The 57,671-nt window shown below is 59.2% G+C and carries 53 protein-coding genes and 1 tRNA gene (2 of these 54 only partly in view); 36 read left to right on the plus strand and 18 right to left on the minus strand.

Annotated features, from left to right (window positions below; translation table 11 throughout):
* From PI739_RS21375 to PI739_RS21395, 5 genes are all read right to left on the minus strand, one after another.
* Window positions 1–1,101, minus strand: partial view of an HlyD family type I secretion periplasmic adaptor subunit gene (locus PI739_RS21375; protein ID WP_003371807.1) — the 5' portion only. Its footprint begins 237 nt before the window's first position; the window shows 1,101 of its 1,338 coding nt (coding positions 1–1,101); its start codon is at window positions 1,099–1,101; the stop codon falls past the left edge of the window.
* Window positions 1,098–2,894 carry a type I secretion system permease/ATPase gene (locus PI739_RS21380; protein ID WP_054081081.1) on the minus strand — a complete coding sequence of 599 codons (1,797 nt, stop codon included), beginning with the start codon at window positions 2,892–2,894 and terminating at the stop codon, window positions 1,098–1,100. The genes PI739_RS21375 and PI739_RS21380 overlap by 4 nt, the downstream gene beginning before the upstream one ends.
* Window positions 2,895–2,975: 81 nt before the next feature.
* Window positions 2,976–3,359 carry a protease inhibitor Inh/omp19 family protein gene (locus PI739_RS21385; protein ID WP_003435993.1) on the minus strand — a complete coding sequence of 128 codons (384 nt, stop codon included), beginning with the start codon at window positions 3,357–3,359 and terminating at the stop codon, window positions 2,976–2,978.
* A gap of 56 nt (window positions 3,360–3,415) precedes the next feature.
* Entirely contained in the window at window positions 3,416–4,846 is a 1,431-nt protein-coding gene (locus tag PI739_RS21390; RefSeq protein ID WP_003435995.1) for a serralysin family metalloprotease, read from the minus strand.
* A 479-nt stretch (window positions 4,847–5,325) separates the two neighbouring features.
* Complete coding sequence (locus tag PI739_RS21395; RefSeq protein WP_003317937.1) at window positions 5,326–5,997, minus strand: Bax inhibitor-1/YccA family protein; 672 nt, start codon at window positions 5,995–5,997, stop codon at window positions 5,326–5,328.
* Window positions 5,998–6,118: 121 nt separating this feature from the next.
* On the opposite strand from PI739_RS21395, the gene PI739_RS21400 reads away from it, so the two are divergent.
* Both PI739_RS21400 and PI739_RS21405 read left to right on the plus strand, forming a co-directional pair.
* Window positions 6,119–6,206, plus strand: a tRNA-Ser gene (locus PI739_RS21400).
* A gap of 143 nt (window positions 6,207–6,349) precedes the next feature.
* The gene (locus PI739_RS21405; RefSeq protein ID WP_044308814.1) at window positions 6,350–7,258 is read left to right on the plus strand and encodes a LysR family transcriptional regulator; all 909 of its coding nucleotides are present in this window, start codon (window positions 6,350–6,352) and stop codon (window positions 7,256–7,258) included.
* Here the strand turns inward: PI739_RS21405 and PI739_RS21410 are convergent.
* Both PI739_RS21410 and tcuC read right to left on the minus strand, forming a co-directional pair.
* On the minus strand, window positions 7,244–8,023 hold the full coding sequence (locus PI739_RS21410) for a substrate-binding domain-containing protein (protein ID WP_003371792.1): 780 nt from the start codon (window positions 8,021–8,023) through the stop codon (window positions 7,244–7,246). The two genes, PI739_RS21405 and PI739_RS21410, sit on opposite strands and share 15 nt — an antisense overlap.
* A gap of 15 nt (window positions 8,024–8,038) precedes the next feature.
* Window positions 8,039–9,340, minus strand: a complete 1,302-nt coding sequence (gene tcuC, locus PI739_RS21415) for an MFS transporter (protein ID WP_003435999.1) — start codon at window positions 9,338–9,340, stop codon at window positions 8,039–8,041.
* Window positions 9,341–9,575: 235 nt separating this feature from the next.
* On the opposite strand from tcuC, the gene tusD reads away from it, so the two are divergent.
* The 6 genes from tusD to PI739_RS21445 all read left to right on the plus strand — a co-directional run bounded on the left by tusD (window position 9,576) and on the right by PI739_RS21445 (window position 13,056).
* The gene (gene tusD / locus PI739_RS21420) at window positions 9,576–9,968 is read left to right on the plus strand and encodes a sulfurtransferase complex subunit TusD (protein ID WP_003371788.1); all 393 of its coding nucleotides are present in this window, start codon (window positions 9,576–9,578) and stop codon (window positions 9,966–9,968) included.
* Window position 9,969: 1 nt separating this feature from the next.
* Window positions 9,970–10,332, plus strand: coding sequence for a sulfurtransferase complex subunit TusC (gene tusC, locus PI739_RS21425; RefSeq protein WP_003371786.1), 363 nt, complete (start codon window positions 9,970–9,972; stop codon window positions 10,330–10,332).
* Window positions 10,332–10,631 (plus strand): sulfurtransferase complex subunit TusB, encoded by a 300-nt coding sequence (gene tusB / locus PI739_RS21430; protein WP_003371784.1) that lies wholly within the window; start codon window positions 10,332–10,334, stop codon window positions 10,629–10,631. The genes tusC and tusB overlap by 1 nt, the downstream gene beginning before the upstream one ends.
* Window positions 10,628–10,963, plus strand: a complete 336-nt coding sequence (locus tag PI739_RS21435; protein ID WP_003317943.1) for a TusE/DsrC/DsvC family sulfur relay protein — start codon at window positions 10,628–10,630, stop codon at window positions 10,961–10,963. Before tusB ends, PI739_RS21435 begins: the two co-directional genes overlap by 4 nt.
* Complete coding sequence (locus PI739_RS21440; protein ID WP_003371782.1) at window positions 10,960–11,961, plus strand: glycosyl transferase family protein; 1,002 nt, start codon at window positions 10,960–10,962, stop codon at window positions 11,959–11,961. The genes PI739_RS21435 and PI739_RS21440 overlap by 4 nt, the downstream gene beginning before the upstream one ends.
* Window positions 11,962–12,057: 96 nt before the next feature.
* Window positions 12,058–13,056, plus strand: coding sequence for a glutathione S-transferase family protein (locus PI739_RS21445; protein WP_054081083.1), 999 nt, complete (start codon window positions 12,058–12,060; stop codon window positions 13,054–13,056).
* A gap of 50 nt (window positions 13,057–13,106) precedes the next feature.
* Here PI739_RS21445 and cysG read toward each other — a convergent pair whose 3' ends face one another.
* The 6 genes from cysG to ftsK all read right to left on the minus strand — a co-directional run bounded on the left by cysG (window position 13,107) and on the right by ftsK (window position 20,619).
* Window positions 13,107–14,501: a siroheme synthase CysG gene (gene cysG / locus PI739_RS21450; protein ID WP_003436001.1), complete on the minus strand. Its 1,395-nt coding sequence runs from the start codon at window positions 14,499–14,501 to the stop codon at window positions 13,107–13,109.
* Window positions 14,502–15,782, minus strand: coding sequence for a serine--tRNA ligase (serS, locus tag PI739_RS21455; protein WP_003436002.1), 1,281 nt, complete (start codon window positions 15,780–15,782; stop codon window positions 14,502–14,504).
* A 16-nt stretch (window positions 15,783–15,798) separates the two neighbouring features.
* Complete coding sequence (crcB, locus tag PI739_RS21460) at window positions 15,799–16,173, minus strand: fluoride efflux transporter CrcB (RefSeq protein ID WP_003317947.1); 375 nt, start codon at window positions 16,171–16,173, stop codon at window positions 15,799–15,801.
* Window positions 16,173–17,495: a replication-associated recombination protein A gene (locus PI739_RS21465; protein WP_003405078.1), complete on the minus strand. Its 1,323-nt coding sequence runs from the start codon at window positions 17,493–17,495 to the stop codon at window positions 16,173–16,175. The genes crcB and PI739_RS21465 overlap by 1 nt, the downstream gene beginning before the upstream one ends.
* Window positions 17,496–17,513: 18 nt before the next feature.
* Complete coding sequence (gene lolA / locus PI739_RS21470; RefSeq protein ID WP_003371767.1) at window positions 17,514–18,137, minus strand: outer membrane lipoprotein periplasmic chaperone LolA; 624 nt, start codon at window positions 18,135–18,137, stop codon at window positions 17,514–17,516.
* Between the two features lie 76 nt (window positions 18,138–18,213).
* Window positions 18,214–20,619, minus strand: coding sequence for a DNA translocase FtsK (ftsK, locus tag PI739_RS21475; protein WP_003436003.1), 2,406 nt, complete (start codon window positions 20,617–20,619; stop codon window positions 18,214–18,216).
* 469 nt (window positions 20,620–21,088) lie between these two features.
* Here ftsK and aat point away from each other — a divergent pair, with 469 nt between their 5' ends.
* The 3 genes from aat to infA all read left to right on the plus strand — a co-directional run bounded on the left by aat (window position 21,089) and on the right by infA (window position 22,854).
* Window positions 21,089–21,778 carry a leucyl/phenylalanyl-tRNA--protein transferase gene (gene aat, locus PI739_RS21480; protein ID WP_044308822.1) on the plus strand — a complete coding sequence of 230 codons (690 nt, stop codon included), beginning with the start codon at window positions 21,089–21,091 and terminating at the stop codon, window positions 21,776–21,778.
* A 48-nt stretch (window positions 21,779–21,826) separates the two neighbouring features.
* The gene (locus PI739_RS21485; protein ID WP_003371761.1) at window positions 21,827–22,534 is read left to right on the plus strand and encodes an arginyltransferase; all 708 of its coding nucleotides are present in this window, start codon (window positions 21,827–21,829) and stop codon (window positions 22,532–22,534) included.
* 101 nt (window positions 22,535–22,635) lie between these two features.
* A complete protein-coding gene (gene infA / locus PI739_RS21490; RefSeq protein WP_002553999.1) occupies window positions 22,636–22,854 on the plus strand; it encodes a translation initiation factor IF-1 in 219 nt (72 codons plus the stop codon).
* A 117-nt stretch (window positions 22,855–22,971) separates the two neighbouring features.
* Here the strand turns inward: infA and clpA are convergent, their stop codons facing one another.
* Both clpA and clpS read right to left on the minus strand, forming a co-directional pair.
* Window positions 22,972–25,245 (minus strand): ATP-dependent Clp protease ATP-binding subunit ClpA, encoded by a 2,274-nt coding sequence (clpA, locus tag PI739_RS21495; protein ID WP_003371759.1) that lies wholly within the window; start codon window positions 25,243–25,245, stop codon window positions 22,972–22,974.
* A gap of 30 nt (window positions 25,246–25,275) precedes the next feature.
* Window positions 25,276–25,638, minus strand: a complete 363-nt coding sequence (gene clpS, locus PI739_RS21500) for an ATP-dependent Clp protease adapter ClpS (RefSeq protein ID WP_003405085.1) — start codon at window positions 25,636–25,638, stop codon at window positions 25,276–25,278.
* 218 nt (window positions 25,639–25,856) lie between these two features.
* Between clpS and PI739_RS21505 the strand changes: the two genes are divergently transcribed.
* Together PI739_RS21505 and PI739_RS21510 are read left to right on the plus strand one after the other, a co-directional pair.
* On the plus strand, window positions 25,857–26,141 hold the full coding sequence (locus PI739_RS21505; RefSeq protein WP_032609879.1) for a cold shock domain-containing protein: 285 nt from the start codon (window positions 25,857–25,859) through the stop codon (window positions 26,139–26,141).
* 617 nt (window positions 26,142–26,758) lie between these two features.
* Window positions 26,759–28,981, plus strand: coding sequence for an NADP-dependent isocitrate dehydrogenase (locus PI739_RS21510; RefSeq protein WP_054081084.1), 2,223 nt, complete (start codon window positions 26,759–26,761; stop codon window positions 28,979–28,981).
* Window positions 28,982–29,132: 151 nt separating this feature from the next.
* Here the strand turns inward: PI739_RS21510 and PI739_RS21515 are convergent, their stop codons facing one another.
* Entirely contained in the window at window positions 29,133–30,014 is an 882-nt protein-coding gene (locus PI739_RS21515) for an alpha/beta fold hydrolase (RefSeq protein WP_054081085.1), read from the minus strand.
* Window positions 30,015–30,317: 303 nt separating this feature from the next.
* Here PI739_RS21515 and PI739_RS21520 point away from each other — a divergent pair, with 303 nt between their 5' ends.
* The 22 genes from PI739_RS21520 (at window position 30,318) to nuoN (ending at window position 54,864) form a co-directional block, all read left to right on the plus strand.
* A complete protein-coding gene (locus PI739_RS21520; RefSeq protein WP_054081086.1) occupies window positions 30,318–31,223 on the plus strand; it encodes a LysR family transcriptional regulator in 906 nt (301 codons plus the stop codon).
* 42 nt (window positions 31,224–31,265) lie between these two features.
* Complete coding sequence (locus tag PI739_RS21525) at window positions 31,266–31,712, plus strand: NUDIX hydrolase (protein WP_003350322.1); 447 nt, start codon at window positions 31,266–31,268, stop codon at window positions 31,710–31,712.
* A gap of 60 nt (window positions 31,713–31,772) precedes the next feature.
* A complete protein-coding gene (gene mnmA / locus PI739_RS21530; protein WP_011168961.1) occupies window positions 31,773–32,903 on the plus strand; it encodes a tRNA 2-thiouridine(34) synthase MnmA in 1,131 nt (376 codons plus the stop codon).
* Window positions 32,903–33,523, plus strand: coding sequence for a high frequency lysogenization protein HflD (hflD, locus tag PI739_RS21535; protein WP_003405097.1), 621 nt, complete (start codon window positions 32,903–32,905; stop codon window positions 33,521–33,523). The genes mnmA and hflD overlap by 1 nt, the downstream gene beginning before the upstream one ends.
* 131 nt (window positions 33,524–33,654) lie before the next feature.
* Window positions 33,655–35,025: an adenylosuccinate lyase gene (gene purB, locus PI739_RS21540; RefSeq protein ID WP_003371741.1), complete on the plus strand. Its 1,371-nt coding sequence runs from the start codon at window positions 33,655–33,657 to the stop codon at window positions 35,023–35,025.
* A gap of 60 nt (window positions 35,026–35,085) precedes the next feature.
* Window positions 35,086–36,252 (plus strand): ribosomal protein uL16 3-hydroxylase, encoded by a 1,167-nt coding sequence (locus PI739_RS21545; protein ID WP_003371739.1) that lies wholly within the window; start codon window positions 35,086–35,088, stop codon window positions 36,250–36,252.
* On the plus strand, window positions 36,245–36,667 hold the full coding sequence (locus PI739_RS21550) for a GNAT family N-acetyltransferase (RefSeq protein WP_003371737.1): 423 nt from the start codon (window positions 36,245–36,247) through the stop codon (window positions 36,665–36,667). The genes PI739_RS21545 and PI739_RS21550 overlap by 8 nt, the downstream gene beginning before the upstream one ends.
* 185 nt (window positions 36,668–36,852) lie before the next feature.
* A complete protein-coding gene (locus PI739_RS21555) occupies window positions 36,853–37,596 on the plus strand; it encodes a secretin N-terminal domain-containing protein (protein ID WP_058396339.1) in 744 nt (247 codons plus the stop codon).
* A gap of 527 nt (window positions 37,597–38,123) precedes the next feature.
* The gene (gene aceA, locus PI739_RS21560) at window positions 38,124–39,449 is read left to right on the plus strand and encodes an isocitrate lyase (protein WP_003436019.1); all 1,326 of its coding nucleotides are present in this window, start codon (window positions 38,124–38,126) and stop codon (window positions 39,447–39,449) included.
* Between the two features lie 463 nt (window positions 39,450–39,912).
* Entirely contained in the window at window positions 39,913–40,326 is a 414-nt protein-coding gene (locus tag PI739_RS21565; RefSeq protein ID WP_002554011.1) for an NADH-quinone oxidoreductase subunit A, read from the plus strand.
* Window positions 40,327–40,336: 10 nt separating this feature from the next.
* Window positions 40,337–41,011, plus strand: a complete 675-nt coding sequence (locus PI739_RS21570; protein WP_002554012.1) for a NuoB/complex I 20 kDa subunit family protein — start codon at window positions 40,337–40,339, stop codon at window positions 41,009–41,011.
* Window positions 41,012–41,085: 74 nt separating this feature from the next.
* Window positions 41,086–42,867 (plus strand): NADH-quinone oxidoreductase subunit C/D, encoded by a 1,782-nt coding sequence (nuoC, locus tag PI739_RS21575; protein ID WP_002554013.1) that lies wholly within the window; start codon window positions 41,086–41,088, stop codon window positions 42,865–42,867.
* A 2-nt stretch (window positions 42,868–42,869) separates the two neighbouring features.
* Window positions 42,870–43,367, plus strand: coding sequence for an NADH-quinone oxidoreductase subunit NuoE (gene nuoE / locus PI739_RS21580; protein WP_002554014.1), 498 nt, complete (start codon window positions 42,870–42,872; stop codon window positions 43,365–43,367).
* Window positions 43,364–44,722 carry an NADH-quinone oxidoreductase subunit NuoF gene (gene nuoF / locus PI739_RS21585; RefSeq protein WP_003436020.1) on the plus strand — a complete coding sequence of 453 codons (1,359 nt, stop codon included), beginning with the start codon at window positions 43,364–43,366 and terminating at the stop codon, window positions 44,720–44,722. The genes nuoE and nuoF overlap by 4 nt, the downstream gene beginning before the upstream one ends.
* A gap of 136 nt (window positions 44,723–44,858) precedes the next feature.
* The gene (gene nuoG, locus PI739_RS21590; RefSeq protein WP_271352173.1) at window positions 44,859–47,576 is read left to right on the plus strand and encodes an NADH-quinone oxidoreductase subunit NuoG; all 2,718 of its coding nucleotides are present in this window, start codon (window positions 44,859–44,861) and stop codon (window positions 47,574–47,576) included.
* A complete protein-coding gene (nuoH, locus tag PI739_RS21595; RefSeq protein ID WP_003371726.1) occupies window positions 47,573–48,580 on the plus strand; it encodes an NADH-quinone oxidoreductase subunit NuoH in 1,008 nt (335 codons plus the stop codon). The genes nuoG and nuoH overlap by 4 nt, the downstream gene beginning before the upstream one ends.
* Window positions 48,581–48,591: 11 nt before the next feature.
* Window positions 48,592–49,140 carry an NADH-quinone oxidoreductase subunit NuoI gene (gene nuoI, locus PI739_RS21600; protein ID WP_002554018.1) on the plus strand — a complete coding sequence of 183 codons (549 nt, stop codon included), beginning with the start codon at window positions 48,592–48,594 and terminating at the stop codon, window positions 49,138–49,140.
* A 10-nt stretch (window positions 49,141–49,150) separates the two neighbouring features.
* Window positions 49,151–49,660 carry an NADH-quinone oxidoreductase subunit J gene (gene nuoJ, locus PI739_RS21605; RefSeq protein ID WP_054081089.1) on the plus strand — a complete coding sequence of 170 codons (510 nt, stop codon included), beginning with the start codon at window positions 49,151–49,153 and terminating at the stop codon, window positions 49,658–49,660.
* A complete protein-coding gene (gene nuoK, locus PI739_RS21610; RefSeq protein WP_003317980.1) occupies window positions 49,657–49,965 on the plus strand; it encodes an NADH-quinone oxidoreductase subunit NuoK in 309 nt (102 codons plus the stop codon). Before nuoJ ends, nuoK begins: the two co-directional genes overlap by 4 nt.
* Window positions 49,962–51,815: an NADH-quinone oxidoreductase subunit L gene (gene nuoL, locus PI739_RS21615; protein ID WP_024663375.1), complete on the plus strand. Its 1,854-nt coding sequence runs from the start codon at window positions 49,962–49,964 to the stop codon at window positions 51,813–51,815. Before nuoK ends, nuoL begins: the two co-directional genes overlap by 4 nt.
* Window positions 51,816–51,854: 39 nt before the next feature.
* Complete coding sequence (gene nuoM / locus PI739_RS21620; RefSeq protein WP_002554022.1) at window positions 51,855–53,387, plus strand: NADH-quinone oxidoreductase subunit M; 1,533 nt, start codon at window positions 51,855–51,857, stop codon at window positions 53,385–53,387.
* A gap of 7 nt (window positions 53,388–53,394) precedes the next feature.
* Complete coding sequence (nuoN, locus tag PI739_RS21625) at window positions 53,395–54,864, plus strand: NADH-quinone oxidoreductase subunit NuoN (protein ID WP_054081090.1); 1,470 nt, start codon at window positions 53,395–53,397, stop codon at window positions 54,862–54,864.
* A 67-nt stretch (window positions 54,865–54,931) separates the two neighbouring features.
* On the opposite strand, the gene PI739_RS21630 is transcribed toward nuoN, so the two are convergent.
* Window positions 54,932–55,888 carry an AraC family transcriptional regulator gene (locus PI739_RS21630; RefSeq protein WP_054081091.1) on the minus strand — a complete coding sequence of 319 codons (957 nt, stop codon included), beginning with the start codon at window positions 55,886–55,888 and terminating at the stop codon, window positions 54,932–54,934.
* Window positions 55,889–56,008: 120 nt separating this feature from the next.
* On the opposite strand from PI739_RS21630, the gene PI739_RS21635 reads away from it, so the two are divergent.
* Window positions 56,009–56,932, plus strand: a complete 924-nt coding sequence (locus PI739_RS21635; protein ID WP_054081092.1) for an alpha/beta fold hydrolase — start codon at window positions 56,009–56,011, stop codon at window positions 56,930–56,932.
* 94 nt (window positions 56,933–57,026) lie between these two features.
* Here PI739_RS21635 and PI739_RS21640 read toward each other — a convergent pair whose 3' ends face one another.
* Window positions 57,027–57,671: the 3' portion of an AI-2E family transporter gene (locus PI739_RS21640; RefSeq protein WP_054081093.1), read on the minus strand. 426 nt of this gene lie beyond the right edge of the window; the window shows 645 of its 1,071 coding nt (coding positions 427–1,071); the start codon falls outside the window, past its right edge; the stop codon is at window positions 57,027–57,029.

The raw sequence follows: 57,671 nt of genomic DNA on the forward strand, positions 1-57,671 counted from the left end.
CCGTGGAGTGCGGCTTTGATTGAATGCAGTAAAGAGGATGTCGACCGGCAGATGGCTGGCGACCTTGTCGATCAGTTGCACCGGCAGCCGCCCTTCGACTTCCAGACGTGTACCCTGCGGGACGATTTCCAGCAGGGTTTCACCGGCACGCACCACAGCACCTTCGGTGTGCACGCCCAGATTGACGGCGATGCCATCAGCCGGCGCAAGGATTGCGCTGTGTTGCAGACTGAAACCGGCCGAGGCCAGTTGCTGCTCAAGGGTAAGCGCCTTGACCTGGGCATCGGCCCATTGGCTGCGCACCTCTTTCTGGTACTCCTCGCGCTGCTGCTGAAGGCGCAGGCGCGACTCGACGATACCTTGCTCTATACGTCCGGTTTCGCCTGCGTTTTGCGCCAGGCTCTGTTGCACCTGAGAAAGCTGACGCTGGAACTCCAGCAAGCGATTGCCGGGAATGAACCCGTTCTGCGCCAGCGGCTCCAGGTTACTCAGTTGCTTGCGTAGCGAATCAGCCTGAGCCAGCAAGTCCGAGCGGGCACGGCGCATGCCGGCGAGCTGCAGTCCGGCACCCTCGATACTCGCCTGCAAGCCGGATTGCTCGCGCGCCAGGGCCTGGCGTCGGCTGCTGAACAACTGCCGCTGCCCTTCAAGCACCAGCGCCAGCCGTGGGTCGGGATCTTGCCCCTGCCCGGCGGCAATCAGTTCTGCAGGAAAGCGCACCTCGTCAAGGTTGTCGCGCTCGCTTTGCCAGCGCGCCAGGCTGGCCCAGGCCATTCGATACTGGGCTCGCAGCGATTGCACGTCGGCTTCGACCTGAGTCTGATCAAGGCGAAACAGCGGCTCGCCCTCTTTCACCAATTGGCCTTCACTGACCAGAATTTTGCTGACCACACCGCCATCCAGCGACTGCACGGCCTTGCGCTTGCCAGAAACAACTACCGTCCCCTGCACGGCAATACCCTGATCCAGAGGAGCGAGACTGGCCCACAAAAAGAAGCTGCCCGCCCCTGCCAGCATGAGAATCCAGCCCGCGCGAACGAAGAACTGCACGCCGCGCTCCTTGCCCGGCACGGCGTAATGAGTGTCGATAGGGCTGTTCATACGTCGGACTGCCTGTTCTGCGTGCCGTACTGACGGCTCATGGAAAGCCCGGCAGGTGCCGGGCGAGATTGCGATTGGGGGTGTGCTTGCGGTGCTTGCGCGGGTGAGGTCTGCCCGGACAAGGCCTGCAACACCTGAGCCGTGGCGCCGAATGCCTGCATGCGACCTTCGCTCAGCACCAGCAGACGATCGGTCTGGTTCAGAGACTGTGTGCGGTGGGTGACGAGCACAACGGTGCAGCCGCGGGTCTTGAGTTCAGCAATCGCCTGGGTCAGCGCCGCTTCACCCGCGGCATCCAGATTGGAATTGGGCTCATCGAGCACCACCAGTCGTGGATCGCCATACAACGCGCGGGCCAGCGCGACGCGCTGTTTCTGACCTCCGGACAAGCCAGCGCCATCATCGCCCAGCCGCGTGTCATAGCCCTGCGGCAGGCGCAGAATCAATTCGTGTACGCCCGCCAGTTGCGCGGCAGCAACCACAGCGCTCGCATCACCCTCGCGAAAACGCGCGATGTTTTCTGCCACGCTGCCGCCGAACAGCTCGATGTCCTGCGGCAGATAACCGATATAGGGGCCCAGCGCCTCTCGGTCCCAGCGATGCATGTCAGCACCATCAAGACGTACCGTTCCGCCCAGCACTGGCCAGACACCGACCAACACGCGTGCCAGGGTCGATTTGCCGGAGCCGGATGCGCCCAGCACGCCGAGCACTTCACCGGCCTGCAACTGGAAGCTCACTTGCTGAATGGTCGGCGACGTTTTGCCGGGAGGCGCAGCACTGACCTGTTCCGCGCTGATCTGACCGCGCGGTGCCGGCAGTGGCATGCGCGGCGCGGGCTCGGCGTAGGTCTTGAGCAACTGGTCGAGGCGCCCGTAAGCCAGGCGTGCAGAACTCCATTGTTTCCAGACGGCGATCAATTGATCGATGGGGCTGAGGACCCGCCCCATGAGGATCGAACCGGCGATCATCATGCCGGCGGTCATGTCTCCGTTTATCACCAGCAATGCGCCCAAGCCCAGCACCAGCGACTGCAGACACAGACGCAGGGCCTTGCTGATCGAACTGATCACCGCGCCAGTGTCACTGGCCCGGTTTTGCAGGGCCAGAAAGCGCCCATGCACATGGAACCAACGGCGCCGCAACACTTCGAGCATGCCCATCGCCTGGATCGCCTCGGCCTGTTGCAGGTGTCGGGTCGCCAATTGTGCGGACTGCTGCGAGTAACCGCTGGCTTCGGCCAGCGGTTTGCGGGTCAGCCATTCGTTGAGGCAGGCCAGTCCGACCAGCAACACCGTGCCCACGCTGGCGAGCACGCCAAGCCAGGGGTCGAAAAGGAAGATCACCGCCAGGTAGATGGGGAACCACGGGGCGTCGAAAAACGCGAACAACGCCGGCCCGGTGAGAAACTGGCGGATGAAGGTCAGGTCACCCAGCGCCTGTCCGGCCTGACGCTGCCCGGCGTGCAGATTGCTCTCGAACGCGGCCTGATAGACGCGCAGATTGAAACGCTTTTCCAGCTCGCTGCCGATGCGGATCACCACAAAGCTGCGGATCATCTCCAGCAAGCCGATAAACGCAAAGAACCCGACTACCATCAGCGTCAGCATGGCCAGGGTGGTCTGGTTCTGCGACGTCAGTACGCGGTCATAGACTTGCAGCATGTAAATCGATGGGGCGAGCATCAGCACGTTGATCAGGGCGGTAAAGCAACCGACACCAATCAACGCGCTCTTGTAATCAGCCAGCGCTTTATAAAGCGGCGGCCGGGCGCTTTGGGGCAACGCACTCATGGTTGTTCCTTGATGGTCTTGCCTGTGACGGAGTGACATCCCTGGGTTTTGACAAACAACTCGCGCATATCCATGAAACGCTTAATCGGCGAGCCGTCCAAGGACCAGCACCTCACCGTCGGGCAGACTCGCCTGATAGATCTGCTCCCCCATGTTATTGAGGTGAATCAGGCGATTGCCTTCCTTGTCGGTGAACGCCAGGCCATCCGGAGTCGGGAACCAGCCAGTGGGTGCTTCGTGCAACCACTTCACTGCGCAGGCGAGATCGCCCGTCAGTTTTGGTACATCGATATTGAGGTGCAATTCACAGACTTCGTTCGTCTTTCCCTGAAGAGAAAGTCGCCATTTGCCGCTGAGTTCAGCAGGATCGGGCAGTTTCAAACTCATGGCCATGCTTGCTCCAGAAATACCCGCCAGCAACGCAAAGGCGGCCGGCACGATTCGAAAAACGTGTTTGATCTTCATGACGGGGTACTTTCCAGATCATGGACGACCGCAGGGTCGTCCATGATTGTTACAGATTAAACCACGATATCAGTAGCCAACGCTTGACCAACGGTCCCCACGAGGAAGTCCCCCAAGCCCTGTCCGGTGAAGTCGATCGCCAGACTGCCCAGATTGCTGCTCTGGTTATAGTTGAGGATCGCCTCGCCAGCGTGGCCGCTGAATGCGTTGACGAACTGCAGCGCGCTCAGCGTGGAAATGGCCGATACGTCGATCTTGTCCTGACCGCTGACGAAATCACGAATCGTATCCTGGCCCGCACGGTTGGAGTCGGAGCTGGCGCCAAACACGAAGATGTCGGCACCCGCACCACCGGTCAGGCTGTCGGCGCCGCCACCACCGTAGATGATGTCGTTGCCGGCACCACCCTTGAGGTCGTTGGCGGCAGCATTGCCGATCAACAGGTCATTGCCCGAACCGCCCACCGCGTTTTCAACCACCACACCCTTGGCGATCGAAACGTTGCCCACCATGCCACCGACATCCGAGAACGACGCGGCATTGAGGTTGATCTTCTGGTTCTGGGTGAAGCCGGAGAAGTCGAGGGTATCCTTGCCCCCGCCATCCCACACCGAGAACACCACCTTGGAAGAGGCGGACGTGGCGCTGTAGAAATCGCGCCCGGCAGTGGAGTTGAATCCATAGACCGTATCACCGGCACGGGTGCTCATGTTCGCGCCATAGAGCTGCTGAACGGCAGTGATGTCATCCAGCAACGGTGCCGAAGAGTACGACGGAGCGCCGCCCTTGACGAAGTTCTGGTCAGTGTTGGACTCACTCCAGTAACTCATGACGCTGTAGCCACGGGTGTCTTCTGCGTAAGTGGCGTCCTTGTAGCTCGGATTGCCCTCGCCCGCGTTGTAGTCACCCGGGTGAGACAGGCCCAGGGTATGGCCGATTTCATGAGTGAGGGTCTGACGGCCGTAGTTGCCATTGTCCGGGGTGGTGTTGACCTTGTAGCTGTTATCGACAAGGTACCAGGACTGGCCGTCAGTGCGGCTGTTGCCGCTGGGCAGGTAGGCAAAGGCTGCCCCGCCCGCGCTGCCGTTGCTGTAGTTACCGAAGGTCATATGCCCGTCGCCGCCGGAAGCCGCCTGGGTAAAGCTGACCTTGGCGACGTCTGCCCAGGATTGCATCGACAATACCGCCTGTGCTTTCTGCTGCGCGTTGAACGCACTGAAAGTCCCCAGCGAATTGTCGAACCCGGCAGGCTTGGCCGTCAGGAACGTGTAAGTGAGGTTGATGGTGCCGTTGCCATCGCGATCCGTCCAGGCGGCGTTGTCGCGAAGAATATAATCAGCGGCCTGATCGACCGAATACGAGGGCTTGCCATTGATCGTGAGGTTGCCGCCACGGTCATACTGGTGCGCGAACGCATTGATCTGGTCGAAAGAGGTGCTGGTAGCAGCGGAAAGTTGGATTGCAGCATTTTCTTTGACTTTCGTCATGACACTTCCTTGTTTGCTGTGTGACAGGTTAGGTACGACAGGACTCTCCCCTGTAGCGAGAGAGTCCAGTCACTCGCTTTGCGAAGCGTAAAATCGCGTTGCGTAACAAAACTGACACATCTTGAAATCTTGTGTCCAGCGCTGCTCGATGATGTCAAGTGGCCCCAAATGGGCAAGCACCTACAGCCATTGGGGAATCGCCTGATATTATTTTTTGTGATGACGAGATAGCCGATAAACGCCTGAGTAGACTGTAACAAGGTTGATAAATATGACTGATAGGTCAGGATTTTACGGTGCTGACGGAGCACGAATGCCATGGGGTAGTTACCCTCGCCAGCCAATCGCAGGGAACGGAACTTTCGCCAGCATTATCATTGGCCAAGGCTGACACTTTTGCGTACCTCAGAAACGCAAAAAGCCCCGACGAGTCGGGGCTTTTTTCAAGCAGAGCGGCCTGAGTAGTCAGGCCTTGTTGATCAGTCGTCGCGGCTCATGATGCCGAAGATCTGCAGCAGGCTGATGAACAGGTTGTAGATCGATACATACAGGCTGACCGTCGCCATGATGTAGTTACGCTCACCACCCTGAATGATCGCGCTGGTCTGGAACAGAATGCACACCGACGAGAACAGTACGAAGCCCGCGCTGATAGCCAGCTGCAGACCGCTGATCTGGAAGAACATGCCGGCCACTACCGCACCCAGCAGAACGAAGAAACCTGCGGTGATGAAACCACCCAGGAAACTCATGTCCTTGCGGGTAATCAGTACGTAGGCTGACAGGCCGCCGAATACCAGAGCCGTCATCGCAAAGGCGGAGCTGACCACTTCAGCACCACCGGCCATGCCCAGGTAACGGTTGAGGATCGGGCCCAGCAGGAAGCCCATGAAACCTGTCAGGGCGAAGGTCGACACCAGGCCCCAGACCGAATCACGCAGCTTGTTGGTCAGGAAGAACAGACCGTAGAAGCCGATCAGCACCACAAAAATGTTCGGGTAGCCGACGCGCATCTGCTGAGCGACGAATGCCATGACACCACTGAAAGCCAGTGTCAGGGCGAGAAGACCGTAAGTATTGCGCAGGACACGACTAACCTCGAGCTGGTCGGCCTGCATGCCGGTTTTAAGGCTGTAATCCTGTTCGCGCATGGCGAAACTCCTTGCTGTTGAAATGTTGAGTTGCAAAGATCATAACAGAGGCGCTGCAACTGGCTAGTCACAGAGTTTGACAGCTTGTTTCATTCCGGTATTATGGCGCCCGCAACGAAGTGGAGGTATGGCCGAGTGGTTTAAGGCAGCAGTCTTGAAAACTGCCGACTGTAACAGGTCCTAGAGTTCGAATCTCTATGCCTCCGCCATATTTGGCAGCGCAAAGCCCTGATTATTCAGGGCTTTGTCGTTTCTGGTGCCAACGAAACCCTCCCGCCTCCCCGCCTTGCGAGCTGACGTGCGCAACCTGATATATTGATGTCCAGACCGAATCAATCATCCTGGTTACGTAATGCCCATCAATTTCGACCTCAACGACCTCCAGGCATTTCGTGCCGTGGTCGAGAATGGCAGCTTCCGCAAGGCCGCTGAAACCGTACAGATCACCCAGCCTGCGCTCAGTCGGCGGATAGAAAAGCTCGAATCTGCGCTGAATGTGAAGCTGTTCGAGCGGACCACCCGCAGGGTCAGCCTGACCACGGTTGGCCGCGCATTTCTGCCTCAGGTCGAGCGCATTCTGGACGATCTGGACAGCGCATTGATGACCATCGACGGCGTCGGCTCCACGCGTATGGGCAGCGTGACGATTGCCTGCGTACCTTCAGCCGCCTATTACTTCATGCCTCAGGTGATCAGCGCCTTCCACCAGCTGTTTCCGAAAATCAGAATTCGGGTCATGGACGCCAGCGCCAATGAGGTCAACAGTGCGGTTGCCCTGGGCGAAGCCGATTTCGGGGTGAGTTTCAGCGGCAATCTGGCGCCGGAAGTGGATTTCGAACTGCTGCTGCAGGAACGCTACGTGATGGCCTGCAGACGGGATCACCCGCTGGCAATGTGCGAAAGCGTCAGTTGGGAGGAGATGTACCGTCACGATTACATCGCCCTGGACATCACTTCAGGCAATCGTCTGGTGCTGGATCAGGCGCTGGCCCCGTCGCGCCCGCATAAGGAAAGCATCTGCGAAACCCGCCATGTCACGACCATGATCGGCCTGGTGGAGGCCGGGCTTGGCGTGGCTGCGGTGCCGTCGATTGCCATGCCGATGACCGCTCACCCGTTTCTGGTGAGCGTGCCATTGGTTGCGCCCGAGGTGATGCGCAATGTGGGGCTGCTCAAGCGTCGTGGCAGGACCTTGACACCGGCAGCCCTCGAGCTGGAACAGCTGGTCAGGAAAATGCCGTCACGCTCAGCGGGGAACTGAATCCAGCCCGGTAGACTGCACCGTGGCCTGGACTTTCGGGGAGGCCAGGTAATCCAGCAAGGCCTTCGCCTCTTTCGGGTGCTCGGCATTGACCGGGATGCCCGCGGCATAACGGGTAACCGACTGAACGTCTTCCGGGATCTTCGCCACGAACGTCACGCCGGGAATCGGCAGCAGCTCGGCAACCTGTTGAAAGCCCACTTCGTAGTCGCCCTTGGCAACCACCGAAGCAACCGGGATGCGCTCGATCATCTTGCCCTTCGGCGCGAGTTCCTTCTCGATACCGAGCTTTTTGAAAAGCTCTTTTTCGATGTATACGCCACTGGCGCTGTCGGAGTAAGCCACCGACTTGGCCTTGAGCAAGGTCGCCTTGAGCTCACTGTCGGTGCCAATCGCAGGCTTGGCCGCACCCTCCTTCACCACCATTCCGATACGCGAGTCAGCCAGCTCGACCCGCGATGCCGGGTCTACCTTGCCTTGCTTGATCAGATCATCCAGCGCATAGCCGACCATGATCACCACATCGGCGTGTTCGCCACGGGCCAGACGATTCGGAATGGCCTCGGGCGCCTTGCCCATCGATGGGCCGAGAATGGTGTCCAGCGAGTCCCCGGAAGACGCCGCGTATTGCGGTCCCAACAGTTTGTAAGCAGCCGTAAAGCCCCCGGAGGTCATGACCTTGAGCTGTTCAGCCTGCGCCGCCGCACTGACCGCGATACAGCCGAGAAACAGCGCGGCCAATTGAGTTTTGTATAACGATTTCATAGTGATTTTCCTTGATTAAACAGCCAGTTGCGGGCGGGTCGAGATGTGCCGGTAGAGCACCAGTGTGGCACCCAGCGCACAGGCTGCAGCGAACGTCATCCAGTAAGCAGGTGCAGCCTTGTCGCCGGTGAGGTGGATCAACCAGGTCGAGATCGCCGGAGTGAAACCACCGAAAACCGCCGTCGCCAGGCTGTAGGCCAGAGAAAAACCGGCAACACGCACCTCTACCGGCATGATTTCCGTCAACGCTGGAATCATCGCGCCGTTATACAACCCGTAGAGGAACGAGAACCACAACAGCACTTCCAGCATATGAGCGAAGCTGGGCGCCAGGGCGAGGAAAGACAGCGCCGGGTAAGCACTGATGATGGTCAGCAGCGTCATCGCGACCAACAGTGGCTTGCGCCCGAAACGGTCGCTCAACATGCCGCCGACCGGCAGCCAGATAAAATTGGAGACACCGACCAGCAACGTCACCAGCAGCGCATCGGAGGTACTCAGATTGAGTACGGTTTTGCCGAATGTCGGTGCATAGATGGTGATCAGGTAAAACGTGGTAGTGGTCATCGCCACCATCAGCATTCCGGCAATCACCACGCGCCAGTTTTGCAGCAGCGTCGCGAACACCTGTCGCATGGTCGGCCGGTGAGCACGTGTGGCGAACTCTTCGGTTTCCTGCAGGCTGCGGCGCAGCAGGAAAATGAACGGGATGATCAGGCAGCCGATGGCGAACGGAATTCTCCAGCCCCAGTCAGCGACAGCAGCAGGTGCCATCCATTGGTTCAAGCCGTAACCCAGTGCAGCGGCAACAACGATTGCCACCTGCTGGCTACCTGACTGCCAGCTGGTATAGAAGCCCTTGCGGCCGGGTGTCGCCATCTCCGCCAGATACACTGACACGCCACCCAACTCGGCACCGGCAGAGAAGCCCTGCAGCAAGCGGCCGACCAATACCAGGGCAGGCGCCCACAGGCCGATGCTCGCGTAACCGGGCACCAGAACGATCAGCAGCGTGCCGCTGGCCATGATCGACAGCGTCACAATCAAGCCTTTGCGCCGGCCGACGTCATCGATGTAAGCGCCCAGAATCACGGCACCCAACGGACGCATCAGGAAGCCCGCACCAAAGACCGCGAAGGTCATCATCAGCGAAGCAAACTCACTGCTGGCCGGGAAAAAGGCGGAGGCGATCTGGGTGGCGTAGAAGCCGAACAGGAAGAAGTCGAATTGCTCGAGGAAATTACCGGAGGTAACCCGAAATACCGCGCCTGCCTTCGACCGGGAGGATTCTTTTCGTAATGAGGATGAGCCGTGCATCAATGTTCTCCAGCGATCTTATTAGAGTGTTGTAAGCGCTTGTGAGGAAGGAGTCTGCCGGACACACTTTGAAACGATAAGTGCTATGTTTTCATCGATTGATGCCCGACAAACATCAATCGAAACTCAAACAGTTGTACCCCCGACCTAGCACTTGTAGGTCAACCCGCGCCAAACTCACACGCCAGCCCTTGAATTCTTTATCATTGCGCATGTTTTGTTGGCAGAGCCGATCATGAAATTCGCCATCTCCCTTTTTTCCGCCGCCCACGCGCCCTCCTCTCGGCGAGCCTTGCAGTTCGCCAGGGCGGTGCTGGCAGGCGGGCATGAAATTGTCCGGTTGTTCTTTTACCAAGACGGCGTACACAGCGCGTCGGCCAACGTCGTAACGCCGCAGGACGAGCAGGATATGGCACTGCAGTGGCGTGACTTCATCGTCGAGCACAAGCTGGACGGCGTGGTGTGCATTGCCGCCGCGTTGCGTCGCGGTGTGCTCGACACGCAAGAGGCCGAGCGTTATCAGCGGCCGGCGGCAAACCTGCGCGAGCCATGGGAATTGTCCGGGCTGGGCCAGCTGCACGATGCCGTGCAATCGGCAGATCGCCTGATCTGCTTCGGAGGGCCATGAGATGCCCAGATCACTATTGATTGTCAGCCGTCAGTCGCCGTGGTCCGGTCCCGGTGCCCGCGAAGCGCTGGATATCGTACTGGCGGGCGGAGCATTCGACCTGTCGGTGGGCCTGCTGTTTCTGGACGACGGGGTTTTTCAGTTGTCGCCACAGCAGTCGCCCGACGCCCTGCAACAGAAAGACCTGACCGCAAACCTGAAGGCCCTGCCGATGTTCGGTGTCGACGACCTTTACGTCTGCGGGCAGAGCCTGGCCGAGCGCGGCATCTCTCCTGGCGTATTGAGCGAAGAGATGAGCCAATTGACTACGCGCGCGGAATTGTCAGCGCTTTTTGATCGGTACGACGAGGTGATCACAATCTGATGGCTACTTTGCACGTTCTCTCTCACTCGCCGTTTGCCGACACCCGGCTGGACAGTTGCCTGCGCTTGCTGGGCAAGGACGATGGCGTACTGCTCTGTGGCGATGCCACCTATGCGCTGATGCCGTCCAGCACGCCACTCAAAGCCCTTCAGTCGTTGGTCGACTCATCGCAACTGTTCGCCCTCGACGAAGACATCAGCGCACGCAATCTGCCCCTCCCTGCCGGAGTCAGCAGCATCGATTACCCGGCGTTCGTGGAACTGTCGTTGCGCTTCGACAAGGTCAATACCTGGTTATGAAACAGTTGAACATTGACGGGCGCAGCATCGAACTTGACAAGGATGGTTTTCTGCAAGACCTCAGCGACTGGTCGCTGGACGTCGCCCACGCCCTGTCCGCCGAGGAAGGTATCGAGCTGAGTGCCGAGCACCTTGAAATCCTCGAACTGCTGCGCGGCTTTTACGCCGAGTTCCAGCTTTCGCCCGCGACGCGGCCGCTGATCAAATACACCGCGCTGAAGCTGGGTGCGGAAAAAGGCAACAGCATGCACCTCAACCGCCTGTTCAACGGCACTCCCGCCAAACTCGCCGCCAAGCTGGCGGGCCTGCCAAAACCGACCAATTGCATATGAATGATTACGCTGCGCTTGTCACTGAAACACCTGAAGAACATCCTTTTGCGACCTTCGTTCGCATTCTGGGCAAAGGCAAACGTGGCGCGCGCAACCTGACTCGCGAGGAAGCACGGGAAGCCATGGGCATGCTGCTCGATGAAAAAGTCGAGGACACCCAGCTCGGGGCTTTTCTGATGCTGCTGCGCCACAAGGAAGAAAGTCCCGAGGAACTGGCGGGGTTTACCGAAGCGGTGCGTGAGCGTCTCAACGCTCCCGCCATGCAGGTCGACATCGACTGGCCGACCTACGCCGGGAAAAAACGTCATCTGCCCTGGCATCTGCTAGCAGCCAAATGCCTGGCGCAAAACGGCGTCAGGATCCTCCTGCACGGCGGCGGCGCGCATACCGCAGGGCGTCTGTACACCGAGCAGTTGCTGGACCTATTGAAGATCCCGCTGTGCCGCAACTGGTCAGCGGTCAAGACCTCGCTTGAGCAAGAACATCTGGCGTTCATTCCGCTCGCCGACTGGGCACCGCAGTTGCAGCGCATGATCGATCTGCGCAACACGCTGGGGCTACGCTCGCCCATTCATTCGCTGGCACGCATTCTTAATCCGCTGCAGGCGCGCTGCGGCCTGCAAAGCATTTTTCACCCGGGCTATCAAAGCGTGCATCGCGATGCCAGCAGCCTGCTCGGCGACAACGCCATCGTGGTCAAAGGTGATGGCGGTGAAATCGAGATCAACCCTGACACCATCAGCCACCTGTACGGCACCACCGGCGGTCAGCCGTGGGATGAAGAATGGCCAGCGCTCTCACCGCGCCGCCACGTAAAACCGGCGACGCTCGACCCGCAGCAACTGCTGGCCTTGTGGCGAGGAGAGATCGAAGACAGTTACCCGCAATTGGCATTGATATCGACCATGGCGCTCGCCTTGCGCGGCCTGGGCGCTGATCGTGACGAAGCCTTCGCCAAAGCGCAGGTGTTCTGGGATCGCCGCGACACGAATCTATGACCCGTCGGCCTTTCGACAATGAAAGGCCATAATCCAGTCGAACCGATGCACCTGCGCTGACCTCCAAGCTCTATAACCTGGAAATGGGAGTCAGACATGGGCCTTCTGGTCGAAGGACACTGGCAAGACCAGTGGTACGAAAGCAGCAAAGATGGCGCATTTCAGCGCGAAAATGCTCAGCGACGCAGTTGGGTCACCCCCGATGGACAGCCGGGACCGTCAGGTGCAGGCGGGTTTGCTGCGCAGGCGGGCCGCTATCACCTCTACGTGTCTCTGGCTTGCCCGTGGGCACACCGCACGCTTATTTTGCGCAAGCTCAAGGGCCTGGAAAGCCTGATCGATGTTTCGGTGGTCAGTTGGCTGATGCTGGAAAACGGCTGGACCTTCGATCAGCAGAAAGGCTCCAGCGGCGATGCACTGGATGACCTGCAGTTCCTTCACCAGCGCTACACCGCCGACGACCCTCGATACACCGGCCGCGTCACCGTTCCGGTGCTGTGGGACAAGCAGCAGCAATGCATCGTCAGCAACGAATCTGCGGAAATCATCCGCATGTTCAACTCCGCATTCGACGAGCTGACCGGCAATACGCTGGATTTCTACCCGCAAGCGTTACGCGCGAGCATTGACGAACTCAACGAGCAGATCTACCCGAAGGTCAACAACGGCGTGTACCGGGCTGGTTTCGCCACCTCGCAGGGCGCGTATGAGGAGGCGTTCGACGACGTGTTCGCTGAACTGGACGTGCTGGAAAACCTGCTCGGCGAAAAGCGCTACCTGACAGGCAAACACCTCACTGAAGCCGACATACGCCTGTTCACCACCATCGTGCGCTTCGATTCGGTGTATTACAGCCACTTCAAATGCAACCTGCGGCGCATCGCGGACTACCCCAATCTCAACAACTGGCTACGCGAGCTGTATCAGTGGCCGGGAATCGCAGAGACAGTGAGTTTCGAGCACATCAAAGGGCATTACTACGGGAGCCATCGCACCATCAACCCGACCGGCATCATACCGAAGGGGCCAGCACTCGATCTGCAGGCAGATCACGATCGTGAGCGACTTTCCGGTGAAGGTGTATGGAGCAACTGAAGTATCCGGAGAAGTGGTGGATAGCCCGGACGGGCTACCCACCAATGGCATCAGAGAGTCGCCTGAGCGCCCTCGAACCACGCCAGCTTTTCACGCAATTTGACCACCTCGCCAATGATCACCAGCGTCGGCGCATGAACATCATGCTCGGCGACCAGTTGCGGCAAGTTTGCCAAGGTACCCGTGAACACACGCTGATTAACGGTGGTGCCCTGCTCAACCAGGGCAGCAGGCGTGTCGGCAGAGCGACCGTGCCGGATCAATTGCTCACAGATAACCGGCAAACCGATCAGCCCCATGTAAAACACCAGTGTTTGCGCAGGCGCTACCAGGTCTGACCAGGGCAGATCTGTCGTACCGTTTTTCAAGTGCCCGGTGATGAAGCGCACCGATTGCGCATGATCACGGTGCGTCAACGGTATACCCGCATACGCCGCGCAACCGCTGGCAGCGGTGATGCCAGGCACCACCTGAAACGGAATGCCATGCGCCGCCAGCTCTTCGATTTCCTCGCCGCCACGGCCGAAGATAAACGGATCCCCGCCCTTCAGACGCACCACTCGCTTGCCCTGTTTTGCCAGTGCCACGAGTTGCTGGTTGATCTGCTCCTGCGGAACGGCATGCTCCGCACGGCGTTTGCCAACGTAAACACGCTCGGCATCACGACGGCACAGGTCAAGAATCGTTGGCGCGACCAGGCGGTCATACAGCACCACATCCGCCTGCTGCATCAGGCGCAAGGCACGAAAAGTCAGCAAATCCGGATCACCGGGACCCGCACCCACCAGATAGACCTCACCGGTCTCAGAAGGCGGCTCGCCGGCAATCTTGGCGATCAGCATACGTTCGGCTTCAGCACCCTGCCCGGCCAGCTGGCGGTCGGCAATGGCGCCCTGAAAAACATCCTCCCAGAACGCTCGGCGCTGCTGCACATTCGGAAACAGGCCTTTGACCTGATTGCGAAAGCGCGCAGCCAGTCCGGCGAGCTGCCCGTAGCTGGAGGGAATCCAGGTTTCCAGCTTGGCGCGAATCAAACGTGCCAGCACCGGCGCATCGCCGCCACTGGACACGGCGATCACCAGCGGCGAGCGGTCGACGATGGCCGGGAAGATCACCGTACACAACGCCGGGGCGTCGACTACGTTGACCGGAACGCAACGCAAGCGGGCATCGCGGGACACCTGAGCATTGAGCGGCTCATCGTCCGTCGCCGCAATGATCAGCACGCAACCATCGAGGTCGCATTCGCTGTATCCGCGCAGGATCATCTCACCGCCGCTCTGGACAACCAGTTCGCTCAGTTGTGCCTCGACTTCCGGCGCAACCACGCGCAGCACTGCACCGGCGTCGGCAATCAGGCGTGATTTGCGCAGGGCAATTTCACCGCCGCCAACCACCAGCACCCGGCTGCCACGCAGGTTATGGAACAGCGGCAGAAATTCCATTTAACCGATGACCTCAAGGCCGCCCATATACGGCTTGAGCACCTCAGGCACACGAATCGAACCGTCCGCCTGCTGATAGTTCTCCAGCACTGCCACCAGTGTGCGACCTACCGCCAGGCCCGACCCGTTGAGGGTGTGGACCAGCTCCGGCTTGCCGGTTTCCGGGTTGCGCCAGCGAGCCTGCATGCGACGCGCCTGGAAATCACCGCAGTTGGAGCAGGAAGAGATTTCGCGATATTTGTCCTGGCTCGGAATCCAGACTTCCAGGTCGTAGGTCTTCACCGCACTGAAACCCATATCGCCGGTGCACAGCGCCAGCGTGCGATAAGGCAGTTCAAGCAGTTGCAGCACGCGTTCGGCGTTGCCGGTCAGCGACTCAAGCGCGGCCATGGAGTCGTCAGGCGCAACGATCTGGACCATCTCGACCTTGTCGAACTGGTGCTGGCGAATCATGCCGCGGGTATCACGCCCGGACGCGCCCGCTTCACTACGGAAGCAAGGGGTGTGGGCAACAAACTTGAGAGGCAGCTGTTTGGCATCGAGAATTTCACCCGACACGATATTGGTCAGCGATACTTCGGCAGTCGGGATCAGGTACAGATCGGCTTCGCCTTCGCGGGAGATCTTGAACAGGTCTTCCTCGAACTTGGGCAACTGACCTGTGCCCTGCAACGCTGGAGCCTGCACCAGATACGGCGTGTAGGTCTCTTCGTAGCCGTGCTCGTTGATGTGCAGATTGATCATGAACTGTGCCAGGGCACGGTGCAGACGCGCGATCGGGCCACGCAGCAGCGCAAAGCGCGCGCCGGACAGCTTGGCGGCAGTCTCGAAATCCAGCCAGCCGAACTTCTCGCCCAGCGCAACGTGATCCTTGACCTCGAAATCGAAATGCGTCGGCGTACCCCAGCGACGCACTTCGACGTTGCCCTCTTCGTCGGCACCGACCGGCACGGATTCGTGAGGCAGGTTCGGGATGCTCAGCACCAGCGCATCCAGCTCGGCCTGAATGCCGTCCAGCTCGACCTTGCCTTCGCTCAGCTCGTTGCCCATGCGCTCGACATCAGCCATCAACGGCGCAATATCTTCGCCGCGCTGCTTGGCCTGACCAATGGATTTGGAACGTGCATTGCGCTCGGCCTGCAGCTGTTCGGTGCGGGTCTGCACTACCTTGCGCTGGGCTTCCAGCGATTCAATGCGCGCCACATCCAGTGTGAAACCACGGGAAGCCAGGCGATCCGCTACGTCCTGAAGTTGAGTACGTAACAGTTTGGAATCGAGCATATCGTTCTCTCGTCTATCAAAGTCTGGTCAGGGACAGGCCAGCCCAGGTTGCGAGCAGCCCGCCGAATACGCTGATACCGGCATAGCCGAGGGCCAGCGGTACCTGCCCGCTTTCCAGCAGGCGCAGCGTATCCAGTGAAAAGGATGAAAAGGTCGTCAGACCGCCTACAAAGCCGACAAGCAAGCCGGCACGAATTTCGATGGGCACTTCCGGACGCAGCAGGAACAGTCCGTACAGTACACCGATGATCAGGCACCCGACGATGTTGACCGCCAGCGTCGCCGCGTAAAAATAACGTGGCCAGTTGGCGCTGACCCAGGTGCCAGTCGCAAAGCGCAATAATGTACCAGCGATCCCGGCAATCGACACCGCAAGAATAGTCTGAATCATCACTTTCTCCGCTTACGAGGACTGGCATCGTCCAATGCGTTCAGATGCCTGAGCTTTTCGCCGATCTTGAGTTCCAGACCGCGAGGTACAGGCTGGTAATACTGCCGTGGCTCCAGCTCGTCTGGAAAGTAGTCTTCGCCAGCCGCATAAGCATCGGGCTCGTCATGGGCATAGCGATATTCTTCACCGTAACCGAGCTGCTTCATCAGCTTGGTAGGCGCATTGCGCAAGTGCAGCGGAACCTCCAGCGAACCGTGCTCGCCCGCTTCACGCATGGCCGCCTTGAACGCCATGTAGACCGCGTTGCTTTTCGGCGCACAGGCGAGATAGACAATGGCCTGCGCGACCGCCAGTTCGCCCTCGGGACTGCCGAGGCGTTCCTGTACATCCCAGGCGGACATGCACAACGGCAGCGCACGAGGATCGGCATTACCGATGTCTTCACTGGCCATGCGCACCACGCGGCGCGCCAGATAAAGCGGATCACAGCCGCCGTCGATCATCCGCGCAAACCAGTACAGGGCCGCATCGGGATTGGAACCGCGAATCGACTTGTGCAGCGCCGATATCTGGTCGTAGAACGCCTCGCCGCCCTTGTCGAAGCGGCGTCGACTGTCACCCAACAGGCTCTGCAGCAGCCCGACATCGATTTCGCTGCCGTCTTCGGCCAGATCCGAGGCGTTCTCCAGCAGGTTGAGCATGCGCCGACCGTCGCCATCGGCGGCGGACATCAGAATCGCAAACCCCTCATCGCTCAGGGTCAGCTGCCGCTTGCCCAGCCCGCGCTCTTCGGTCAGGGCACGGTTGACCAGCTTGCGCAGCGCCGCCTCGTCCAGGCTTTTGAGCACGTAGACACGCGCCCGGGACAACAGGGCGTTGTTGAGTTCGAACGACGGGTTTTCGGTGGTCGCGCCGATAAAGATCAGCGTGCCGTCCTCGACGTAAGGCAGGAAGGCATCCTGCTGTGACTTGTTGAAGCGGTGCACTTCGTCGACGAACAGGATAGTGCGCTTGCCGTACTGTCCGGCCTGTTGACGGGCGACTTCGACGGCCTGGCGGATTTCCTTGACCCCGGCGAGCACTGCCGAAACCGTCTCGAAGTGCGCGTCCGACACTTTGGCCAGCAGCTTCGCCAGGGTGGTTTTACCGACGCCGGGCGGGCCCCAGAAAATCATCGAGTGCAGTGCGCCCTGCTCCAGCGCCTCACGCAGCGGCTTGCCGTGGGCAAGCACATGTTCCTGACCGACATATTCATCCAGGTTGGTAGCACGCAAACGTGCAGCCAGAGGCTGAGCTATCGGTTCGCGGCTGAACAGATCCATGGTCAGAAATCGGCCCTTTTATTCTTGAATGACATCAGCGCCCTTGGGAATCTGAAACTGAAACTTGCTGGCTGCGATCGACTCGTTGGCCTTGACCCCGGTGAACAGGATATTGGTGCGCTGACCCACGCTATCGATCAACTGCATGTCGTTGATGATACCGTTGCGAAACGACAGGCGCAGACTGTCGAACAGCGTGTCCTTGGTCTTGGGCTTGAGCACGAAATCGATCACGCCACCCGCCTCTTTCGCGGTGATGTCGAAGCTTTCGCTGATCTTCGACACATCACCGGACAACAGCAAGGCTGGAGTCTGGGTCAGACGCTGGTCGAGCTTCTTGATCGTGACCTGCTCCAGATCAGGGTCCCACAGCGAGACTTTCTTGCCGTCCGAGACCATCAACTGCTCCTGTGGCGCATCGGTATGCCAGTTGAACAGGCCTGGGCGTTGCAGGGCCATTTCGCCGGTGGTTTCCTGCAACTGAGTACCGCCACCGTCCAGCGTCAGTTGCGAGAAACGAGCGGTCAGGGTCTGGGATTTCTCCAGCAACTGAGTCAGGCGCGCCACGTCTTTGCTGTCGGCATGGGCGGGGATCATGGAGAAGGTCAGTGCGGTGGCCAACAGCATGCGGATAAGGCGCATTGGATTCCTCTTTGAAGTCGATGATGATGCGACAGCGTGGCGTGCACGCCGTCGCCGCAATACGGGGTGATAAAAATCAGTCGCGCACCGGCCCGGGGGCCAGGACTTCGCGCGAACCGTTGGTATTCATGGAGGTCACGACCCCTGCCATTTCCATCGCTTCGATCATGCGCGCTGCGCGGTTATAGCCGATCTTCAACTTGCGCTGTACGGCAGAAATCGAGGCGCGACGGCTTTCCAGCACGAACTTGACGGCCTCATCGTAAAGCGCGTCGCTTTCGCTGTCTTCACTGCCTTCGCCGCCACCGCCATCAAAGCCGCTGCCGGGCTCTTCGACGCCAGCGAGAATATCGTCGTTGTAGTCCGGGGAACCTCGCAGCTTCCAGGCTTCTACCACACGATGCACTTCTTCGTCGGAAACGAACGCGCCATGCACACGGATCGGCAGGCTCGTGCCCGGCGGCATGTACAGCATGTCACCGTGGCCCAACAGTTGTTCGGCGCCACCCTGGTCGATGATGGTCCGCGAATCGATCTTGCTGGACACCTGGAACGCCATACGCGTCGGAATGTTGGCCTTGATCAGACCGGTGATCACATCCACCGACGGACGCTGGGTCGCGAGGATCAGGTGAATCCCCGCCGCACGCGCCTTCTGGGCGATACGCGCGATCAGCTCTTCGACCTTCTTGCCGACAATCATCATCATGTCGGCGAACTCGTCCACCACCACGACGATGGTCGGCAGTTTGCTCAGCAGCGGCGCTTCGTCATGAATGCTTTCGCGCTTGTACAGCGGATCGGCAAGCGGCTCGCCGGCATCCTGAGCTTCCTTGACCTTCTGATTGAAGCCGGACAGGTTACGTACGCCCATCTTCGCCATCAGCTTGTAGCGGCGCTCCATCTCGGCAACGCTCCAGCGCAAGGCGTTGGCGGCGTCCTTCATGTCGGTGACCACCGGACACAACAGGTGCGGAATACCTTCGTAGATGGACAGCTCGAGCATTTTCGGGTCGATCATGATCAGCTTGGCGTCTTCCGGGCCGGACTTGAACAGGATCGACAGGATCATGGCGTTCACACCCACCGATTTACCGGAACCGGTCGTACCGGCCACCAGCAGGTGGGGCATCTTCGCCAGATCGGTAATCACGGGCTTGCCGCCGATATCGTGGCCCAGCGCCAGGGTGACGGGCGACTTGGCGTTATCGTATTCGGGTGTGGACAACACCTCGGAGAAACGCACGATCTGGCGGTCTTCGTTAGGGATCTCGATACCGACGGTGGTCTTGCCCGGAATCACCTCGACCACACGAACGCTGGTCACGGCGAGCGAGCGCGCAAGGTCCTTGGCGAGGTTGGAAATGCGGCTGACCTTGACGCCGGCAGCTGGCTGGATCTCGTAGCGAGTAATCACCGGACCGGGATGGATGGAGTCTACCGACACCTCCACACCGAATTCCTTGAGCTTGATTTCCAGCAAATGACCGACGGCCGCCAGAGACTCCGGGGAATAGTTGAGCTGCTTCTTCTCTGCCGGGTCGAGGATGGAAATCGGCGGCAGCGTGCCTTCCACTGCGCTGTCCACGAACAGCGGGGCCTGCTTTTCCTTCATGACGCGCTTGCTGGGCTCTACAGGCTTCGAAGGCGCTGGCGCGATGACCGCAGGCACGTGCTTTTCGCGCTCGGTCATGTGTTTGCTCAACGACGCTTCACGCTCGACCAAGCGCTCTCTGGCCTTGGCCTGCTCGCGACGATCGGGCGCCACAGGCACCACCACATCGTTGACACGCATGTCCACCTCACGCAACTGCGCAACCATCTGCTTGCGCTCGGCACGGGCGGTCCACCAGCGGTTCGCAGCGCCTTGAAACAGTTCGAACAGATCGAGGGTGATCTTGCCGGTGACATCCATCACCTTGAACCAGGACAGGTCGGTAAACACTGTCAGGCCAAACAGAAACAGGGCAATGAACAGCAAGGTGCTGCCTTGAATATTCAGGGCTTTCTTGGCCAGATCGCCGAGCACTTCGCCCAGCACACCGCCTGCCGAACCGGGGAAACCGGCCGAAAAATGGAAGTGAATATGCGCCAGCGCAGCACCCGCGAGGATCAGGAACACCAGTCCGATCAGACGCCAGGAAAACAGCCAGCCGCTCCATTGCCAAGGCTCATGGCGATGGCGAAACACCTGCCAGGCCTTGATCGCCAGCAACAGAGGGAAGATGTAGGCGAAGTAGCCCAGAACCATGAACAGAATATCGGCACAGAACGCACCTGCACGCCCTGCGGCATTCTGAACCTGCGCCGCATTGCTGCTGGTGTGGCTCCAGCCGGGATCGCTCTGATCGTAGGTCAGCAAGGCCATCATCAGATACAGGCACAGTGCGCCAAAGGCGATCAGGGCCCCTTCCTTGAGCCGGTAGTGCAATTGCTGCCGCCAAAGCGGGACAGCGCTGGGTGCGGGGGTGGATTTCTTCAAAACGCTTTATTTCCTGCGCGGTAGCGCGAACATCTCGTTGATTGACCAGAAACGGCTGTCGGACGGCACTGACGGCTCCCGAATGGACAGGGAGTGCAGACAGCGGGAAAGCCTGTCGACAGACGCTTGAATGATAACGCCCAAAACAGGCATTGTACGGCTTTACAGCCACTTGAGTCTGTACGAAAACACACCATCTCCACTTCAGACGGTTCCGCAAGACACAACATGCTTTCACCTTCACTGATGATGTTCAATTTGAGCATGCATTACGTTTTGTGACAAAGGCTTATGGCGTGTTTCTATCAACGGCCCGCAACTTGAACGACCACACGACCGCTGCGAGACTCGAGCCCTACCGCATGCACAAGGTACGCGCCATAATGACAACCGCTTGTGACCACGCCTGTCGCACAGAGTTGCACTTACAGAGCAGGTGCGCCCTCCCCTTCCGCAAAGTTGTGATGCCATGCTGACCTGGTTGAACCGCAACAGCCTCGATTTTCCGCCACTGGAAAAAGCCCTCCGCGAACCCAACGGCTTGCTTGCCGCAGGCGGAGACTTGTCGGCCGATCGCCTGATCAGCGCCTATCGACACGGCTGCTTTCCCTGGTTTCAGGACGGTCAGCCGATTCTCTGGTGGTCCCCCGATCCGCGCACTGTGTTATTTCCCGAAGAACTGCACGTCTCGCGAAGTCTTGGCAAGGTTCTGCGCCAGTCGCGCTATCGGGTGACCTTCGATCAGGACTTCGCCAGCGTGATCACGGCCTGCGCCGCCCCTCGCAGCTATGCCAACGAAACCTGGATAACCGGCTCGATGCAGGAGGCCTATATCGAGCTGCACCGCCGTGGACATGCGCACAGCGTCGAGGTCTGGGATCAGGATGAGCTGGTCGGTGGGCTTTATGGCTTGGCAATGGGCCAGCTGTTTTTCGGCGAATCGATGTTCAGCCGGGCAGATAACGCCTCCAAGGTCGGCTTTGCCACCCTTGTAGAGCATTTGACTGAATGGGGATTTGTGTTGATCGACTGCCAGATGCCCACTCAGCATCTGCACAGCTTCGGCGCGCGCGCCATTCCTCGGCAGACTTTCGCCGATTACCTGTCCCGCCATCTTGATCAGCCGACCGACGCTGACTGGTCAGCTAGGCGAGTTTGACAGGCTGGCATACACTCATGGGTAAGGATTCACCATTAGGCGACGACCATGACAGAGCTGGCGAGGCTGAAGTTTTATGCCACTCAACCGCACACCTGCAGTTACCTGCCCGAAGAGCAGGCGACGACCCTGTTTCTGGACCCCAGCCAGCCGATGGATGTACAGGTCTATGCCGACCTGTCTGACATGGGTTTTCGCCGCAGCGGTGATCACCTTTATCGCCCGCACTGCCAGAACTGCAGCGCGTGTGTACCCGCACGCATTCCGGTAAGCCTCTTCGTTCCCGACCGTCAGCAAAAACGTATTCTGAAACGCAATGCCGACATTCAGGTGCAAAGCGCCAAACCTGTTTTCACTCAGGAATACTTCGATCTTTATCAGCGTTATATTGAACAACGGCACGCTGACGGCGACATGTTCCCGCCGAGCCGGGAGCAATTTTCGACATTTCTGGTTCGCGACCTGCCTTTCTCGCGCTTTTACGAATTTCGTGTCGATCAACGTCTGCTGGCAGTTGCCGTCACCGACCTGCTGCCCAACGGGCTTTCGGCAGTCTATACGTTCTACGAACCCGATGAAGAACGCCGCAGTCTGGGCCGTTACGCCATTTTGTGGCAGATCGCCGAAGCGGCCAGGCTGCAACTGCAGGCGGTGTACCTCGGCTACTGGATCAAGAACTGCAAAAAGATGAATTACAAGACTCAATATCGCCCCATCGAGCTGCTCACCAATCAAAGATGGGTCACTCTGTATTGAACCCCTTGGCTTAAACTGGTTTTTTCGGGCACAATGCACGCCGCTTTTGCCTGGCGCCACTTGCACCGGGCCACTCATTTGTATACCGAGGGCTTTACTGCATGTCGAAAGAAGACAGCTTCGAAATGGAAGGCACTGTCGTCGACACCCTGCCCAACACCATGTTTCGCGTGGAGTTGGAAAACGGGCACGTCGTAACCGCGCATATCTCCGGCAAGATGCGCAAGAATTACATCCGTATTCTGACCGGTGACAAAGTGCGTGTAGAGCTGACGCCCTACGACCTGAGCAAAGGGCGCATCACCTACCGCGCTCGCTAAACAGGTATTAACGAAAACGCCCGGCATAAGCCGGGCGTTTTTGTATGCCTGTTTTTTACAATCGATGTCCTCGACCTGCCCCGCATCCGTCAATGATGCGGGGCGAGGCGTCGGCTATCAGGCCATTTCTGCCGTGGTTTCGAAATCGAAGGTAATCTCGCCATCCTTGATATCGATGTGAACCACGCCGCCATGTTCTGACAGTTCGCCGAACAGGATCTCTTCGGCGAGAGGCCGTTTGATCTTGTCCTGAATCAGGCGAGCCATCGGTCTGGCACCCATTGCCGCATCGTAACCACCCTGCGCCAGCCAGCTTCTCGCCGCCTCGGACACTTCGAGCAGTACGCGCTTGTCTTCCAGCTGGGCCTGAAGCTCGGTGAGGAACTTGTCGACCACGCTCTTGATGACTTCGTGGCTGAGGCGACCGAACTGAATGATGGTATCCAGACGGTTGCGGAACTCTGGCGTGAAGCTCTTCTTGATCACTTCCATCGCATCGGACGAGTGGTCCTGATGCGTGAAACCGATCGAAGCGCGCGCAGCAGACTCAGCTCCGGCGTTGGTGGTCATGATCACGATCACATTGCGGAAGTCCGCCTTGCGCCCGTTGTTGTCGGTCAGCGTACCGTGGTCCATCACCTGCAGAAGCAGATTGAAGACTTCCGGGTGAGCCTTTTCGATTTCATCGAGCAACAGCACACAATGCGGCTGGCGGGTAATGGCCTCGGTCAGCAGACCGCCCTGGTCGAAACCGACGTAACCCGGAGGCGCACCGATCAGACGGGAAACGGTATGCCGCTCCATGTACTCGGACATGTCGAAACGAATCAACTCGACGCCCAGTGCCTTGGCCAACTGACGCGCCGCCTCGGTCTTGCCGACGCCCGTAGGACCGGCAAACAGGAACGAACCGACCGGCTTGTCAGGCGATTTAAGACCTGCACGGGACAGCTTGATCGCAGTCGACAACGAATCGATGGCCGCATCCTGCCCGAAGACGGTGAGCTTGAGATCACGCTCCAGGTTACGCAGCAGTTCCTTGTCGGAGCTGTTGACGTGTTTTGGCGGAATGCGCGCGATCTTGGCGACAATGTCTTCGACCTGAGGCACATCGATGCGCTTGACGCGCTGCTCGACAGGCTGCAGACGCTGATAGGCACCTGCCTCATCGATCACGTCAATGGCCTTGTCAGGCATATGACGATCATTGATGTAGCGCGAGGCGAGCTCGGCGGCGGCGCGCAGGGCTTCGTCGCTGTATTCGATGCTGTGATGCTGCTCGAAACGGCTTTTCAGGCCGCGCAGGATGCCGATGGTGTCCTCGACCGAAGGCTCGGACACATCGACTTTCTGGAAGCGACGCGCCAAGGCACGATCCTTCTCGAAAATCCCGCGAAATTCCTGAAAGGTCGTCGAACCGATGCAACGGATCTCGCCGGAAGACAGCAGTGGCTTGAGCAGGTTGGAAGCATCCATTACCCCGCCGGACGCTGCGCCAGCACCGATGATCGTGTGGATCTCGTCAATGAACAGGATCGCCTGAGGACGCTTGCGCAGTTCATTGAGCAACGCCTTGAAGCGCTTCTCGAAATCGCCGCGGTATTTCGTCCCGGCCAGCAACGCGCCCAGATCGAGCGAGTAGACGACGCTGTTGGCAAGCAGGTCAGGCACCTGATTGTCGACGATGCGCTTGGCCAGGCCTTCGGCGATGGCCGTTTTACCGACACCCGCTTCACCGACCAGCAAAGGATTGTTCTTGCGGCGACGAGCCAGAATCTGTGCCACCCGCTCGACTTCGCTTTCGCGGCCGACCAGTGGATCGATGCGCCCCTGACGCGCCAACTCGTTCAGATTGCTGGCATAGGCATCCAGAGGATTGCCTGAGGAAGATGCTTCACCGCCCTCGTCATCCTGCATATCCTGTTCACCTTCAGAAGAGTGTTCGCCATGCCCTGGAACCTTGGAGATACCGTGGGCGATATAGTTGACGACATCAATCCGGGCCACGCTCTGCTGCTTGAGCAGAAATACGGCCTGGCTTTCCTGCTCACTGAAAATCGCAACCAGCACGTTGGCACCGGTCACTTCGCGCTTGCCGGAGCTCTGCACGTGGAAGACTGCCCGTTGCAGCACGCGCTGAAACCCGAGCGTCGGTTGTGTCTCGCGGTCCTCGTCATGAACGGGGATCAGCGGAGTGGTGGAGTCGATGAACTCCTGCAGATCATGCTTGAGTTTATCGAGGTTTGCGCCGCAGGCACGCAGTACAGTGGCTGCAGCCTCATTGTCCAATAGAGCCAGCAGGAGATGCTCGACCGTCATGAACTCATGACGCTTCGAACGTGCCTCCTTGAAGGCAAGATTGAGGGTGACTTCGAGCTCACGGTTTAACATAGCTTCACCTCATACCCAAGTGGTCGGCGTTTAACCGTCCTTCTCGATCTCACAGAGTAGCGGATGCTGGCTCTCCCTGGCGTATTGATTGACCTGCATTGCCTTGGTCTCGGCGATGTCGCGGGTAAACAATCCGCAGACTGCCCGTCCCTCTGTATGGACGGCCAGCATGACTTTGGTAGCCAGCTCACGATTCAGGTTAAAAAACACCTCGAGCACTTCTACGACGAAATCCATCGGGGTGTAGTCATCGTTGAATAAAACCACCTTGTACATCGGTGGCGCCTGCAGGGTCGGCTTGGCGTCCTGCACCGCAATGCCCGCCGAGTCGTCCTCGTGCGACTGCGGATCATCCTGATTGAATGTTAGTCGAATCTTGCTGAATGCATGCATGGAAAGAAATGTTCGTTTGAGGGCGGATTGAGCAATTTAGTCGCAGTCTGGACGGTTTTTAAATGGGCTGCCACATGACCTTGACTATCAGCTAAACGGTGTTACAACCAATAGAGCCCACATTGGGTAAAAAGGGTCCGCACAGTCAACCAAAATTTTTTGGGTGGGCAGCGGATTGAAGTGGATGATACTCCTGACGGAGTCCTTTGCAGAGGGAGATGGTGATGATTGAAGGAAAAGTCAAGTGGTTCAACAATGCAAAAGGGTTTGGGTTCATAAACGCTGAAGGCAAGAGTGACGAGGACCTGTTCGTTCATTTCTCGGCTATCGAAATGGAAGGTTACAAAACCCTCAAGGCTGGCCAGAAAGTCAGATTTGAAGTCGCTCACGGCCCTAAAGGGCTGCAGGCAATAAAAATCAACAGCTCGGAAGAGAAAAAGCTGGATCCGGCAAAGGACACGCAGCCGCTGCTTCAGCAGGACCACGCTCACGCGGACGCCTGATGCTCGTGTTGAAAAAGTCAGTTGATGTATAACGGCAGCCATCAGAGCAGCCGAACTGCCAGAAGCACGCAATGAGCTTTGCCGGACACATAAAGAGACAGCTATGTTGGTCTGCTTTATACCCGTCGCGCTCCACAGGGTATCGAATTAGCGGTTGTTGCACCGCGGATGCCCAGACTCCAGGACGTTCATATGGCCTGCGCAGCCCAGCCCGTACAATGGAAGTTCGCCCCTCTCCCATCGAATTCGCCCTACCTTCAGGCCTGCTGGGGCCGATGCGCCAGCCACTCCGAGTGCCTGTCTGGCAAACCGCACGTTCGACCAACGGCGGATATTCATTTTTCGATAGCTCGCATAGCATTAATGCTTGGTGCCAATGGTTTGATATACTCGCGCCGTGACCGCAGAGTCATCAAGGCCGACCCGTCCGAATTCTGACCCTCGGCCTTCCTTATGCGTCGGGCTGCTACCTGACCCGACAGCTTGACGCTCGACTGATGCACCCAACATCACCGCGAATAAACCTCGACCTGGCTCATGGCCGAACCGTGGGCAAGCGCGCTTAGAATGCGCGTATCGAGATTTTGTGCATGCTCAGCAAAAGAGAGTTAATACGAATGTCCAACCGCTCGAAGATCATCTACACCTTCACCGACGAAGCTCCGGCCCTCGCCACCTACTCCCTGCTGCCTATTATCGAAGCGTTCACAGCGACCTCCGATATCGACGTGGAAACACGCGACATTTCTCTGGCGGGCCGTGTTCTTTCCAGCTTCCCGGAATTGCTTGCCGACAAAAAAGTGCCGGATCATCTCGCCGAGCTGGGCAAACTGGCTACCACGCCAGAAGCCAATATCATCAAGCTGCCTAACATCAGCGCCTCGGTCCCGCAATTGAAGGCGACCATCAAGGAGCTTCAGAATCAGGGCTACAACATCCCTGACTACCCTGAAAATCCTGCCACTGACGCGGAAAAAGAAACCCGCGCACGCTACGACAAGACCAAGGGCAGCGCCGTGAACCCGGTTCTGCGCGAAGGCAACTCTGATCGCCGCGCCCCGCTGTCGGTCAAGAACTACGCGCGCAAGCACCCGCACAAGATGGGCGCCTGGTCAGCTGACTCCAAGGCTCACGTTGCACACATGAGCAACGGCGACTTCTACGGCAGCGAAAAAGCCGCCGAGATCGCGGCCGACAATACCGTCAAGATCGAACTCGTCGCTCAGGACGGCACCACCACCGTCCTGAAGGAAAAAACCGCCGTCAAGGCTGGCGAAGTCGTCGACTGCTCGGTCATGAGCGCCAAGGCCCTGCGCAGCTTCATTGCTGCCGAAATCGAAGACGCCCGCAAGCAGGGCGTGCTGTTTTCGGTGCACTTGAAAGCGACCATGATGAAGATCTCCGACCCGATCATGTTCGGCCAGATCGTCGACGAGTTCTACAAGGATGCGCTGACCAAGCACGCTGATACGCTCAAGCAGATCGGCTTCAGCCTGAACAACGGCATCGGCGACCTGTACGAGCGCATCACTAGCCTGCCCGCTGACAAGCAGGCAGAAATCAAGGCTGATATCGAAGCGGTCTACGCCGTTCGCCCACAGCTGGCGATGGTCAATTCCGACAAGGGCATCACCAACCTGCACGTGCCGAGCGACGTCATCGTCGACGCCTCAATGCCGGCAATGATTCGTGACTCCGGCAAGATGTGGGGCACAGACGGTCAGTTGCACGATGCCAAGGCCGTGATTCCGGATCGCTGCTACGCCACCATCTATCAGGCAGTCATCGAAGACTGCAAGAAAAATGGCGCATTCGACCCGACCACCATGGGCAGCGTACCGAACGTCGGCCTGATGGCTCAGAAGGCCGAAGAGTATGGCTCCCACGACAAGACGTTCCACATTCAGACCAACGGCGTTGTTCGTGTAACTGACAGCCAGGGCAACCTGCTGATGGAACAGAAGGTCGAAGCGGGCGATATCTGGCGCATGTGCCAGGCCAAGGACGCACCGATTCAGGACTGGGTGAAACTGGCCGTCAATCGTGCCCGCGCCAGCAATACCCCGGCTATCTTCTGGCTGGATTCGTCCCGCGCCCATGACAGCGTGATGATCGAAAAAGTGCGCAAGTACCTGGGCGACCACGACACGTCGGGCCTGGATATCCAGATCCTGTCACCTGTCGACGCGATGAAGCTGACCCTGGAACGCACTCGCGCAGGCAAGAACACCATTTCGGTCACCGGTAACGTACTGCGCGACTACCTGACCGACCTGTTCCCGATCATGGAACTGGGCACCAGCGCGAAGATGCTGTCGATCGTTCCGCTGATGAACGGCGGCGGCCTGTTCGAAACCGGCGCAGGTGGTTCGGCTCCGAAGCACGTGCAACAGTTCGTCGAGGAAAACTTCCTGCGCTGGGATTCGCTGGGTGAATTCCTGGCTCTGGCAGCGTCCCTCGAGCATCTGGGCCATGCCTACAACAATCCGAAAGCACTGGTTCTGTCCAAGACCCTCGACCAGGCCACTGGCGAGTTCCTGGACCGTAACAAGTCGCCTTCGCGCAAGGTCGGCGGTATCGATAACCGCGGCAGCCACTTCTACCTGACCCTGTTCTGGGCTCAGGCACTGGCTGCTCAGAACGACGATGCAGACCTCAAGGCGCAGTTCGCACCTCTGGCGAAAACCCTGACCGACAACGAAGAAAAAATCGTTGCCGAGCTGAACGCGGTTCAGGGCAAGCCGGTAGACATTGGCGGCTACTACTTCCCTAACCCGGAAGTCACCAGCAAGGCCATGCGCCCGAGCGCCACGCTCAACGCGGCTATCGCCGCGCTGTAAGAGGCAATCCGAGGCGGTGCATAAAAATGCACCGCCTCGCAAAAAAATCCCCGGCCTGTTGCCGGGGATTTTTTTACCCATGAAAAATTTCAGTTACAGGTTTGATCTCGCAAGCCTGGGAGATCCCTGCTCAAGAACATGATTGCCCCCTTCAGCTTTTCAGCGCGCGCGAAAGAAAGTCGCGAATGTATTCAGCGACCTCCGGCGCGTGCGTTTCCAATGCAAAGTGGCCTGCATCCAGCAGATGCACTTCAGCCGCCGGGACGTCCTTGCGAAAAGCATGCGCGCCCGGAGGTATGAACGCAGGATCATGCTTGCCCCAGACCGCCAGCAAGGGTGGCTGATATTTGCGCAGGTATTCCTGAAACGAGGGGTAAGCCGCTACGTTACTGCGGTAGTCGAGAATCAGATCAAGCTGGATCTCTTCTGCGCCCGGCCGCGCCATATACAGAATGTCGAGGTTGCAGCCATCGGGAGAAAGCTTTTCAGGATCGGCTCCCGTACCGTATTGCCAGTCCCGGATGACTTGCGGTGACAGCGAGGCGCGACAGGCTTCACGATTGGCTGCCGAAGGCTCGCGCCAATAGGCTTGCCACGGGCCCCATTGATCGCTGAATCCCTCCAGGTAGGCATTGCCGTTCTGACTGATGATTGCGGTGACCTTCTCCGAGTTCGCCGCTGCGAGCCGCAAACCTGTCGGTGCGCCATAGTCGAATATGTATAACGCATACTTCTTCAGGCCCAGCGCCTCGGTGAAGCCCTCGATTACCTTGTAAAGGTTTTCGAATGTGTAATCGAACTGCCCGCGCGGTGGTGCTTTGGTATTACCGAATCCGGGCAGATCGGGAGCGATCAGGCGGTACTGACTCGCCAACAATGGCATCAGGTCACGAAACATGTGACTGGCACTCGGGAAACCATGAAGCAACAGCAGCACAGGGGCGTCCTTGGCTCCGATTTCGCGATAGAACACATTGACGTCCCCTACCTGCTGAGTGTGAAACGTCACGCGGAAGGCATCATCAATGCTCATTGCACTTTCCCTGGATAGAGGTTTATTGCTTGCAGAAGCGGCGCTCACCAACGACGCCCCGAGAGCAGAAGCAGCGCCTAACGCTGACGCCTGTAAAACCTTGCGCCGACTGACACCGGATGCGGCATTTTCAGCGTCGACTGAACCGGAATTTTTCATAGCAGAGTCTGACCGGGCTGGATGAATGAGTCGCCATCCTAGTCATTGCAACCGGACTGCAGAATTACCGAAAAAATCAATTCACCCTTTCAATTTCTGAAATGCTGATACGATTTCGCATCTTTCGTGGCAAGCAGGCTGCCTATGGACCGTATTCAGGAAATGACGCTTTTTGCCGGACTTGCCGAGCAAACCAGTTTTGCCGGGGTAGCCCGCCACTTTGGCCTGTCGACCGCCACGGTAACCCGGGCTGTCGCGAGTCTGGAGAGCCGCCTGGGCATCCTGCTGGTGGTGCGCACCACTCGCAACATGCGGCTCACCGAGGCGGGCCAGCGCTTCGCCGCTGATTGCCGCCGACTGCTTGCCGACCTTGATGAGGCTGAAAGCGCGGCAGGCGGCTTGCATGCAGTGCCAGGCGGCATGCTGACGATCACCGCACCCCAGATGTTCGGCGCGCTGCATGTCGTGCCCGTAATGACGAGCTTTCTCGAGCGTTTTCCGGCTGTGGACATCCGTGCCATTCTGGTCGACCGGGTAGTGTCCATGCTCGATGAGGGCGTCGACGTGGCCGTCAGGATCGGTGCCCTGCCCGATTCGTCTCTGACCGCAATCCCGACAGGTAGCGTGCGGCGCATGGTTTGCGCATCCCCGGCCTATCTCGAAAAGCATGGAGTTCCGCAGCATCCCGACGATTTGCGACAGCATTCGACGGTTTCAACCACCACCGCCGAACGCCCGCCTCAATGGCTTTTCCGGATCGATGACAATAATTATTCGGTCGATGTCGCCTCGAGACTCAGCCTGACGTCTTATCAGGCGGCGATCAGCGCAGCATTACAAGGCTGGGGGCTGACCCAGGTGCCGTACTATCAGATACGCGATCACCTGCAGGAAGGCACGCTCAAGTGTGTTCTGGAGACGTTCGAAATAACGCCGGAACCGGTTCACGTTGTTTACCTGGAGGGCCGTCGTCGCTCATCCAAAGTGCGAGCCTTTGTGGACTTCTGCGTCAGCGCACTGAGGCATGACCTGCAGTTCGAGCACCAATAAGCTGTTACGGTCGACCCAATCCCCTGCAAAGAGACCATTACCATGACCTGGCAAGCCCACGTTACCGTCGCCACCATCGTCGAAGATCAAGGCCGCTTTCTTTTCGTTGAGGAAATCAAAGGCGGACGCGCTGTACTCAACCAACCCGCCGGGCACCTGGACCCGAACGAAAGCCTGCAACGTGCCGCCGTGCGTGAAACCCTGGAAGAAACCGGTTGGGACGTCGAATTGACCAGCGTGGTGGGCATCTACCTGTACACCGCGCCGAGCAATGGCGTGACCTACCAGCGAATCTGCTTTGCCGCCAAGGGCCTGCGCCACCACCCGGAGTATCAACTCGATGAAGGCATCGTCGGCGCAGTCTGGCTGACTCGCGATGAACTAGTGGCCCAACAGGAGCGCTGGCGCAGCGAGCTGGTATTGCGTTGTCTGGACGACTACCTCGATGGCGAACATTTCAGTCTCGACCTGCTGCGCGACAAGGCGTGAGACTCGACGCCCTCAGCCTGATAGAATCGCGTCCTTTTACAGGTCAGCCGTTGAACCCCCATGCGTGATCCAGCCCCCTCGAACTCAGAAATGAAGCGCGTCATAGTCGGCATGTCCGGCGGCGTGGACTCTTCCGTTTCCGCCGTACTGCTCATGGAGCAGGGTTATCAGGTGGAAGGCTTGTTCATGAAGAACTGGGAAGAAGACGACGGAACGGAATACTGCACCGCCCGCGAAGACCTGGCGGACGCCCAGGCCGTGTGCGACAAGATCGGCATCAAGCTGCACACGGCCAACTTCGCGGCCGAGTACTGGGACAACGTCTTCGAGCACTTCCTTGAAGAGTACAAGGCCGGGCGTACCCCTAACCCGGACATCCTGTGTAACCGCGAAATCAAGTTCAAGGCGTTTCTCGACTACGCACTGATGCTGGGCGCTGACCTTATCGCTACAGGCCATTACGTGCGCCGCCGTGATATCGATGGACGTACCGAGCTGCTCAAGGGCCTGGACCCGAACAAGGACCAGAGCTACTTCCTGCACGCCGTTGGCGGCGAGCAGATCGCCCGGACGCTGTTCCCGGTTGGCGAACTGGAAAAACCGGAAGTCCGGGCCATTGCCGAAAAACACGGCCTGGCCACTGCCAAGAAGAAGGATTCCACCGGAATCTGCTTCATTGGCGAGCGCCGCTTCACTGATTTTCTGCGCCAGTACCTGCCCGCCCAGCCCGGCGAAATCAAGACCACCGAGGGTGAAGTCATCGGTCGTCACAGCGGCCTGATGTACCACACCATCGGCCAGCGCCAGGGCCTGGGCATCGGCGGCCTCAAGGACGCCAGTGATGATCCGTGGTACGTGCTGGTCAAGGACCTGGACAACAATGAACTGATTGTCGGTCAGGGCAATGATCACCCCTGGCTGTTTTCCCGTGCGCTGGTTTCTTCGGAAATCTATTGGGTCAACCCGATCGACCTGAGCAGCCCGCGCAAGCTCACCGCGAAGGTCCGTTATCGTCAAGGCGACCAGCCGTGCACGCTGGAAAAGACCGCCGACGGTTACCGCGCCACATTCGATGACCCGCAGCGCGCCGTCACCCCCGGCCAGTCCGTGGTGTTCTACGACGGCGAAATCTGTCTGGGCGGCGGCGTGATCGAAATTGCCGAACCCTGGACCAGCAAGGACAAGCGTTGATGAGCCCGACTCAGGAACAACTGATCGCTCTGGGCGGTGTATTCCAGGCCGCCGTGCTGGTCGACCGGATCGCCAAGACCGGTCAGATCAGCGAAGCAGCCCTGAGCTGCATGCTCGGCAGCCTGCTGGTGGTCGACCCCAAGGATACGCTGGACGTTTACGGCGGCGACGATCTCAACCTGCACGAAGGCTATCGCGCCATGGCCAGCGCCCTGGAACGTGACCCGGCAACCTTGCAACGCGAACCGTTGCGCTACGCCCTGTCGATGCTCGGCCTCGAGCGCCAGCTGGCCAAGCGCGATGACCTGCTTGAAGTGATCGGCAAACGCATTCCGGTGATTCAGTCCCAGGTCGAGCATTTTGGCATCGCGCATGAGAACGTGATTGCCGCGACCGGCGCGCTGTACCAGGACACCCTGAGTACCTTGCGCCAGCGCATTCAGGTACAAGGCGACATGCGTAACCTGCAGCAGCCGAACAATGCCTCGAAGATTCGCGGCATTCTGCTGGCCGGTATACGCTCTGCCCGCCTGTGGCGGCAAGTTGGCGGTCATCGCTGGCAACTGGTGTTCAGCCGCCGCAAGTTGTTGAAAGAACTCTACCCATTGCTGCACGGCTGACCCGCCGCGCGCCAATGACCTTCACCACCCCAGGCACGACGCTGTCTACGCTGGTCGGCGGGCTCCGGTCCGACTGACTTTTCATGTATGATATGCGCCCTTTTCGTCGCCCGACTGTCCGAGAGCATCCCATGCAGCTTTCTTCGCTCACTGCGGTTTCCCCTGTTGATGGCCGCTACGCCGGCAAAACCCAGGCCTTGCGCCCTATTTTCAGCGAATACGGCCTGATCCGTTTCCGCGTGATGGTTGAAGTTCGCTGGCTCCAGCGTCTTGCGGCTCACCCGCAAATCACCGAAGTCCCGGCCTTCTCCGCGCAAGCCAATGCCATCCTGGATGCCCTGGCTGAAGACTTCTCCGTGGAACATGCCGAGCGCGTCAAGGAAATCGAGCGCACCACCAATCATGACGTGAAGGCTGTGGAGTATCTGCTCAAGGAGCAGGCTGCCAAATTGCCAGAGCTGGAAAAGGTCAGCGAGTTCATCCACTTCGCCTGCACCAGCGAAGACATCAACAACCTGTCTCACGCACTGATGCTGCGCGAGGGTCGCGACACCGTAGTGCTGCCACTGATGCGCCAGATCGCCGACGCCATCCGCGAGCTGGCGATTCGCTTTGCAGACGTGCCGATGCTGTCCCGCACTCACGGCCAGCCCGCCTCCCCGACCACACTGGGCAAGGAGTTGGCAAACGTCGTTTACCGCCTCGAGCGCCAGATCAGTCAGATCGCAGCAGTCCCGTTGCTCGGCAAAATCAACGGCGCAGTCGGCAACTACAATGCCCACCTCTCTGCCTATGCAGACATCGACTGGGAAGCCAATGCGCGGGCCTTCATCGAAGACGAGCTGGGCCTGGGTTTCAACCCGTACACCACGCAGATCGAACCGCACGACTACATTGCCGAGCTGTTCGACGCCATTGCCCGCTTCAACACCATCCTGATCGACTTCGACCGCGACATCTGGGGCTACATCTCGCTGGGCTATTTCAAGCAGCGCACCATTGCTGGCGAAATCGGCTCCTCGACCATGCCGCACAAGGTCAACCCGATCGACTTCGAAAACTCCGAAGGCAACCTGGGCATCGCCAACGCACTGTTCCAGCATCTGGCGAGCAAGCTGCCTGTGTCCCGCTGGCAGCGTGATCTGACCGACTCCACCGTACTGCGCAACCTGGGCGTCGGCTTTGCCCATAGCGTCATTGCCTACGAAGCCAGCCTCAAGGGCATCAGCAAGCTGGAACTGAACGAGCAGCGCATTGCCGCCGATCTGGACGCTTGCTGGGAAGTTCTGGCAGAGCCGATTCAGACCGTCATGCGTCGTTACAACATCGAAAACCCGTACGAAAAACTGAAAGAGCTGACACGCGGCAAGGGCATCGGCCCTGAAGCGCTGCAGACTTTCATCGACGGCCTGGACATGCCTGCCGAAGCCAAGGCCGAGCTCAAGAAGCTCACGCCTGCCAATTACATCGGTAACGCAGCCGCTCAGGCCAAGCGCATCTGACACGCAAAAAAATTGCACACGCCCGGCTGTGCCGGGCGTTTTCATTTCAAGGGCTTACACATGAATCCTGATATTCCTCTACAACTTCTGGGCGGCATCACTGCTCGCGTTTTCCTGCGTGACTACTGGCAGAAAAAACCGCTGCTGATCCGCCAGGCTCTGCCGGACTTTCAAAGCCCGATCGACGCGGACGAGCTTGCCGGCCTCGCCCTGGAAGAAGAAGTGGAGTCGCGCCTGGTCATCGAAAACGGCGAGCGCCCGTGGGAGCTGCGTCGTGGCCCGTTCGCTGAAGACGAATTCAGCAAACTGCCCGAGCGCGACTGGACGCTGCTGGTCCAGGCCGTGGACCAATTCGTTCCGGAAGTCAGCGAGCTGCTGGAAAACTTCCGCTTTCTGCCCAGCTGGCGGATTGACGATGTGATGATCAGCTACGCAGCCCCTGGCGGCAGCGTCGGTCCGCACTTCGACAACTATGATGTGTTCCTGCTTCAGGGGCATGGCAAACGCCACTGGCAGATCGGCCAGATGTGCGATGCGGAAAGCCCGCTGCTGCAGCATGCCGACCTGCGCATCCTTGCCGAATTCGAGAAGACCGAAGAGTGGACGCTGGAACCGGGCGACATGCTTTATCTACCGCCGCGCCTGGCGCACTGCGGCGTCGCCGTCGACGACTGCCTGACCTACTCGGTCGGTTTCCGTGCACCAAGCGCCGCCGAAGTCCTGACTCACTTCACTGACTTCCTCAGCCAGTTCATACCGGACGAAGAGCGCTACACCGATGCTGACGCCCAGCCGGTCAGCGATCCTCATCAGATCCAGCATGACGCGCTTGATCGCCTGAAAACGCTGCTGGCCGAGCACATGAGTGACGAACGCCTGCTGCTGACCTGGTTCGGCCAGTTCATGACCGAACCGCGCTACCCGGAACTGGTGACCGGCCCAGAGCTCGACGAACAGGACCTGCTCGACAGCCTTGAGCAGGGCGCGGTGCTGATTCGTAACCCGAGCGCACGGCTGGCGTGGTCTGAAGTCGATGACGATCTGCTACTGTTTGCCAGTGGCCAGAGCCGCCTGCTGCCGGGCAGCCTGCGTGACCTGCTCAAACTGATCTGTGCCGCCGATGCATTGCACAGCGAAAACCTTGGCCAATGGTTGGCCGATGACGAGGGGCGCAATTTGCTTTGCGAACTCGTAAAACAAGGAAGCCTGGGATTTGCCGATGAATAAAGTCACTGTAACTGTCGCCCAATGGCAGAAAAACAACGCCGATATCCGGCGCATACGCGATTCGGTATTCATTGCCGAACAATCGGTGCCGCCGGAACTGGAGTGGGATGCCGAAGACGCAGGTGCCGTGCATTTTCTTGCGTACGAGGGTGAATATGCGGTGGGCACTGCCCGACTGCTGCCCGATGGCGAGATCGGTCGCCTGTCAGTCCTGAGAGACTGGCGTGGCCTGAAGGTCGGCGAGGCTCTGCTGGGTGCAGTGATCCATGAAGCCGAACAGCGTGGGCTCAAGCCGCTCAAGCTGAGCGCTCAGGTGCAGGCCGTCGAGTTTTATCAGCGCTTCGGCTTTTCGGTTATCAGCGACGAGTTTCTCGAAGCCGGCCTGCCACACGTTGATATGCTCCGCGAAGCGTGATCAACGCCGTTATGTAGGCGCTTGCAGCGGCACTACATGATGATCGCCCTGCTCTTTTTCGCTCGCCCCCTCAAGGTCGAACCGAAAAGCCGCAGGGCATTTTTATGCCTGACCATTCAGCTTGATTGCCTGCAGCCGACACAGTGGCACAATCATGCTTTACGCGCTCACCGCGGAGAATGAACATGTCAGTACGCAACTTGCTCAATGCAGCGCTCACCTCGATGCTGATCGTCTTCAGCGCTCAGGTCTTCGCGGCGACCGAAGTCGTCCCGCTCAACTACCGCACCAGTGCCGATCTGTTGCCGGTCGCCAAATCCTTTCTGGGGGACGAAGGCACCGTCAGCGCCTACGGCAATCAACTGATCGTGAATGCAGAGTCACGCAAGATCGAAGAACTTCGCGCCTTGATCTCGCAGCTCGATACGGCACCGAAACGCTTGCTGATCAGCGTCGACACCAGCGACAGCGCGACCCGCAGCAGCAGTGGCTCGCGGGTTATTCAGTACGGTACCGCCAGCCGTGAAGGCGGCGTGCAACAAGTGCAGACCAGCGAGGGCACCCCTGCACTCATACAGGTTGGCCAGAGTGTGCCGCTGACCTCCTCATCCACGGACGCCTACGGATATTCCCGAAGCGACACCGAGTACCGCAATGTAACCCAAGGTTTTTACGTCACGGCCAGCGTAACCGGCGACACGGTTCACCTGAGTATCAGCACCAATCATGACCGCATAAGCCAGGAGCGACCCGACGCTATCAAGGTGCAGAGTACTGACAGCCAGGTCAGCGGACGGCTGGGAGAATGGATCACACTGGCGAGCAACAGCAATGAATCCGTCGCGGATCAAAGTGGCCTGGCGCAACGCTATTCCACACAGGGTCGTGACGATATGATTTTGCGTGTAAAGGTCGAAACCCTCGAATAGCCTGCACGGGCTGAAAACCCAATACTTACGGGCCTTTTGATGACTGTCCGGTCTACTTTTCACAAATATGTAGTGATTTAAAAAAAGCACTACAAAACGTTTGACGCCCCCTGAAGTGCGAGGCATGATTGCCTCGCTCCCGCTAATCAGAGGCTTTGCAAAAAGCCTTCGAGTCGCCGCTCTCACACACCCGCAGAGCCGATTCGTGTCCGCATCGCCCACAAGGCAGTTTGACGAGGTTGCGACTGGAACGAAGTTGTCCCGAGGGACGGAAGCGTAAACGGTAACCCGGCAAGGCCGACGGTGATGCACAACGCCACTGCAGGCCCGACTGTCCACCTGACAGCCTCATGTCCGGACGCCCGCTCTCCCCTCGAGCACCTCGTTCGCCCGTCGCGCCACTCATAACATGCGGCTTCAGGCAAAACCCCGGATCAGCGAGCAGCCATCTACCGTGCCTTCGATAAACGAGGCGTTTTGGCGGAGCAGGACTTTCCAACGAGACCTACTTCTAGAGGTTTATCACCATGGCACTGACACGCGAACAACAAATAGCGGCTCTCGAGAAAGACTGGGCTGAAAATCCGCGCTGGAAAAACGTGACCCGTACTTATTCCGCTGCAGATGTGGTCCGCCTGCGCGGCTCGGTTCAACCCGAACACACCTTTGCACGGCTGGGCGCGCACAAGCTGTGGAACCTGGTGACCCAGGGTGCCAAACCGTCCTTTCGGCCGGACAAGGATTTCGTCAATTGCATGGGCGCCCTCACCGGTGGCCAGGCTGTGCAGCAGGTCAAGGCCGGCATTCAGGCCATCTACCTTTCCGGCTGGCAGGTCGCCGCCGACAACAACTCTGCCGAGTCCATGTACCCGGATCAGTCGCTGTACCCGGTTGACTCGGTGCCTACCGTGGTCAAGCGCATCAACAACTCGTTCCGCCGTGCCGACCAGATCCAGTGGAAAGCCGGCAAGGCGCCGGGCGACGAAGGCTACATCGACTACTTCGCTCCGATCGTGGCAGACGCGGAAGCCGGATTCGGCGGTGTACTCAATGCCTATGAGCTGATGAAAAGCATGATCGAGGCCGGTGCCGCCGGGGTGCACTTCGAAGATCAACTGGCTTCAGTGAAGAAATGTGGCCACATGGGCGGCAAAGTGCTGGTCCCGACTCAGGAAGCCATACAGAAACTGGTCGCTGCACGCCTGGCCGCCGACGTGGCCGGTGTACCGACCATCATTCTGGCCCGGACTGATGCCAACGCTGCCGACCTGCTGACTTCCGATTGCGACCCCTATGACAAGCCGTTCGTGACCGGCGAACGGACTCATGAGGGGTTCTACAAGGTTCGCGCCGGCCTCGATCAGGCCATCGCACGCGGTCTGGCGTACGCGCCCTACGCCGATCTGATCTGGTGCGAAACCGCCAGGCCGGATCTGGACGAGGCACGCCGCTTCGCCGAGGCAATCAAAAAGGAATACCCGGATCAGTTGCTGTCCTACAACTGCTCGCCGTCCTTCAACTGGAAGAAAAACCTCGACGACGCAACCATTGCCAAATTTCAGCGCGAGCTGTCGGCGATGGGGTACAAGCACCAGTTCATTACCCTGGCAGGCATTCACAACATGTGGCACAGCATGTTCAATCTGGCGCATGACTACGCCCGCAACGACATGACCGCCTACGTGAAGCTGCAGGAACAGGAATTCGCCGACGCTGCCAAGGGTTATACCTTCGTGGCTCACCAGCAGGAAGTGGGTACCGGCTATTTCGACGACATGACGACCGTGATTCAGGGCGGCGTATCGTCGGTAACCGCACTCACCGGCTCGACCGAAGAAGAGCAATTCCACTGATACACCGCGCAACGCGTTGAAAACACAGGCCGTCCGTCAGGGCGGTCTGTCTTTTGTGTCAGAAGGTGCCGGTATTGATTTCGGACAATATGCAGTTGCCGGGCGAATGCTACAAAAGGCGTACTTTATAATCAGTACCGTTACCCACTATGCGCCGACTACCGAACGCTGAACTATCAAGACCACTTCAAATGATATTAATTATCATTCAAATTGCGTTTTCCTGCTTTTCTCGGTCAAGAAACATAATTAACGAAATCCCCGCTGATGCCCGCCCGGCAGGCCCTGCAGCCTCCCTGAAAGGCCTTGGGCAATTAATTCCGTAAATAAATTTGATGTAGAAAATTTACTTGCCAACTGTTTGCACATAAAATCAATCCGTTGACCGCACTGCGACATTTCGTCACTGCCTCGACTCTTTATCAAGCACAGAGACCTTTGCTCTCTAACAAGGACTGACAGCATGCCCGAATCGACAGGTCTGATTGCCCATAACTGGGGCTTCGCCATTTTCCTTTTGGGTGTTGTCGGCCTTTGCGCCTTCATGCTCGGTCTCTCCAGCCTGCTCGGAAGCAAGGCCTGGGGCCGCAGCAAGAACGAACCTTTCGAATCCGGCATGCTGCCTACCGGCAGTGCGCGCCTGCGTCTCTCCGCAAAATTCTATCTGGTCGCGATGCTTTTCGTGATCTTTGACATTGAAGCCCTCTTTCTCTTTGCCTGGTCTGTGTCCGTCCGCGAAAGCGGCTGGACCGGATTCGTCGAAGCTCTCGTTTTCATAGCAATTCTGTTGGCAGGTCTTGTCTACCTATGGCGGGTTGGTGCTCTTGACTGGGCTCCTGAAGGTCGCCGTAATCGGCAAGCGAAGCTGAAACAATGAGGCTTTGGCGATGCAATATAATCTCACCAGGATCGACCCGGACGCTCCTAACGAGCAGTACCCCATCGGCAAACGGGAAACCGTTTCCGATCCGTTAGAAGATCAAGTCCACAAAAACATCTACATGGGCAAGCTGGAAGACGTGCTGAACGGTGCGGTCAACTGGGGACGTAAAAACTCCCTGTGGCCCTACAACTTCGGCCTGTCGTGCTGCTATGTGGAAATGACCACCGCCTTCACGGCACCCCACGACATCGCGCGCTTTGGCGCTGAAGTGATCCGGGCGTCGCCACGACAGGCGGATTTCATGGTCATTGCCGGTACCTGCTTCATCAAGATGGCGCCGATCATCCAGCGTCTCTACGAGCAAATGCTCGAACCCAAGTGGGTCATTTCCATGGGTTCGTGTGCCAACTCCGGTGGCATGTACGACATCTACTCAGTGGTCCAGGGGGTGGACAAATTCCTTCCCGTGGATGTCTACGTGCCCGGCTGCCCGCCCCGCCCCGAAGCGTTTCTGCAAGGCTTGATGCTGTTGCAGGAATCCATCGGCAAGGAGCGTCGCCCTCTTTCCTGGGTCGTTGGCGATCAAGGCGTGTATCGCGCCGAGATGCCATCGCAAAAGGAACAGCGCCGCGAACAGCGTATTCAGGTGACCAACCTGCGCAGCCCCGACGAAGTCTGATCCAGCCCGTTCTTCTTATAAAAAAGACAAGAACCGGGGTTGATTCTGTACGTTGACCGAAGTGATTGAGACCTATGACTGCAGACAACGCTCTGTACATCCCGCCTTACAAGGCTGACGACCAAGATGTCGTCGTTGAACTGAACAACCGTTTTGGTGCCGAGGCTTTCACTGCCCAGCCGACTCGCACCGGCATGCCCGTGCTGTGGGTCGAGCGCGCCCGACTGTTTGAAATCCTGACGTTCCTGCGCAACGTGCCCAAGCCCTACTCCATGCTCTATGACCTGCATGGCGTGGACGAGCGTCTGCGCACAAACCGTCGTGGTCTGCCCGGTGCAGACTTCACCGTGTTCTATCACCTGCTGTCGATCGAGCGAAACAGCGACGTGATGATCAAGGTAGCGCTTTCCGAAAGCGACCTGAGCGTACCGACGATTACCAGCATCTGGCCGAACGCCAACTGGTACGAGCGTGAAGTGTGGGACATGTTCGGCATCGACTTCCCAGGCCACCCGCACCTGAGCCGCATCATGATGCCGCCAACCTGGGAAGGCCATCCGCTGCGCAAGGACTTCCCTGCCCGTGCAACGGAATTCGACCCGTACAGCCTGACCCTCGCCAAACAGCAACTGGAAGAGGAAGCCGCACGCTTCCGTCCGGAAGACTGGGGCATGAAACGCTCTGGCGCCAACGAGGACTACATGTTCCTCAACCTGGGGCCGAACCACCCTTCTGCTCACGGCGCGTTCCGTATCATTCTGCAACTGGACGGCGAAGAGATCGTCGACTGCGTTCCGGACATCGGCTACCACCACCGTGGTGCCGAGAAAATGGCCGAACGCCAGTCCTGGCACAGCTTCATTCCCTACACCGACCGTATCGATTACCTGGGCGGGGTGATGAACAACCTGCCTTATGTGCTCTCGGTCGAGAAGCTGGCAGGCATCAAGGTGCCGGAAAAGGTCGACGTCATCCGCATCATGATGGCCGAGTTCTTCCGTATCACCAGTCACCTGCTGTTCCTGGGTACCTACATTCAGGACGTGGGCGCCATGACACCGGTGTTCTTCACGTTCACCGACCGCCAGAAAGCCTACACCGTGATCGAAGCGATTACCGGCTTCCGTCTGCACCCTGCCTGGTACCGCATCGGCGGGGTCGCTCACGACCTGCCGCGTGGCTGGGAAAAACTGGTCAAGGACTTCGTCGACTGGCTGCCCAAGCGCCTGGACGAATACACCAAGGCTGCCCTGCAGAACAGCATTCTCAAGGGTCGTACCGTCGGCGTCGCCGCCTACAACACCAAGGAAGCCCTCGAATGGGGCGTCACCGGTGCCGGCCTGCGCTCCACCGGTTGCGATTTCGACCTGCGCAAGGCGCGCCCTTACTCGGGCTACGAGAACTTCGAATTCGAAGTGCCCCTGGCCGCCAATGGCGATGCCTATGACCGCTGCATGGTCCGCGTCGAAGAGATGCGCCAGAGCATCAAGATCATCGACCAGTGCATGCGCAACATGCCGGAAGGTCCGTACAAGGCGGATCACCCGCTGACCACGCCGCCGCCGAAAGAGCGCACCCTGCAGCACATCGAAACCCTGATCACGCACTTCCTGCAGGTTTCGTGGGGCCCGGTCATGCCGGCCAACGAGTCCTTCCAGATGATCGAAGCGACCAAGGGTATCAACAGCTATTACCTGACGAGCGACGGCGGCACCATGAGCTACCGTACCCGGATCCGCACCCCGAGTTACCCGCACCTGCAGCAGATCCCTTCGGTGATCAAAGGCAGCATGGTCGCGGACTTGATCGCGTACCTGGGTAGTATCGATTTCGTTATGGCCGACGTGGACCGCTAAGCATGAATAGCCCGCTAATCCAGACAGACCGTTTCGCGCTGAGCGAAACCGAGCGCTCGGCCATCGAGCATGAGATGCATCACTACGAGGACCCGCGCGCGGCGTCCATCGAAGCCCTGAAAATTGTTCAGAAGGAACGTGGCTGGGTGCCCGACGGCGCGATTTACGCGATCGGCGACCTGCTGGGCATTCCCGCCAGCGACGTCGAAGGCGTTGCCACCTTCTACAGCCAGATCTTTCGCCAGCCGGTCGGGCGTCACATCATTCGCGTCTGCAACAGCATGGTGTGCTTCATCGGCGGCCACGAAAACGTGGTCGACGAGATCAAGAGCTCACTGGGCATCGGCCTGGGTCAGACCACCGCCGACGGTCGTTTCACACTGCTGCCGGTCTGCTGCCTCGGCAACTGTGACAAGGCGCCGGCCGTGATGGTCGACGACGACACTTTCGGCGATGTACAGCCTGCTGGCGTTGCCAAGATGCTGGAGGGTTACCTATGACCATCACTTCCTTCGGCCCTGCCAACCGCATTGCGCGCACGGCAGAAACCCATCCGCTGACCTGGCGTCTGCGCGACGACGGCGAACCGGTCTGGCTCGACGAGTACCAGGCCAAGGACGGCTATGCCGCAGCGCGCAAGGCGCTGACGCAACAGGCGCCTGACGATATCGTCCAGTCGGTCAAGGATTCCGGCCTCAAGGGGCGCGGTGGCGCAGGCTTCCCCACCGGTGTGAAATGGGGCCTGATGCCCAAAGACGAATCCATGAACATCCGCTACCTGCTGTGCAACGCGGACGAGATGGAGCCCAACACCTGGAAAGACCGCATGCTGATGGAGCAACTGCCCCATCTGCTGGTCGAGGGCATGCTGATCAGTGCCCGCGCGCTGAAAGCCTATCGCGGCTATATCTTCCTGCGCGGCGAATACGTCACTGCGGCCAAGCACCTCAATCGCGCAGTGGCGGAAGCCAAGGCCGCCGGTTTGCTGGGCAAGAACATTCTCGGCACCGGGTTCGACTTCGAACTGTTCGTGCACACCGGTGCCGGTCGCTACATTTGCGGTGAAGAAACCGCACTGATCAACTCGCTGGAAGGCCGCCGCGCCAACCCGCGCTCCAAGCCGCCCTTCCCCGCTGCAGTAGGCGTTTGGGGCAAGCCGACCTGTGTGAACAACGTCGAGACCCTGTGCAACGTGCCTGCCATCGTCAACAACGGCAACGACTGGTACAAGTCGCTGGCTCGCGAAGGCAGTGAAGACCACGGCACCAAGCTGATGGGCTTCTCCGGCAAGGTCAAAAACCCCGGTTTGTGGGAGCTGCCTTTCGGCGTACAGGCTCGCGAACTGTTCGAAGACTACGCCGGCGGCATGCGCGATGGCTTCAAGCTCAAGTGCTGGCAACCCGGAGGCGCCGGTACGGGGTTCCTGCTGCCTGAGCATCTGGACGCCCAGATGTATGCAGGCGGTATCGCCAAGGTCGGCACCCGGATGGGTACGGGTCTGGCGATGGCGGTCGACGATTCGGTCAACATGGTCTCGCTGCTGCGCAACATGGAAGAGTTTTTCGCTCAGGAGTCCTGTGGCTTCTGCACGCCATGCCGCGACGGTTTGCCATGGAGCGTGAAAATGCTTCGCGCCATCGAGAACGGTCAGGGTCAGCCGGGTGATATCGAAACCCTGCTGGGTCTGGTCAATTTCCTCGGCCCTGGCAAGACCTTCTGTGCCCATGCACCGGGCGCCGTTGAACCCTTGGGCAGTGCGATCAAGTATTTCCGCTCAGAGTTCGAAGCCGGTATCGCGCCAGCCAGCGCAGCCACGCTCGTTCCGGGCAAAAGTCCGACAGTGGTCGGCGCATAACAAGACACAACGGTCGGCGGCTGTTCGGGCTGCCGTCCTCGTACCTGCTGACGTCCTCCGGGCTGAACGATACGGGTACTACCGAGATTCCATTAGCCACGCCCGCTGACAACGGGCCAACGAAGACCTTTGAACCATGGCTACTATTCACGTAGACGGCAAAGCGCTCGAAGTCGATGGTGCAGACAACCTGTTACAGGCATGTCTGTCGCTGGGCCTCGATATCCCTTATTTCTGCTGGCACCCTGCCCTTGGCAGCGTTGGCGCCTGTCGCCAGTGTGCGGTCAAGCAGTACACCGACGAGAACGACACACGCGGTCGTATCGTCATGTCCTGCATGACGCCAGCCACCGACAACACCTGGATTTCCATCGAAGACGATGAGTCCAAGGCCTTCCGGGCCAGTGTCGTCGAATGGCTGATGACCAACCACCCGCATGACTGCCCGGTCTGCGAGGAAGGCGGTCACTGCCACCTGCAGGACATGACCGTGATGACCGGCCACAACGAGCGCCGTTATCGCTTCACCAAACGTACCCACCAGAATCAGGAGCTGGGGCCTTTCATCGCGCACGAGATGAACCGCTGCATCGCCTGTTATCGCTGTGTACGCTTTTATAAAGACTACGCGGGCGGCACCGACCTGGGCGTCTACGGTGCCCATGACAACGTGTACTTCGGTCGCGTTGAAGACGGCACGCTGGAAAGCGAGTTCTCCGGCAACCTAACCGAGGTCTGCCCGACCGGTGTGTTCACGGACAAGACCCACTCCGAGCGCTACAACCGCAAATGGGACATGCAGTTCTCACCAAGCATCTGCCACGGTTGCTCCAGCGGCTGCAACATCAGCCCGGGTGAACGCTACGGTGAATTGCGCCGCATCGAAAACCGTTACAACGGCTCGGTCAACCAGTACTTCCTCTGCGACCGCGGACGTTTCGGCTACGGCTACGTCAATCGCAAGGATCGCCCGCGCCAACCATTGCTTGTCGACGGCCAGGTCAAACTGAGCCTGGACGAGGCGCTGGACAAGGCGGCGGACCTGCTGCGCGGCCGTAACATCGTCGGTATCGGCTCTCCTCGCGCCAGCCTCGAAAGCAACTATGCGTTGCGTGAGCTGGTGGGGGCCGAGCATTTCTATAGCGGTATCGAAGCCGGTGAGCTGGAGCGTGTCAGACTCATCCTCAAGGTCCTGAACGACAGCCCGCTGCCGATCCCGACCCTGCGCGACATCGAAGATCACGATGCCATCTTCGTCCTCGGCGAGGACCTGACCCAGACGGCGGCACGTATGGCTCTGGGCTTGCGCCAAGCCGTCAAAGGCAAGGCTGAAGACATGGCTGCGGCGATGAAAGTCCAGCCGTGGCTCGACGCGGCCGTGAAGAACATCGGTCAGCACGAGCTCAATCCGCTGTTCATCGCCAGCCTCGCCGAAACCCGTCTCGACGATGTTGCAGAAGAATGCGTACATGCAGCGCCCGATGATCTGGCGCGTATCGGTTTTGCCGTGGCTCATGCCCTGGACGCCAGCGCACCTGCCGTCGATGGTCTGGACAGCGAGGCGCTGGAACTGGCGCAACGCATTGCCGATGCGCTGCTGGCTGCCAAACGACCGCTGATCATTTCCGGCAGTTCGCTGGGTTCGACAGCGCTGATCGAAGCTGCTGCCAACATCGCCAAGGCCTTGAAGCTGCGCGACAAGCAGGGTTCCATCAGCCTGATCGTGCCTGAAGCCAACAGCATGGGCCTGGCGATGTTCGGCGGCGAGTCCGTAGATGCCGCGCTGCAAGCGGTGATCTCCGGCAAGGCCGACGCCATCGTGGTGCTGGAAAACGATTTGTATCGTCGTGTGGACGCCAAGATCGTCGACGCCGCACTGAGCGCTGCGAAGGTCGTGATCGTCGCTGACCATCAGAAAACCCCGACCAGCGACCGCGCCCACCTTATCCTGCCAGCTGCCAGCTTCGCCGAAGGCGACGGCACACTGGTCAGCCAGGAAGGCCGTGCCCAACGCTTCTTCCAGGTCTTCGATCCGACCTATCTGGATGCGAGCATTCTGGTCCACGAAGGCTGGCGCTGGTTGCATGCCCTGCGTGCCACCTTGCTGAACAAGCCGGTTGACTGGACGCAACTCGACCACGTCACCGAGGCCTGCGCCAGCAGCACCCCGCAACTGGCGGGTATCGTCAACGCCGCGCCGTCTGCGTCGTTCCGCATCAAGGGCCTGAAACTGGCTCGCGAACCGCTGCGTTATAGCGGCCGTACCGCGATGCGAGCCAACATCAGCGTGCATGAGCCGCGCACCTCGCAAGACATCGACACAGCGTTCTCCTTCTCCATGGAAGGCTACTCGGGCTCGGCCGAGCCTCGTCAGCAGGTGCCATTCGCCTGGTCGCCGGGCTGGAACTCGCCGCAGGCCTGGAACAAGTTTCAGGACGAAGTCGGCGGTCACTTGCGCGCCGGCGACCCGGGCACTCGCCTGATCGAAAGCCAGGGCGATGGTCTGTCCTGGTTCTCCAGCGTGCCACGTGCGTTCTCGCCAGAGCGCGGCACCTGGCAGGTCGTGCCGTTCTTCCACCTGTTTGGCAGCGACGAAACCTCGTCTCTGGCCGCGCCGGTTCAGGAACGCATCCCGCAGGCCTATGTCGCAGTGGCCAAGTCCGAAGCCGATCGTCTCGGCGTCAACGACGGTGCCCTGCTCTCCTTGAGCATCGGCGGTGAAACGCTGACCTTGCCGTTGCGCATCAGCGAAGAACTGGGCGCGGGCCTTGTGGCATTGCCGGCAGGACTGCCTGGCATTCCGCCAGCACTCTTCGGCAAATCCGTTGACGGTCTGCAGGAGGTAGCGCAATGACCTGGTTTACCCCTGATGTGATCGACGCAATCATTGCAGTGGTCAAGGCCATTGTGGTGTTGCTGGCGGTCGTGGTTTGTGGTGCCCTGCTGAGCTTCATCGAACGTCGTCTGCTGGGCTGGTGGCAGGACCGTTATGGTCCGAACCGTGTGGGTCCGTTCGGCATGTTCCAGATCGCAGCCGACATGCTGAAGATGTTCTTCAAGGAAGACTGGACCCCACCGTTCGCCGACAAGGTGATCTTCACCCTGGCGCCGGTGGTTGCCATGAGTGCCCTGCTGATCGCCTTTGCGGTCATCCCGATCACCCCGACCTGGGGCGTCGCGGATCTGAACATCGGTCTGTTGTTCTTCTTCGCCATGGCCGGTCTGTCCGTGTATGCGGTGCTGTTCGCCGGCTGGTCGAGCAACAACAAGTTCGCCCTGCTGGGCAGCCTGCGTGCTTCGGCACAAACCGTGTCCTACGAAGTGTTCATGGGCCTTGCGCTGATGGGCATCGTGGTTCAGGTCGGCTCGTTCAACATGCGCGACATCGTTGAATATCAGGCGCAGAACCTGTGGTTCATCATTCCGCAGTTCTTCGGCTTCTGTACGTTCTTCATCGCAGGCGTCGCGGTCACTCACCGCCACCCGTTCGACCAACCGGAAGCCGAGCAGGAACTGGCTGACGGCTACCACATTGAATATGCCGGCATGAAATGGGGCATGTTCTTCGTGGGCGAATACATCGGGATCATCTTGATCTCGGCGCTGCTGGTGACGCTGTTCTTCGGTGGCTGGCACGGCCCGTTCGACATTCTGCCATCGCTGGCATTCTTCTGGTTCGCCTTGAAAACCGCGTTTTTCATCATGCTGTTCATCCTGCTGCGCGCCTCCATCCCGCGCCCGCGTTATGACCAGGTCATGGATTTCAGCTGGAAGTTCTGTTTGCCGCTGACCCTGATCAATTTGCTGGTGACTGCTGCGATTGTGTTGTTGAACACACCGGCAGGCTCGGTTCAGTGAGGATTTGACCCATGTTCAAATATATTGGTGACATCGTTAAGGGTACGGGTACCCAGTTGCGCAGCCTGGTCATGGTCTTCGGCCACGGCTTTCGCAAGCGCGACACCCTGCAATACCCCGAAGAGCAGGTTTATCTTCCGCCCCGCTATCGCGGCCGCATCGTCCTGACCCGCGACCCCGATGGTGAAGAGCGCTGCGTGGCATGCAACCTGTGTGCAGTAGCCTGCCCCGTCGGCTGCATTTCGCTGCAGAAGGCCGAAACAGAGGACGGACGCTGGTACCCCGACTTCTTCCGCATCAACTTTTCGCGCTGCATCTTCTGCGGCCTGTGCGAAGAAGCCTGCCCGACAACCGCGATCCAGCTCACGCCGGACTTCGAGATGGCCGACTTCAAGCGTCAGGATCTGGTGTACGAGAAGGAAGACCTGCTGATCTCCGGACCCGGCAAGAACCCTGACTACAACTTCTATCGCGTTGCCGGTATGGCCATCGGCGGCAAGCCCAAGGGCTCCGCACAGAACGAAGCCGAGCCGATCAACGTCAAGAGCTTGCTGCCTTAAGGAAGTAAAGATGGAATTCGCTTTCTACTTCGCATCCGGTATCGCTGTTGTGTCCACCCTACGGGTGATCACCAACACGAATCCGGTGCACGCCCTGCTCTACCTGATCATCTCGCTGATCGCCGTAGCAATGACGTTCTTCAGCCTCGGCGCTCCGTTCGCCGGCGTGCTGGAAGTCATTGCCTACGCGGGCGCAATCATGGTCCTGTTCGTGTTTGTGGTGATGATGCTGAACCTCGGCCCGGCCTCGGTTCAGCAGGAACGTGCCTGGCTCAAACCCGGCATATGGATCGGCCCGGTCACTCTCGGCGCGCTGTTGCTGGCCGAGTTGCTGTATGTGCTGTTCGCCAACCCGACCGGCGCTGGTGTCGGTCACACCACGGTCGACGCCAAGGCAGTCGGCATCAGCCTGTTCGGGCCCTATCTGCTGGTGGTGGAACTCGCCTCGATGCTGTTGCTTGCAGCAGCCATCACGGCCTTCCATCTGGGCCGCAACGAGGCCAAGGAGCCAAGCCAATGAATGCTATCCCTCTTGAGCACGGTCTGGCGGTCGCCGGGGTCCTGTTCTGCCTGGGTCTGGTCGGCCTGATGGTGCGCCGTAACATTCTCTTCGTGTTGATGAGCCTGGAAATCATGATGAACGCCGCTGCACTGGCGTTCGTTGTGGCCGGCAGCCGTTGGGGGCAACCGGACGGGCAGGTGATGTTCATCCTGGTGATCAGCCTTGCGGCAGCCGAGGCCAGTATCGGCCTGGCGATCCTGATGCAACTGTATCGCCGCTTCCACACTCTCGATATCGATGCTGCCAGCGAGATGCGCGGATGAACCTTCTCTTTCTGACTTTCGTATTCCCCCTCATCGGCTTTCTGCTGCTGTCGTTCTCCCGTGGACGCATCTCGGAAAACCTCGCTGCGCTGATCGGTGTCGGCTCCATCGGCCTTTCAGCCATCGTCACGGCCTGGGTCATCTGGCAGTTCAACGTGGCACCACCTGAAGGCGGTCACTACACGCAGGTGCTGTGGCGCTGGATGGACGTCGATGGCTTCCAGCCCAACTTCGCGCTGTATCTGGACGGGCTGTCCGTCACGATGCTGGGCGTCGTGGTTGGTGTCGGCTTCCTGATCCACCTGTTCGCGTCCTGGTACATGCGCGGTGAAGCGGGCTACTCGCGCTTCTTCTCCTACACCAACCTGTTCATTGCCAGCATGCTGTTCCTGATCCTGGGCGACAACCTGCTGTTCATCTACTTCGGTTGGGAAGGCGTGGGCCTGTGCAGCTATCTGTTGATCGGTTTCTATTACAGCAACCGCAACAACGGCAACGCAGCCCTCAAAGCGTTCATCGTCACCCGTATCGGTGACGTGTTCATGGCTATCGGCTTGTTCATCCTGTTCCAGCAATTGGGCACGCTCAATGTGCAGGAACTGCTGGTCCGGGCGCCGGAACACTTCAAGGTCGGCGATTTCTGGATCGTGCTGGCGACCTTGATGCTGTTGGGCGGTGCGGTCGGTAAATCTGCACAGCTGCCACTGCAAACCTGGCTGGCGGATGCGATGGCCGGTCCTACTCCTGTTTCGGCGCTGATCCACGCAGCGACCATGGTCACGGCGGGCGTCTACCTGATTGCGCGTACTCATGGCCTGTTCGCACTGGCACCTGACATCCTGCATCTGGTCGGCATTGTCGGCGGCGTCACGCTGGTTCTGGCGGGGTTCGCCGCACTGGTGCAGACCGACATCAAGCGTATCCTCGCCTACTCGACCATGAGCCAGATCGGTTACATGTTCCTGGCACTGGGCGTTGGCGCCTGGGAAGGCGCGATCTTCCACCTGATGACCCACGCCTTCTTCAAGGCGCTGCTGTTCCTTGCTTCCGGTGCGGTGATCGTTGCCTGCCACCACGAGCAGAACATCTTCAAGATGGGCGGCCTGTGGAAGAAACTGCCATTGGCCTACGCCAGCTTCATCGTCGGTGGCGCTGCTCTTTCCGCCTTGCCGCTGCTGACGGCGGGCTTCTACTCCAAGGACGAAATTCTCTGGGAAGCATTTGCCAGCGGTAACAACGGCTTGCTGTATGCCGGTCTGGTGGGCGCGTTCATGACGTCGCTGTACACCTTCCGTCTGATCTTCATCGCGTTCCACGGTGAAGCCAAGACCGAAGCACACGCAGGTCACGGTATCGCTCACTGGCTGCCACTGTCGGTGCTGATCGTACTGTCGACGTTCATCGGCGCGTGGATCACTCCGCCCCTGGCCGGTGTGCTGCCGCAGAGCGTCGGCCATGCCGGTGGCGAAGCCAAGCACAGCCTGGAGATCGCCTCCGGCGCCATCGCGCTGGCCGGTATCCTGCTGGCAGCATTGCTGTTCCTCGGCAAGCGCCGCCTGGCGACGGCTATCGCCAACAGCGCTCCGGGCCGTTTCCTCTCGGCCTGGTGGTTCGCGGCATGGGGCTTCGACTGGATCTACGACAAGCTGTTCGTCAAGCCGTATCTGGCAATCAGTCATGTACTGCGTAGTGATCCGTTCGACCGCACCATCGGCTTGATCCCACGTCTGGTCAAAGGCGGTCATGACACCATGAGCCGCACCGAGACCGGCCAGTTGCGTTGGTATGCTGCCTCGATCGCCGTGGGTGCCGTTCTGGTACTCGGTGCCGTCGTTCTGGTTGCGATCTGATATGAACCTTGCGAATTTGCGAAAGGAATTGAGCCCGTCATGATTCTGCCCTGGCTAATCCTGATCCCCTTCATCGGCGGCCTGCTGTGCTGGCTGGGTGAGCGCTTCGGCTCTACCCTGCCGCGCTGGATTGCGTTGCTGACAATGACCCTGGAACTGGTTCTCGGCCTCTGGCTGTGGGCTACCGGCAACTTCGGCTACGCGCCGGTGCCGGGTGCCGATCCGACCTGGACCCTGGAATTCCACCACCCGTGGATCACCCGCTTCGGCATCGACGTGCATCTGGCACTCGATGGCCTGTCGCTGCTGATGATCCTGCTGACCGGCCTTCTGGGTGTGCTGTCGGTGCTGTGCTCGTGGAAGGAAATCCAGCGCAAGGTCGGTTTCTTCCACCTTAACCTGATGTGGATCCTGGGCGGTGTCGTGGGCGTGTTCCTGGCCATCGACCTGTTCATGTTCTTCTTCTTCTGGGAAATGATGCTGGTGCCGATGTATTTCCTCATCGCGCTCTGGGGTCACAGTTCTTCGGATGGGAAGAAAACCCGTATCTACGCAGCCACCAAGTTCTTCATCTTCACTCAGGCCAGCGGCCTGATCATGCTGGTGGCGATCCTGGGTCTGGTGCTGGTGCACTTCAATCAGACCGGCGTGATCACCTTTGCCTACGCCGACCTGCTGAAGACCAAACTGGCACCGGGCACCGAGTACATCCTGATGCTGGGCTTCTTCATTGCCTTCGCCGTCAAGCTGCCGGTGGTGCCGTTGCACTCCTGGCTGCCGGATGCGCATGCCCAGGCACCGACTGCAGGCTCCGTTGACCTGGCGGGTATCCTGCTGAAGACGGCGGCTTACGGTCTGCTGCGCTTTGCCCTGCCACTGTTCCCCAACGCATCGGCCGAGTTCGCACCGATTGCCATGACGCTGGGGCTGGTCGGTATCTTCTACGGCGCATTCCTGGCATTTGCCCAGACTGACATCAAGCGCCTGATCGCGTTCTCCAGCGTTTCGCACATGGGCTTCGTACTGATCGGTATCTACTCGGGCAGCCAGCAGGCGCTGCAAGGCGTACTGATCCAGATGATCGCCCACGGTCTGTCGGCTGCGGCACTGTTCATTCTCAGTGGTCAGCTGTACGAGCGCCTGCACACCCGCGACATGCGTGAGATGGGCGGCCTGTGGTCACGCATCGCTTACATCCCGGCCATCAGCCTGTTCTTTGCCGCCGCCTCTCTGGGTCTGCCGGGCACTGGCAACTTCGTCGGCGAGTTCCTGATTCTGCTGGGCAGCTTCGCCAGCTCACCATGGATCACGGCGATCGCCACCTCCGGTCTGGTATTTGGTTCTGTCTACTCGCTGATCATGATCCACCGCGCCTACTTCGGCCCGTCGAAGTCCGACGAGGTTCTGAAGGGCATGGACGGACGGGAAATGATCATGGTGCTGGGCCTTGCCGTGTTGCTGGTCGTGCTCGGGGTGTTCCCGCAGCCGTTCCTCGACACTTCGGCAGCGACCATGCACGGCGTGCAGCAATGGCTAGGCACTGCCTTCACTCAACTCGCTTCGGCCCGGTAAGAGCGCTATGGACCTGACGATTCAACACTTTATTGCGCTTGCGCCACTGCTGATCACCAGCCTCACCATTGTCGTGGTGATGCTGGCGATCGCATGGCGCCGCAATCACTCGCAAACGTTCCTGCTTTCGGTAGCAGGCCTCAACCTGGCCCTGCTGTCGATCTATCCAGCACTGAAAGTTGCCCCTCTGGTCGTGACGCCACTGCTGCATATCGACAACTTTGCCTGCCTGTACATGGCGATCATCCTCGCCTCTACCCTCGCTTGCGTGACCATGGCGCACGCCTATCTGGGTGACGGCAAGGCCGGGTATCCGGGCAATCGCGAAGAGCTTTACCTGCTGATCCTGCTGGCAGCGGCCGGTGGGCTGGTGCTGGTCAGTGCTCAGCATCTGGCGGGCCTGTTCATCGGCCTGGAACTGCTGTCGGTGCCGGTCTACGGGCTGGTGGCTTATGCCTTCTTCAACAAGCGCTCGCTGGAAGGCGGCATCAAGTACATGGTCCTGTCGGCCGCAGGGTCCGCGTTCCTGCTCTTCGGTATGGCGCTGCTGTACGCAGAGGCAGGTTCGCTGAGCTTCGACGGTATCGGCAAGGCCATCACAGCGACCGGTATGCCGAGCCCGATTGCCAGCCTGGGTCTGGGTATGATGGTCGTCGGCCTGGCCTTCAAGTTGTCACTGGTACCTTTCCACCTGTGGACCCCGGACGTTTACGAAGGCGCCCCTGCGCCGGTCGCGGCCTTCTTGGCAACCGCCAGCAAGGTGGCGGTATTTGCGGTACTGGTGCGTCTGTTCCAGATTTCACCGGCAGCCAGCAGCGGTGTCCTGCATGACGTACTGGCAGTCATCGCCGTAGCGTCGATCCTGGTCGGCAACCTGCTTGCGCTGACTCAGACCAACCTCAAGCGTCTGCTGGGCTACTCCTCCATCGCTCACTTCGGTTACCTGATGATTGCGCTGGTGGCCAGCAAAGGCATGGCGGTCGAGGCGATTGGTGTCTATCTGGCAACTTACGTCCTGACCTCGCTGGGCAGCTTCGGCGTGATCACCATGATGTCTTCGCCTTACAGCGGACGTGATGCCGACGCGATGTTCGAATACCGCGGTCTGTTCTGGCGTCGCCCTTACCTGACGGCAGTCATGACCCTGATGATGCTGTCGCTGGCAGGTATCCCGCTTACCGCTGGTTTCATCGGCAAGTTCTATATCATCGCCACCGGTGTCGAATCGCAGCTGTGGTGGCTGATCGGGGCGTTGGTCATCGGTAGCGCCATCGGCGTGTTCTATTACCTGCGTGTGATGGTCACCATGTATCTGGTCGACAACAAGCTTCCTCGCCACGACGCAGCCATCAACTGGGCTCAGCGCACAGGTGGTGTGATGCTGCTGGCCGTTGCGATCCTGACCTTCGTGCTGGGTGTTTACCCGCAACCGCTGCTCGATCTGGTGGTCAATGCCGGTCTGCACGTAGCAGGCTGATCCTGCGCAAACGCAAAGCCCTGCTCTTGAGCAGGGCTTTTTTTGTCTCCAAAAAAGGTTGGAACGGCTACCCGGAAACGCTTTTCGCGGCACGAACAGCGCCTGGGGATAGGCCCACCGTTCTTTTGAATGCACGGCTGAAGGCGGCCAATGAACCGTAACCCAGTTGACTGGCAACAGCCTCCAGAGAACAGTGTTCGCGGCTCAGGCTGTGAAACGCCAGGCGCATTCTCAGCTCCGTCAGGTACTGCAATGGCGGCATACCCGTTGCCTCGAGAAAGCGCTGTGCGAACACAGAGCGGGAATGCCTGGCCTCATGGGCAAGCGTGGCCACCGTCCAGCGTCTACCTGGACGCTGGTGCATCATGACGATGGCGCGACTCAGCCGAGGGTCTTGCAAAGCACCGAGCCAGCCTGTGGCATTCCCACAGCCACCCGCGACCCAGCCACGCACCAGCAGCGCGGCCACGACTTCAGCAAGACGTGCCAGAATGCCTGCGTGCCCGGCCTGTAGCATCAAGGCTTCACGCTCCATTGCCGCGAGCATGGGCCGCAGCTCGGGGCACGTTTCCAGCAGAGTACTGACCTGCATGACATCCGGCATGGCGGCAACAAGCGGCTGCATGCCGCCCAGTTCCAACTCCATGCAACAGCTGAAGATAATCGCCCGATCAACCGCTCCGCCCTCCTCGGCATCAGCCCGATCGTGAACACCATCGCTGATGCCGGTAGACGGATCAAACAGCTGTACATCGCTTGCAGCCGTGTCTTCGGCCGTCAACACAGCGTGGTGCCCACCGCGCGGAATAAGAACCGCGTCGCCGGTATCGAGCCTGTACAGAATGCTCTCAGCGCTGCGTAGCCAGACCGGCCCACGCCCGACGAAATGAAACTGCGCTCGTCCGATTGCGTTAGTGAAGCCAACACCCAGAGGCGGCACAACTTCCAGCCTGCGGAATTGAACGCCGAAAAGACGCATACCGAGCAGCAGCTCGCTGATGGGGTCATTTGACGGGGCTTGCATGGAGAGAGGCCACTTCAAGTTCAGGACGATCAATCAATTTATCAGGATCTTACGTCATAGACCGTCCTGCGTCATCGACCTACAGTGCGCCCATCACTTCTACCGCGTGGAAATAGCCTCATGAATCACATTCGCTTCGTTCACCTGCTGCGCAATACCTTGCTTGCTGCGCTGCTGACCGGACTATCATCACTGGCCTTGGCAGTAGACAAACACTACACCGTCACAGCCCCTGACGGCGTCAAACTCGCTGTGCAGGAATCAGGTGATCCGAACGGCCCGGCCCTGATTTTCATTCACGGTCTGCTGGGCAGTCGCCTCAATTGGGAAAAGCAGATCGCCAGTCCCCAACTGCAGCGCTACCGAATGATTACCTATGACCTGCGCGGTCACGGGCTTTCCGACAAGCCCGACAGTGTCGAGGCGTACCGTAACGGGCGTCGCTATGCGGACGACCTGGCAGCGGTACTTGAAGCCACCACAAGCAAGCGTCCGGTACTGGTCGGCTGGTCATTGGGCGGCGTGGTCATGTCCAACTATCTCGCCGCCTATGGTGACGCGAAGATCGGCGGCGTTGTGTATGTTGATGGTGTCATCGAGCTTAACGCGGCCCTGATTACAGCCCACCCTCATCTATATGCCGGCCTGAGTTCAGAGGACCTGAAAACCCACCTTGATGCAGTACGTACCTTTCTCGGACTGTGCTTCCACACACAACCGGACGCACCGACTTTCGAGCGGCTGGTGTCGAGTGCTGCGATGGCATCGTGGGCGATGACCCGTGCTACGCCCGCAATGACTGTCGATGTAGCCAAAGGCCTGCCCAAGGCAAAGGTGCCGGTATTGATGCTGTATGGCGGCAAGGATGAACTGGTCAACCTTCAGCCCAGCATCGCACGCGCTCGGCAGCTCAATCCTCGAATTCAATCGAAGGTGTACGAAAACTCAGGCCACGCGCCATTTCTGGAAGAAGCATCGCGCTTCAATACCGATCTGGCCGCCTTCATGGACTCGGCTGCGATCGCGGCAAAAAGCTCAGAATGAGACCTGCTCTCATGAAAAAAACCGCGCATGCTCCCTGCCTGATAAATGGCAGGGAGCATGCGCGGACCTGTGTCGACCACGCGACCTGCCAATGTCAGCCTGGCAGTCTCACGGGTTTCTTGGAGCCGGAGCCGCTGAACAATCCCCAACTGGAGATGAACAGCGCAGCCACCAGAGGTCCGATCACAAAGCCGTTCAGACCAAAGACCGACATGCCGCCAAGCGTGGAAATAAGGATAAGGTAGTCCGGCATTTTGGTGTCTTTACCCACCAGGATCGGGCGCAGTACGTTATCCACCAGACCGATCACGAAGACGCCAAACAAGCCCAGCACCACGCCTTGCCAGATCATGCCACTGAGCAGGAAGTAGATGGCCACTGGCGCCCAGACAATCCCGGCCCCTACCGCAGGCAACAGCGACAGGAACGCCATGATCACCGCCCACAGCAGCGCACTCGGGATGTCCAGCACCCAGAAGATGAAGCCACCCAGCGCACCTTGCGTCACCGCGACCACCACGTTGCCTTTGACCGTGGCACGTACCACTCGGGTGAACTTGAGCTGCAGACGACGCTTCTGCTGTTCGCCCAACGGGAAGGCCGTGCGGATCTTGCGCACCAGTTCCTGTCCGTCGCGCAGGAAAAAGTACAGCAGGTAGAGCATGATGAAGACGCTGACGACAAAGTCGAATGTGCCCTGCCCGAAGCTGAATGCCTGCGTCGCCAGGTACTGACTGCC

It is taken from the genome of Pseudomonas cerasi (assembly GCF_027983475.1).
GTDB classification, from domain to species: domain Bacteria; phylum Pseudomonadota; class Gammaproteobacteria; order Pseudomonadales; family Pseudomonadaceae; genus Aquipseudomonas; species Aquipseudomonas cerasi.

Coding starts and splice junctions, on each gene's coding strand:
- PI739_RS21380 (WP_054081081.1), bottom strand. CDS start 2,894: ATGAGTGCGTTGCCCCAAAGCGCCCGGCCGCCGCTTTATAAAGCGCTG.
- PI739_RS21385 (WP_003435993.1), bottom strand. CDS start 3,359: ATGAAGATCAAACACGTTTTTCGAATCGTGCCGGCCGCCTTTGCGTTG.
- PI739_RS21390 (WP_003435995.1), bottom strand. CDS start 4,846: ATGACGAAAGTCAAAGAAAATGCTGCAATCCAACTTTCCGCTGCTACC.
- PI739_RS21395 (WP_003317937.1), bottom strand. CDS start 5,997: ATGCGCGAACAGGATTACAGCCTTAAAACCGGCATGCAGGCCGACCAG.
- PI739_RS21405 (WP_044308814.1), top strand. CDS start 6,350: ATGCCCATCAATTTCGACCTCAACGACCTCCAGGCATTTCGTGCCGTG.
- PI739_RS21410 (WP_003371792.1), bottom strand. CDS start 8,023: ATGAAATCGTTATACAAAACTCAATTGGCCGCGCTGTTTCTCGGCTGT.
- tcuC (WP_003435999.1), bottom strand. CDS start 9,340: ATGCACGGCTCATCCTCATTACGAAAAGAATCCTCCCGGTCGAAGGCA.
- tusD (WP_003371788.1), top strand. CDS start 9,576: ATGAAATTCGCCATCTCCCTTTTTTCCGCCGCCCACGCGCCCTCCTCT.
- tusC (WP_003371786.1), top strand. CDS start 9,970: ATGCCCAGATCACTATTGATTGTCAGCCGTCAGTCGCCGTGGTCCGGT.
- tusB (WP_003371784.1), top strand. CDS start 10,332: ATGGCTACTTTGCACGTTCTCTCTCACTCGCCGTTTGCCGACACCCGG.
- PI739_RS21435 (WP_003317943.1), top strand. CDS start 10,628: ATGAAACAGTTGAACATTGACGGGCGCAGCATCGAACTTGACAAGGAT.
- PI739_RS21440 (WP_003371782.1), top strand. CDS start 10,960: ATGAATGATTACGCTGCGCTTGTCACTGAAACACCTGAAGAACATCCT.
- PI739_RS21445 (WP_054081083.1), top strand. CDS start 12,058: ATGGGCCTTCTGGTCGAAGGACACTGGCAAGACCAGTGGTACGAAAGC.
- cysG (WP_003436001.1), bottom strand. CDS start 14,501: ATGGAATTTCTGCCGCTGTTCCATAACCTGCGTGGCAGCCGGGTGCTG.
- serS (WP_003436002.1), bottom strand. CDS start 15,782: ATGCTCGATTCCAAACTGTTACGTACTCAACTTCAGGACGTAGCGGAT.
- crcB (WP_003317947.1), bottom strand. CDS start 16,173: ATGATTCAGACTATTCTTGCGGTGTCGATTGCCGGGATCGCTGGTACA.
- PI739_RS21465 (WP_003405078.1), bottom strand. CDS start 17,495: ATGGATCTGTTCAGCCGCGAACCGATAGCTCAGCCTCTGGCTGCACGT.
- lolA (WP_003371767.1), bottom strand. CDS start 18,137: ATGCGCCTTATCCGCATGCTGTTGGCCACCGCACTGACCTTCTCCATG.
- aat (WP_044308822.1), top strand. CDS start 21,089: ATGCTGACCTGGTTGAACCGCAACAGCCTCGATTTTCCGCCACTGGAA.
- PI739_RS21485 (WP_003371761.1), top strand. CDS start 21,827: ATGACAGAGCTGGCGAGGCTGAAGTTTTATGCCACTCAACCGCACACC.
- infA (WP_002553999.1), top strand. CDS start 22,636: ATGTCGAAAGAAGACAGCTTCGAAATGGAAGGCACTGTCGTCGACACC.
- clpA (WP_003371759.1), bottom strand. CDS start 25,245: ATGTTAAACCGTGAGCTCGAAGTCACCCTCAATCTTGCCTTCAAGGAG.
- clpS (WP_003405085.1), bottom strand. CDS start 25,638: ATGCATGCATTCAGCAAGATTCGACTAACATTCAATCAGGATGATCCG.
- PI739_RS21505 (WP_032609879.1), top strand. CDS start 25,857: ATGGTGATGATTGAAGGAAAAGTCAAGTGGTTCAACAATGCAAAAGGG.
- PI739_RS21510 (WP_054081084.1), top strand. CDS start 26,759: ATGTCCAACCGCTCGAAGATCATCTACACCTTCACCGACGAAGCTCCG.
- PI739_RS21515 (WP_054081085.1), bottom strand. CDS start 30,014: ATGAGCATTGATGATGCCTTCCGCGTGACGTTTCACACTCAGCAGGTA.
- PI739_RS21520 (WP_054081086.1), top strand. CDS start 30,318: ATGGACCGTATTCAGGAAATGACGCTTTTTGCCGGACTTGCCGAGCAA.
- PI739_RS21525 (WP_003350322.1), top strand. CDS start 31,266: ATGACCTGGCAAGCCCACGTTACCGTCGCCACCATCGTCGAAGATCAA.
- mnmA (WP_011168961.1), top strand. CDS start 31,773: ATGCGTGATCCAGCCCCCTCGAACTCAGAAATGAAGCGCGTCATAGTC.
- hflD (WP_003405097.1), top strand. CDS start 32,903: ATGAGCCCGACTCAGGAACAACTGATCGCTCTGGGCGGTGTATTCCAG.
- purB (WP_003371741.1), top strand. CDS start 33,655: ATGCAGCTTTCTTCGCTCACTGCGGTTTCCCCTGTTGATGGCCGCTAC.
- PI739_RS21545 (WP_003371739.1), top strand. CDS start 35,086: ATGAATCCTGATATTCCTCTACAACTTCTGGGCGGCATCACTGCTCGC.
- PI739_RS21550 (WP_003371737.1), top strand. CDS start 36,245: ATGAATAAAGTCACTGTAACTGTCGCCCAATGGCAGAAAAACAACGCC.
- PI739_RS21555 (WP_058396339.1), top strand. CDS start 36,853: ATGTCAGTACGCAACTTGCTCAATGCAGCGCTCACCTCGATGCTGATC.
- aceA (WP_003436019.1), top strand. CDS start 38,124: ATGGCACTGACACGCGAACAACAAATAGCGGCTCTCGAGAAAGACTGG.
- PI739_RS21565 (WP_002554011.1), top strand. CDS start 39,913: ATGCCCGAATCGACAGGTCTGATTGCCCATAACTGGGGCTTCGCCATT.
- PI739_RS21570 (WP_002554012.1), top strand. CDS start 40,337: ATGCAATATAATCTCACCAGGATCGACCCGGACGCTCCTAACGAGCAG.
- nuoC (WP_002554013.1), top strand. CDS start 41,086: ATGACTGCAGACAACGCTCTGTACATCCCGCCTTACAAGGCTGACGAC.
- nuoE (WP_002554014.1), top strand. CDS start 42,870: ATGAATAGCCCGCTAATCCAGACAGACCGTTTCGCGCTGAGCGAAACC.
- nuoF (WP_003436020.1), top strand. CDS start 43,364: ATGACCATCACTTCCTTCGGCCCTGCCAACCGCATTGCGCGCACGGCA.
- nuoG (WP_271352173.1), top strand. CDS start 44,859: ATGGCTACTATTCACGTAGACGGCAAAGCGCTCGAAGTCGATGGTGCA.
- nuoH (WP_003371726.1), top strand. CDS start 47,573: ATGACCTGGTTTACCCCTGATGTGATCGACGCAATCATTGCAGTGGTC.
- nuoI (WP_002554018.1), top strand. CDS start 48,592: ATGTTCAAATATATTGGTGACATCGTTAAGGGTACGGGTACCCAGTTG.
- nuoJ (WP_054081089.1), top strand. CDS start 49,151: ATGGAATTCGCTTTCTACTTCGCATCCGGTATCGCTGTTGTGTCCACC.
- nuoK (WP_003317980.1), top strand. CDS start 49,657: ATGAATGCTATCCCTCTTGAGCACGGTCTGGCGGTCGCCGGGGTCCTG.
- nuoL (WP_024663375.1), top strand. CDS start 49,962: ATGAACCTTCTCTTTCTGACTTTCGTATTCCCCCTCATCGGCTTTCTG.
- nuoM (WP_002554022.1), top strand. CDS start 51,855: ATGATTCTGCCCTGGCTAATCCTGATCCCCTTCATCGGCGGCCTGCTG.
- nuoN (WP_054081090.1), top strand. CDS start 53,395: ATGGACCTGACGATTCAACACTTTATTGCGCTTGCGCCACTGCTGATC.
- PI739_RS21630 (WP_054081091.1), bottom strand. CDS start 55,888: ATGCAAGCCCCGTCAAATGACCCCATCAGCGAGCTGCTGCTCGGTATG.
- PI739_RS21635 (WP_054081092.1), top strand. CDS start 56,009: ATGAATCACATTCGCTTCGTTCACCTGCTGCGCAATACCTTGCTTGCT.